Source organism: Paractinoplanes rhizophilus (assembly GCF_042664765.1).
Lineage (GTDB): Bacteria > Actinomycetota > Actinomycetes > Mycobacteriales > Micromonosporaceae > Actinoplanes > Actinoplanes rhizophilus.
Window position 1 is genome coordinate 56,267 of record NZ_JBHTBJ010000021.1, and the last position, 57,671, is coordinate 113,937.

Annotated in this window: 39 protein-coding genes and 1 pseudogene (2 of these 40 running past the window's edge); 26 read left to right on the forward strand and 14 right to left on the reverse strand. The window is 72.8% G+C overall.

Annotation, left to right across the window (positions count from 1 at the left end):
- Nucleotides 1-802, forward strand: partial view of a transketolase family protein gene (locus ACFQS1_RS25260; protein ID WP_378972726.1) — the 3' portion only. Its footprint begins 167 nt before the window's first position; the window shows 802 of its 969 coding nt (coding positions 168-969); its start codon lies beyond the left edge, outside the window; it ends in the stop codon at nt 800-802.
- A gap of 89 nt (nt 803-891) precedes the next feature.
- On the opposite strand, the gene ACFQS1_RS25265 is transcribed toward ACFQS1_RS25260, so the two are convergent.
- Nucleotides 892-1,782: a GNAT family N-acetyltransferase gene (locus tag ACFQS1_RS25265; RefSeq protein ID WP_378972728.1), complete on the reverse strand. Its 891-nt coding sequence runs from the start codon at nt 1,780-1,782 to the stop codon at nt 892-894.
- Nucleotides 1,783-1,836: 54 nt separating this feature from the next.
- On the opposite strand from ACFQS1_RS25265, the gene ACFQS1_RS25270 reads away from it, so the two are divergent.
- Genes ACFQS1_RS25270 through ACFQS1_RS25290 form a run of 5 tightly spaced genes read left to right on the forward strand, consistent with a single transcriptional unit; the run spans nt 1,837 to nt 10,712 of the window.
- Nucleotides 1,837-2,397 carry a hypothetical protein gene (locus ACFQS1_RS25270; RefSeq protein WP_378972730.1) on the forward strand — a complete coding sequence of 187 codons (561 nt, stop codon included), beginning with the start codon at nt 1,837-1,839 and terminating at the stop codon, nt 2,395-2,397.
- Nucleotides 2,394-3,410, forward strand: a complete 1,017-nt coding sequence (locus ACFQS1_RS25275) for a BtrH N-terminal domain-containing protein (protein ID WP_378972732.1) — start codon at nt 2,394-2,396, stop codon at nt 3,408-3,410. The genes ACFQS1_RS25270 and ACFQS1_RS25275 overlap by 4 nt, the downstream gene beginning before the upstream one ends.
- 20 nt (nt 3,411-3,430) lie before the next feature.
- Entirely contained in the window at nt 3,431-4,756 is a 1,326-nt protein-coding gene (locus tag ACFQS1_RS25280) for a M20/M25/M40 family metallo-hydrolase (protein WP_378972734.1), read from the forward strand.
- Nucleotides 4,753-10,005: an amino acid adenylation domain-containing protein gene (locus ACFQS1_RS25285; protein ID WP_378972737.1), complete on the forward strand. Its 5,253-nt coding sequence runs from the start codon at nt 4,753-4,755 to the stop codon at nt 10,003-10,005. Before ACFQS1_RS25280 ends, ACFQS1_RS25285 begins: the two co-directional genes overlap by 4 nt.
- On the forward strand, nt 10,002-10,712 hold the full coding sequence (locus tag ACFQS1_RS25290) for a sulfotransferase-like domain-containing protein (RefSeq protein ID WP_378972739.1): 711 nt from the start codon (nt 10,002-10,004) through the stop codon (nt 10,710-10,712). The genes ACFQS1_RS25285 and ACFQS1_RS25290 overlap by 4 nt, the downstream gene beginning before the upstream one ends.
- A 48-nt stretch (nt 10,713-10,760) precedes the next feature.
- Here ACFQS1_RS25290 and ACFQS1_RS25295 read toward each other — a convergent pair whose 3' ends face one another.
- Nucleotides 10,761-12,047 carry an MFS transporter gene (locus ACFQS1_RS25295; protein ID WP_378972742.1) on the reverse strand — a complete coding sequence of 429 codons (1,287 nt, stop codon included), beginning with the start codon at nt 12,045-12,047 and terminating at the stop codon, nt 10,761-10,763.
- 121 nt (nt 12,048-12,168) lie between these two features.
- On the opposite strand from ACFQS1_RS25295, the gene ACFQS1_RS25300 reads away from it, so the two are divergent.
- From ACFQS1_RS25300 to ACFQS1_RS25345, 10 genes are all read left to right on the forward strand, one after another.
- Nucleotides 12,169-12,339, forward strand: coding sequence for a lysine biosynthesis protein LysW (locus ACFQS1_RS25300; RefSeq protein WP_378972744.1), 171 nt, complete (start codon nt 12,169-12,171; stop codon nt 12,337-12,339).
- A complete protein-coding gene (gene argC, locus ACFQS1_RS25305; RefSeq protein ID WP_378972746.1) occupies nt 12,336-13,355 on the forward strand; it encodes an N-acetyl-gamma-glutamyl-phosphate reductase in 1,020 nt (339 codons plus the stop codon). Before ACFQS1_RS25300 ends, argC begins: the two co-directional genes overlap by 4 nt.
- Nucleotides 13,356-13,381: 26 nt before the next feature.
- A complete protein-coding gene (locus tag ACFQS1_RS25310; protein WP_378972748.1) occupies nt 13,382-14,218 on the forward strand; it encodes a [LysW]-aminoadipate kinase in 837 nt (278 codons plus the stop codon).
- Between the two features lie 25 nt (nt 14,219-14,243).
- Nucleotides 14,244-17,588 (forward strand): non-ribosomal peptide synthetase, encoded by a 3,345-nt coding sequence (locus tag ACFQS1_RS25315; protein WP_378972751.1) that lies wholly within the window; start codon nt 14,244-14,246, stop codon nt 17,586-17,588.
- Between the two features lies 1 nt (nt 17,589).
- A complete protein-coding gene (locus ACFQS1_RS25320) occupies nt 17,590-20,871 on the forward strand; it encodes an amino acid adenylation domain-containing protein (protein WP_378972753.1) in 3,282 nt (1,093 codons plus the stop codon).
- Complete coding sequence (locus ACFQS1_RS25325) at nt 20,868-24,692, forward strand: non-ribosomal peptide synthetase (protein WP_378972756.1); 3,825 nt, start codon at nt 20,868-20,870, stop codon at nt 24,690-24,692. Before ACFQS1_RS25320 ends, ACFQS1_RS25325 begins: the two co-directional genes overlap by 4 nt.
- Nucleotides 24,685-25,845: an acyl-CoA dehydrogenase family protein gene (locus tag ACFQS1_RS25330; protein ID WP_378972758.1), complete on the forward strand. Its 1,161-nt coding sequence runs from the start codon at nt 24,685-24,687 to the stop codon at nt 25,843-25,845. The genes ACFQS1_RS25325 and ACFQS1_RS25330 overlap by 8 nt, the downstream gene beginning before the upstream one ends.
- A complete protein-coding gene (locus ACFQS1_RS25335; RefSeq protein WP_378972760.1) occupies nt 25,842-26,744 on the forward strand; it encodes an acyl-CoA dehydrogenase family protein in 903 nt (300 codons plus the stop codon). The genes ACFQS1_RS25330 and ACFQS1_RS25335 overlap by 4 nt, the downstream gene beginning before the upstream one ends.
- 271 nt (nt 26,745-27,015) lie before the next feature.
- Complete coding sequence (locus ACFQS1_RS25340) at nt 27,016-27,366, forward strand: winged helix-turn-helix transcriptional regulator (protein ID WP_378972763.1); 351 nt, start codon at nt 27,016-27,018, stop codon at nt 27,364-27,366.
- A gap of 69 nt (nt 27,367-27,435) precedes the next feature.
- A complete protein-coding gene (locus ACFQS1_RS25345) occupies nt 27,436-28,392 on the forward strand; it encodes an aldo/keto reductase (protein ID WP_378972765.1) in 957 nt (318 codons plus the stop codon).
- 34 nt (nt 28,393-28,426) lie between these two features.
- Here the strand turns inward: ACFQS1_RS25345 and ACFQS1_RS25350 are convergent, their stop codons facing one another.
- From ACFQS1_RS25350 to ACFQS1_RS25360, 3 genes are all read right to left on the reverse strand, one after another.
- Nucleotides 28,427-29,035 carry a dihydrofolate reductase family protein gene (locus ACFQS1_RS25350; RefSeq protein WP_378972767.1) on the reverse strand — a complete coding sequence of 203 codons (609 nt, stop codon included), beginning with the start codon at nt 29,033-29,035 and terminating at the stop codon, nt 28,427-28,429.
- An 84-nt stretch (nt 29,036-29,119) separates the two neighbouring features.
- Nucleotides 29,120-32,152 (reverse strand): AfsR/SARP family transcriptional regulator, encoded by a 3,033-nt coding sequence (locus ACFQS1_RS25355; RefSeq protein WP_378972770.1) that lies wholly within the window; start codon nt 32,150-32,152, stop codon nt 29,120-29,122.
- Nucleotides 32,071-33,348 carry an MFS transporter gene (locus tag ACFQS1_RS25360; protein ID WP_378972774.1) on the reverse strand — a complete coding sequence of 426 codons (1,278 nt, stop codon included), beginning with the start codon at nt 33,346-33,348 and terminating at the stop codon, nt 32,071-32,073. Before ACFQS1_RS25360 ends, ACFQS1_RS25355 begins: the two co-directional genes overlap by 82 nt.
- 57 nt (nt 33,349-33,405) lie before the next feature.
- On the opposite strand from ACFQS1_RS25360, the gene ACFQS1_RS25365 reads away from it, so the two are divergent.
- On the forward strand, nt 33,406-34,089 hold the full coding sequence (locus tag ACFQS1_RS25365) for a CGNR zinc finger domain-containing protein (protein ID WP_378972777.1): 684 nt from the start codon (nt 33,406-33,408) through the stop codon (nt 34,087-34,089).
- A 95-nt stretch (nt 34,090-34,184) separates the two neighbouring features.
- Here the strand turns inward: ACFQS1_RS25365 and ACFQS1_RS25370 are convergent, their stop codons facing one another.
- The gene (locus ACFQS1_RS25370; RefSeq protein ID WP_378972779.1) at nt 34,185-35,645 is read right to left on the reverse strand and encodes a diguanylate cyclase domain-containing protein; all 1,461 of its coding nucleotides are present in this window, start codon (nt 35,643-35,645) and stop codon (nt 34,185-34,187) included.
- 218 nt (nt 35,646-35,863) lie between these two features.
- The gene (locus ACFQS1_RS25375) at nt 35,864-38,059 is read right to left on the reverse strand and encodes a PEP/pyruvate-binding domain-containing protein (RefSeq protein WP_378972781.1); all 2,196 of its coding nucleotides are present in this window, start codon (nt 38,057-38,059) and stop codon (nt 35,864-35,866) included.
- A gap of 92 nt (nt 38,060-38,151) precedes the next feature.
- Between ACFQS1_RS25375 and ACFQS1_RS25380 the strand changes: the two genes are divergently transcribed.
- The gene (locus tag ACFQS1_RS25380; RefSeq protein WP_378972784.1) at nt 38,152-38,490 is read left to right on the forward strand and encodes a PadR family transcriptional regulator; all 339 of its coding nucleotides are present in this window, start codon (nt 38,152-38,154) and stop codon (nt 38,488-38,490) included.
- Nucleotides 38,487-38,633: pseudogene (locus ACFQS1_RS25385) on the forward strand (hypothetical protein); the annotation flags it as partial. The gene ACFQS1_RS25380 and the pseudogene ACFQS1_RS25385, both read left to right, overlap by 4 nt.
- Nucleotides 38,634-38,635: 2 nt before the next feature.
- On the opposite strand, the gene ACFQS1_RS25390 reads toward ACFQS1_RS25385, so the two are convergent.
- The 3 genes from ACFQS1_RS25390 to ACFQS1_RS25400 form a co-directional block, all read right to left on the reverse strand.
- Nucleotides 38,636-38,995 carry a hypothetical protein gene (locus tag ACFQS1_RS25390; protein ID WP_378972851.1) on the reverse strand — a complete coding sequence of 120 codons (360 nt, stop codon included), beginning with the start codon at nt 38,993-38,995 and terminating at the stop codon, nt 38,636-38,638.
- 95 nt (nt 38,996-39,090) lie between these two features.
- Nucleotides 39,091-39,528 (reverse strand): arsenate reductase ArsC, encoded by a 438-nt coding sequence (locus ACFQS1_RS25395; protein WP_378972786.1) that lies wholly within the window; start codon nt 39,526-39,528, stop codon nt 39,091-39,093.
- Nucleotides 39,529-39,572: 44 nt separating this feature from the next.
- A complete protein-coding gene (locus ACFQS1_RS25400; RefSeq protein ID WP_378972788.1) occupies nt 39,573-39,956 on the reverse strand; it encodes an ArsR/SmtB family transcription factor in 384 nt (127 codons plus the stop codon).
- Between the two features lie 96 nt (nt 39,957-40,052).
- Here ACFQS1_RS25400 and ACFQS1_RS25405 point away from each other — a divergent pair, with 96 nt between their 5' ends.
- On the forward strand, nt 40,053-40,199 hold the full coding sequence (locus ACFQS1_RS25405) for a hypothetical protein (RefSeq protein ID WP_378972791.1): 147 nt from the start codon (nt 40,053-40,055) through the stop codon (nt 40,197-40,199).
- A 154-nt stretch (nt 40,200-40,353) separates the two neighbouring features.
- Nucleotides 40,354-41,697 (forward strand): PQQ-dependent sugar dehydrogenase, encoded by a 1,344-nt coding sequence (locus ACFQS1_RS25410; protein ID WP_378972793.1) that lies wholly within the window; start codon nt 40,354-40,356, stop codon nt 41,695-41,697.
- Nucleotides 41,698-41,701: 4 nt separating this feature from the next.
- Here the strand turns inward: ACFQS1_RS25410 and ACFQS1_RS25415 are convergent, their stop codons facing one another.
- Nucleotides 41,702-42,781, reverse strand: coding sequence for a class I SAM-dependent methyltransferase (locus ACFQS1_RS25415; RefSeq protein ID WP_378972796.1), 1,080 nt, complete (start codon nt 42,779-42,781; stop codon nt 41,702-41,704).
- 84 nt (nt 42,782-42,865) lie between these two features.
- Between ACFQS1_RS25415 and ACFQS1_RS25420 the strand changes: the two genes are divergently transcribed.
- Nucleotides 42,866-43,813: a LysR family transcriptional regulator gene (locus ACFQS1_RS25420; RefSeq protein WP_378972798.1), complete on the forward strand. Its 948-nt coding sequence runs from the start codon at nt 42,866-42,868 to the stop codon at nt 43,811-43,813.
- Here ACFQS1_RS25420 and ACFQS1_RS25425 read toward each other — a convergent pair.
- Entirely contained in the window at nt 43,785-44,696 is a 912-nt protein-coding gene (locus tag ACFQS1_RS25425; RefSeq protein WP_378972800.1) for an LLM class flavin-dependent oxidoreductase, read from the reverse strand. The genes ACFQS1_RS25420 and ACFQS1_RS25425 overlap by 29 nt on opposite strands.
- Before the next feature lie 206 nt (nt 44,697-44,902).
- Between ACFQS1_RS25425 and ACFQS1_RS25430 the strand changes: the two genes are divergently transcribed.
- The 4 genes from ACFQS1_RS25430 (at nt 44,903) to ACFQS1_RS25445 (ending at nt 52,038) form a co-directional block, all read left to right on the forward strand.
- Nucleotides 44,903-45,490 carry an NADPH-dependent FMN reductase gene (locus tag ACFQS1_RS25430; RefSeq protein ID WP_378972802.1) on the forward strand — a complete coding sequence of 196 codons (588 nt, stop codon included), beginning with the start codon at nt 44,903-44,905 and terminating at the stop codon, nt 45,488-45,490.
- Nucleotides 45,491-45,550: 60 nt separating this feature from the next.
- Nucleotides 45,551-50,785 carry a diguanylate cyclase gene (locus ACFQS1_RS25435; protein ID WP_378972804.1) on the forward strand — a complete coding sequence of 1,745 codons (5,235 nt, stop codon included), beginning with the start codon at nt 45,551-45,553 and terminating at the stop codon, nt 50,783-50,785.
- Between the two features lie 147 nt (nt 50,786-50,932).
- Entirely contained in the window at nt 50,933-51,370 is a 438-nt protein-coding gene (locus tag ACFQS1_RS25440; RefSeq protein ID WP_378972807.1) for an Rrf2 family transcriptional regulator, read from the forward strand.
- Nucleotides 51,367-52,038 (forward strand): NIPSNAP family protein, encoded by a 672-nt coding sequence (locus ACFQS1_RS25445; RefSeq protein WP_378972809.1) that lies wholly within the window; start codon nt 51,367-51,369, stop codon nt 52,036-52,038. The genes ACFQS1_RS25440 and ACFQS1_RS25445 overlap by 4 nt, the downstream gene beginning before the upstream one ends.
- Before the next feature lie 460 nt (nt 52,039-52,498).
- On the opposite strand, the gene ACFQS1_RS25450 is transcribed toward ACFQS1_RS25445, so the two are convergent.
- Nucleotides 52,499-55,315, reverse strand: coding sequence for a hypothetical protein (locus ACFQS1_RS25450; RefSeq protein WP_378972812.1), 2,817 nt, complete (start codon nt 55,313-55,315; stop codon nt 52,499-52,501).
- Nucleotides 55,312-57,671 carry the 3' portion of a tubulin-like doman-containing protein gene (locus ACFQS1_RS25455; RefSeq protein ID WP_378972814.1) on the reverse strand. The gene runs 829 nt beyond the window's last position, so only the last 2,360 of its 3,189 coding nucleotides appear in the window; the start codon falls outside the window, past its right edge — the gene reads right to left on this strand; its stop codon occupies nt 55,312-55,314. Before ACFQS1_RS25455 ends, ACFQS1_RS25450 begins: the two co-directional genes overlap by 4 nt.

A 57,671-nucleotide genomic window follows, 5' to 3' on the forward strand; every position in this document is an offset into this window, starting at 1 on the left:
GCTGCCCGACCAGTACGTCAACGTCGGCATCGCCGAGGCCAACCTGATGGGCGTCGCGGCCGGGCTGGCCGCCACCGGCCGGATCCCGTTCGTCAACACCATCAGCAGCTTCGCGGCCACCCGCGCCTGCGAGCAGCTCAAGATCGACGTCGCGGGCAACAACCTGCCGGTCAAGGTGGTCGTCACCCACGGCGGCCTCTCCGGCGGCCACTACGGGCCGACCCACCACGCCCTGGAGGACATGGCTATCGTCCGGACGTTGCCGCACCTCACGGTGGTCGTCCCCGCCGACGCCGCGGAAACCGAGCGTGCCGTACGCGCGATCGTCTCCACCCCCGGGCCGGTGTTCCTGCGCCTGGGGCGATCGGCCACCCCCATGGTCCACGAGCGGCCCTACGAATTCCGGCTCGGCGAAGCCGTCACCGTGCGATCGGGCGACGACGTGACCATCGTGGCGACCGGGCCGTACCCGGTGCACTTCGCCGTCCAGGCCCACGAGCGCCTGGCCGAGCGGGGCATCAGCGCACGGGTGCTCGACCTGCACACGATCAAGCCGCTCGACGAGGCCGCGATCGTGGCCGCCGCGTCTCAGACGCGCGGCATCGTCACGGTCGAGGACCACCTGCGCATCGGCGGTCTGGGCGGTGCGGTGGCCGAAGTGGTCACCGAGCACCGGCCCTGCCCGGTGCGCCGGATCGGCGTGGCGGACGGCTTCCACGACGAGGTCGGCTCCGAGCTGGAGCTGCTGACGGTCGCGGGTGTGTCGGTGGAGCGCGTCGTCGCGGCCGCCGCGGCGCTGTGACCTCGGGCCGCGCCGTCGCCTGGCCGGCCGGCGTCGCGGCCCGGAGCCGCGGCCACGCGCGGTTCGCGGGCCGCGACCTGGTCACGACGTCAGCGGGCGGCCCGCCGCCGGGGCAGGCGCCAGAGGGCGAGCAACTCGGGCGTCACGGTACGCGGCATCCGGTACGCGGCGACCTCGCCGTGCGGCCGGTCGTACCCGATCACCCCGCCGTCCAGCACGGACCCGCCGCACCCGGCGAGGCGGCCACGGATCGGACCGGCCTCACGCGCCGGGCCGGCGGCCCACCCGTCGGCGCCGAGCAGCCCGAGCCCCGGCTCGGCGCGGCGCAGCACGCTCAGCGCGTCGGTCACGTCGGTGTAGGTGCGGGCGACCGTCCGGTTCCCGTTGCCGTGCCACACCACCAGCACTCCGTAGGCCACGGCGGCGTCCTCGCCGTCCCAGGGATGGTCCAGTGGCGTAGCGGACCCGGCGAGCTCGCGCCGCATCGCGGTCTCGGACAGTGGCTTGTCGGGGTTGGGGAAGTGGCGCACGGTCCGGTAGCCGAGCCGGGCGTAGAACGGCGGGTTGCCGCGCTCCACGACCGCGTCGAGCGCGACGGCCGGTGCGCCGGCCGCGGCGGCCCGTTGCTCGAGGCGCCGCATCAGCGCCTTGGCGAGCCCTTTGCCGTGCATCCGCGGGTCCACAGCGAGCCGCCGCACGGTCCACGCGCCGTCGGGCGCGACGAACGACCGGACGCTGCCGACGAGCCGCCGGTCGCCGTCCCCGGGCACGTGGGCAAGGCACAGCCAGGCGCCGGCGGCCAGGTCGGCGGCGACAGCCGCGGCTGTCTCGTGCGCGCCGTCGGCGATCGGCAGGCCCGCGACGGGCTCCGGCGCGAGGAACGCGGCTTGCGAGACGGCCGCGACGGCACCGTGGTCCACCTCGGGACACCCGGTGACAGCCCCGGGGTCTTCCGACATCGACAAACTCCACTCGGTCATCGCCACAATATGGCCTATAAGACAAATATCGGTCAAGCAGCGGGAGGAACAGACATGCGCACAGCCACCGCCGACCTGCGGGGGCAGGTGAACAACACCGGCATCGCGGCCGCCGAGCATCCGACGGCGGGGGGATTCAACATCTGGGCCAACACCTATCCCGCCGACCAGCTACCGCCGGCGGGCTCGACGGTGGCCGTGGGTGGCGTGCCGTTCCTGTTCCCGGCCGCCGCCACCGGGAGTCCGGACAACATCCGGTGCCGCGGTCAGCGGATCCCGCTGACGCCGGGTGAATACGACTGGCTCTACCTGATCGCGGCCGCCGAGCGCCGCACCGAAGACCTCGTCGCCCTGCACTACGCCGGCGGTCGCGTCCGGCGGCAGTGGCTGCGCGTCTCCGACTTCTGGCCCGAGACGCCCGCGCGCTTCGGCGAACGGGAGGCGTATCGCACCGACCGGATGCTCTACCCCCGCCATGCGCAGCACCGGATGGCGCCGCCGATCTGGCGCTGCCGCGTCCCGATCACCGTCCCCGGCGTGGTCGAAGCGCTCACACTGCCCGACAACCCCGCGATCCACGTCTTCGCGATCACCGCCGCGGGAGGGCCGTCATGAGAGTCGTTCTGCCCGGCATCCGGCACTGGCGCCACGACCTGACCCACTGTCTGCACACCACCATGGGCGTCCTGCTCGGCTTCCACGGCGTCGACCCGCTGCACGCGCTCGGCGCCGGCTGGGGTTTCTTCTATCCGGCCGACGACGTGCGCCGGGAGGAGTACTACTACCCCTGCGACGGGAGATCTCTGCTCGCCGCACTCGCGCCGTACCACCCCGTGGCGTCGCGATGGCACGAACCGCCCGGCCCCGGGGAGGGCTGGTCGCAGCTGCGCGCCGCCATCGCCGCCGGCGCCCCGGTGGCGGCGGCCGTCGACAACTATTACCTGCCATTCCGGCCGGCCTACACCGATGTGCACACCAACCACCTGTTCACCGTCTACGGCTTCGACGACGAGGCCGGCACGGCGTTCGTGGCCGATCCGGTGCCGCCGCGGTTCCAGGGGACGATCCGGCTCGGGGAGCTCGCCGCCGCGCGGGGCTCGGAGAATCCGATCGAGCACGACCGGGACCTGTTCTTCACCGCCAACCCGCTGGGCAACCGCTGGCTCAGCGTCGAGGTCGGCCGCGACCGGCCCACATGGGACGTGGACTTCCTGCGCGACGTGCTGCAGGGCAACCTCGCCGGCTTCGCCCAGCACGGTGGACCGGGGGTCTACCGGGGCATCGCCGGGCAGCGCGCGTTCCTCACCGACCTGCTGCCGCGCATCACCGAAGGTCCGCACCGTATCGACGAGGTCTTCATCATCGCCGGGGCGGTCCTGGCCGGCACCGGGCTGCACGCCGACTTCCTCGCCGAGTCCGGCCGGCGGTTCAACCGGCCCGTCCTCATCGAGCTCGGCCGCCGCGTCGACCGGATCGCCCACCACTGGTCCGCGCTGCGCATCGCCGTCGCCACGGCCCGCGCCGAACCCGGGGCGGCCGTGCCCGCCCTGCTGGACCGCTCCCGCGCCCTGCTCGATGACCAGGAACGCGTCCTGCACCGCATGGCCCGCGTGGCGGCGGCGCTGTGACCGCGCAGAAAGGCTCCGCCATGGCCGATGACATCGATCCAGTCGCCCTGCTGCAGCGCCTGATCCGGATCGACACCACCAACCCGCCCGGCAACGAGACCGCCTGCGTCACCTTCGTCGCCGACCTGCTCGCCGGCATCGGCATCGACTGCACCGTCGTCGGTCTCGCACCCGGCCGCGCCAACCTGGTCGCCCGCGTGCCCGGCGCCGGCCTCGCGCCCCCGCTGGTGCTGCAGGCACACGCCGATGTCGTACCCACCACCGGCCAGCGCTGGGCCCACCCGCCCCTCGGCGGCGAGATCCACGACGGGCAGGTGTGGGGCCGCGGCGCGATCGACATGAAGGGCGGCCTCGCGATGATGCTGGCCGGCCTGCAGCGCCTGCACCGCGACGGCGAACGTCCCGCGGGCGACGTCATCCTCACCGTCGTCGCCGACGAGGAGGCCGGCAGCCACTACGGCGCGCACTATCTGGTCACCGAGCACGCCCATCTGTTCGACGGCGCCCGCTACTGTGTCGGCGAGGACGGCGGCGCCGGGCTCAACCTCGGCGACGACCTGCGCCTGCACCCGATCGTCGTCGCCGAGAAGCGCGGCGGCTGGCTGCGGGCCACCCTGCGCGGCGCCGGCGGCCACGGCTCCCGGCGCCGCACCGACACCGCGATGACCAAGCTCGCGGCCCTGCTGTCGGCCCTGCAGAGCCACCGCCTTCCGACCCACGTCACGCCCGCCGCCGACCGGATGCTGCAGGCCCTCGCGAAGGTGCTACCCGCGCCGCTCGCCGCCACGATGGAGCAGTTGCGCGACGAACGGGCCGACCCGGGCGCGTTGCTCGCCGCCCTGCCCGACCCCGACGCCGCCGTCTACCTCGACTCGGTCACCCGCAACACCGCCAACCCGACGATCGTCCGCACCAGCGAGAAGATCAACATGATTCCGAGCGAGGTCACCGTCGACATCGACGGCCGGATCCTGCCCGGTGGTCACACCCTCGATGCCTTCGTCGCCGAGGTTCGCGCGCTGATCGGCGACGACGCCGAGATCGAGGTGCTGCTCGAGGGCGAACCCATGCCGGATCCCGCGTTCGGGCCCTTCTACGACCTGCTCGGCACGCTGGTCGAGGAACTCGACCCGGACGCCGTGCCGTTGCCGATGATCACGCCGGCGTCGACCGACGCGCGGCATTTCGCCCAGCTCGGCATGGCGTGCTACGGCTGGCTGCCGATGCGCCTGCCCCCGGGCAGCCGGTACCACGAGCTGCTGCATGCCGCCGACGAGCGGATACCCGTCGAGTCCGTCCGGTTCGGCGCGCAGAGCCTGCACCAACTGCTGCGGCGGTACCGATGACGAATCCGTCCACCCTGGTCGAGCTGCTCGCCGGGCGGGCCGACCGGCAGCCCGCCGCCACCGTCTACGTCTTCGTCGCCGAGGACGGCACCGAGACCGCCGCCGACCATGCCTGGCTCGACCGGCGCGCCCGGGCGGTCGCCGCCGCCCTGACCGCCGCCGGCGTCGTGCCCGGCGACCGGGCCCTGCTGATGTTCGCGCCCGGCCCCGAGTACGTCGTCGGCTTCTTCGCCTGCCTCTACGCCGGCGTTGTCGCCGTCCCCGTCTACCCGCCGTCCGGCGCCCGCGGCCTCGAACGCATCGCCGCCGTCATCGCCGACTGCTCCCCGGCCGTGGCCCTGGCGACCGCCGACGTCGTCGAGCTCGCCGCGACATGGCCCGCGAGCGCCGCGCTGCGCTGGCTCGCCGCCGACACCGTGCCCGACGACGACGCCGACGGCTACCGGCCGCGCCCCCAGGAGCTCGCGTTCCTGCAGTACACCTCCGGTTCCACGGCGACGCCCAAGGGAGTGCGCGTCACGCACGCCAACCTGCTGCACAACACCGCCACCATCGTCCGTGCGTGTGGGCTGGGTCCGCACGACAAGGCCGTCAGCTGGTTGCCGCCCTACCACGACATGGGCTTGATCGGCGGCATCCTGACGCCGCTGCGAGCCGGATTCCCGGGCATCCTGCTGCCCCCGATGGTCTTCGTCCGTCACCCGCTGCGCTGGCTCGACGCCATCTCGCGGCACCGGGCCACGGTCAGTGCCGCCCCGGATTTCGCCTATGCCGATTGCGTACGCCGGACAGACCCGGACACCCGCGCCACGCTGGACCTGTCCACGTGGCGTCACGCGCTGGTCGGCGCGGAAACGGTCCGCCCGGCCACGCTACGCGCCTTCGGGTCCGCCTTCGCCGCCGCCGGCTTCACCCCGGACAGCTTCTACCCCTGCTACGGCCTCGCCGAAGCCACCCTGTTCGTGACCGGAGGCCGGCCCAGCTTCGCCCTCCTCGACCGCGCCGCCCTCGCCGCGGGCCGTGCCGTACCCGCCGCCGGCGCCGGTCGCGATGCGGACCACCCGGTCGCGTCCGGCGCCATGGTCACCGGTGCCGTCGAGCTCGCCGGGTCGGGCCGGCCGCTTGCGCCCGATGTCGTGACGATCACCGATCCGGCGACCGGCGAGATCCTTGCCGAAGGGGCGGTCGGTGAGATCCGGGTCGAGGGCCCCACGGTCGCCGGCGGGTACTGGTCCGGAGCGCATCCCGCGTTCGCGGAACCCGCTCTGCGCACCGGCGACCTCGGCTTCCTGCGCGACGGCGCGCTCTTCGTCACCGGACGGATCAAGGACATGCTGATCGTCCGCGGGCGTAACCACGACCCGCAGGACGTGGAACAGACCGCCGAACATGCGCACCCGTCGTTGCGCCCGCACCGCGCGGCGGCGTTCACCGTGCCCGCCGACGGCGAACAACTGGTGCTGGTGCACGAGGTGGCCAAAGGCTTCGTGCGGACCGACGCCGCCGCGATCGTGTCCGCGGTCCGCGCCGCCGTCCTCAGCGAGCACGGCCTGCACGTCCACGACGTGGTCCTGGTCCGCGGCGGCACCATTCCGCGTACCAGCAGCGGCAAGATCCGCCGCGCGGCGACGGCTGCCCGGTACCGCGAGGGCGACCTCGAACGCCTCGGTGCCGGTGCGGACCCTGATGCGCCGGCCGTGCGGGCAGAGCCCGTCGATCCGCGCTTGGCGGCCGTCGTCGCACGCGTCCTGCGCCTGCGACCGGACCAGCTCACCGGCTCCGACAGCCTGGTCAACCTGGGCATGGACTCACTGCGCGGCGTGGAACTGCAGGCCGCCCTCGCTGACGAGCTCGGCCTGCACGTCGGCCTGGACCGCCTCCTCGGCCCGATCTCACTGGCTGCTTTGCCGTCCACCGGCCCGGACGCGACCGGCTACCGTCCGGTCGCTCCCGGCGGGTCACCGGACGGCGGCGAAAGCGGATCACCGGACGGCGGTGAAAGCGGATCACCGGACGGCGGTGAAAGCGGATCGGCGGATGCCGGCGACGGCGGATCGGTGCGCGGGGGCGACGGGGAATCGTCCGCGAACGGGAAAGGCCGGCCGGCGGGCGCCCGGCGAAGTGGTGCGTCGACGGGGCAACATCGACTGTGGTTGTCGCAGCGGGCCGAGCCGGACTCCCGCGCCTACCACGTCGGCGCGGGCGCCGAGATAGCCGGGCCGTTCGACGCCGAGCTCTTCGCCGACTGCCTGCGCAAGGTCGCCGACCGGCACGAGTCGCTGCGCACCACCCTGCACCTGGACGACGACGGCGTCCTGCGGCAACGCGTCCACGGTGACGACGCGCCCCTCGCGATCACCGTCGCGGAGACCGGCGATCCGGACGGCTGGGCGCGCGCCTTCGTCGCCGAGCCCTTCGACCTGGCCGAGAAGCCCCCGGTGCGCGTCGCCGTCCTGCGCCTGACCGGCGACCGTTGCCCGGCCGGCACCGGCCGGCCCGGCGCGAGTCAGGCCGTTGTCCACCACGTTGTCGTCGCTGCGCACCACACCGTTCTCGACGCGGGCTCGCTGGAGATCGTCTTCGGGGAGCTGGCGGCCCTCTACCGCGGCAACGGCGCGGCCGACCTGCCCTCCGCACGGCAATACCGGCAGCTCGCACCGCCCGCGCACGACCCGGACGGCCTGAACTACTGGCGGCGGCAGCTGGCCGGCGCCGAACCGTTGCGCCTTCCCGCACCCACCGGACCCGCCGCCGAGACGGTGAGCGCGCCTGTCACTGTGCCGGGCGACCGGCTGCGCGAAGTCGCCCGCGCGGCCGGTGCCACCGCGTTCATGGTGCTGCTGGCCGCGTTCGGTGCGACGCTCTGCCGTTGGACCGGCCAGTCCGGCGTCTCGGTGGCGGTCCCGTTGAGTGGCCGCGACCGGCCCGGTGCCGCCGGCGTCGTCGGGCTGGTCACCAACACGGTCGCGCTGCGCGTCGAGACGGATCGGCGGGAGACCTTCGCCGCGCTGTTGGACCGGGTGCGCCGGGTCTGTCTCACCGGGTACGCCTACGGCGGCGTGCCGTTCGATCAGGTGGTGCAGGCGGTGAACCCGGACCGGACGGCCGGCCGCACACCCGTGGCCCAGGCGATGCTCGCCCTGCGCCGACTGCCGTCCCCGGTCCGGCTCGGCCCGGACACGACGGCACGCGCCTACGAGGTGCCTCTGCAAGACGCGCAGTTCGACGTGGCTCTGCAACTCACCGAGGAGGCCGACGGGGTGATCGCCGGGTCGATCGTCGGGCGCGCGGGGGTGTTCAGCGCGGCGGATGTCCGGCGGCTGTCCGGCGCGTACGGGGAACTGCTGATGACCGCTCTGCGGTCGCCGGACCTCGCGGTCGGCGGGCTCCCGGTGGGACCGACGCCGGTGCCGGTCGGCGCGGACGTGCCGCCGGCGGCGGATACGCTGCACGACCTGTTCGAGCGGCGCTGCGATACCGCCGGCGACCTGGTGGCGGTGGATGGCACGCTCACCTACGCCGAGCTCGACGCCCGCGCCAACCGACTCGCGCACCGGCTGATCGCCGCCGGGGTGCGCACGGAGGACCTCGTCGGCGTGTGCCTGCCGCGCTCGCCCGAGATGGTGGTCGCCGTGCTCGCGGTGCTCAAGGCGGGCGGTGCCTACGTTCCGCTGGACCCGGACTACCCGCCCGAGCGGCTGCGGTTCATGCTCGCCGACGCGCAGGCGAGAGTGGTGCTCACGACCGCCGGCGTCGACGTTCCGCCGGGGACCGGGGCCGAGCTGATCGATGTCCGGGAGGACCTGGGGGCGTTCTCCGTGAACCGGACCGGTGTCCGGGTGGGCCCGGACAACCTGGCCTACGTGATCTACACATCCGGGTCGACCGGGCGGCCCAAGGGCGCCATGAACACGCATCGCGCCCTGGTCAACCGGATCGAGTGGATGCAGCGGGAGTACGGGCTGACACCCGGCGAGGGCGTGCTGCACAAGACGCCGCTCAGCTTCGACGTGTCGGGGTGGGAGCTGCATTGGCCCCTCGCCGCCGGTGCCCGCGTCGTGCTCGCCCGGCCCGGCGGCCACCGCGATCCCGGCTACCTGGCGGCGCTGATCCGCGACGTGGGCGTGACCACGGCTCACTTCGTGCCGTCGATGCTGCGCGCGTTCCTCGCCGATCCGGCCGCGGCTTCGTGTGCCGGGACCCTGCGGCGGCTGGTGTGCAGCGGCGAGGCGCTCCCGCCCGGCCTGGCCGCGACGTGCCACGACACCCTTCCCGGCGTCGAGTTGCACAACCTGTACGGCCCGACCGAGGCGGCTATCGACGTCACGTTCTGGCACTGCGTGCCGGGTGCCGCCACCGTCCCCATCGGACGCCCGGTCGACAACGCGCGGTTGCCGGTTGTCGACGTGGGCGGCTCGGGCGTCCCGGTCGGCGTGGCGGGGGAACTGCACATCGGCGGGATCCCGGTCGCTCGCGGCTACTGGCGCCGTCCGGGCCTTACCGCGCAACGGTTCGTGCCGGACCCGGACGGGCACGGCCGGCGCCTCTACCGCACCGGCGACCTGGCCCGGATCCGCCCGGACGGCGCCTTGGAGTATCTCGGGCGGCTCGACCAGCAGGTGAAGATCCGCGGGGTGCGGATCGAGCTCGGTGAGATCGAGGCCGCGCTCGCCACGCATCCGGCGATCGCGGCTTGCGCGGTCGACGTGCGCCCCGGCCCGGGCGGCCTGCCCCGCCTGGTCGGATATCTTGTCACCGCGGATCTGCCGCCCGTCGCCGACCTGCGCCGGCATCTCGCGCAGCGGCTGCCCGAAGCGATGATCCCGGCCGCCTACGTAGCCGTGCCGTCGCTTCCGGTCGGCCCGAGCGGCAAGCTCGACCGCCGCGCCCTGCCCGAGCCCGGCGCGCACGCCGCGGCCGGCCACGTGCCGCCGCGCACCGCCGTCGAGGAGATTCTCGCGGGGATCTGGGCCGACGTGCTCGGTGCCGACCGGATCGGCGTGCACGACGACTTCTTCGACCTTGGCGGCCACTCGCTGCTCGCCACCCAGGTCCTGGCCCGGGTGCGTGCCGCGTTCGGCGTCGAGCTGCCGGTCGCCGAGTTGCTGTCCGGGCGGCCCACCGTCGAGCACCTCGCCGAGGTAGTGGTGCTGCGCCAGCTCGGCGACACCGACCCCGACGAACTGCTCACCCTGATCGCGGCGCTGACCGACGACCGTACCGACGACCTTCCTGGGGGAAACCGATGACACCGGCCGTTCTCGCGCTCTGGAGCGCGCCGCGATCCCGCTCGACCGTGTTCTTCCGGGCCATGCTCGAGCGCGGTGACCTGCTTGCCCTGCACGAGCCGTTCTGCAACGTCGCCGACTACGGCGAGACCGACATCGACGGCCGGGCGGCGCGCTCGGAACGCGAGGTCATGGACGGCATGCGGAACGCCGGGCGGCCGGTGTTCTTCAAGGACACCACCGACCACCGGTACGACGAGGTGATCGCCGACACGGACTTCCTGACGGGTGTGCGGCACACGTTCCTGATCCGCCGTCCCGAGGAGATCGTGGCGTCCTTCGCCGCGCTCAAGCCGGACATGACGGTCGGTGAGGTAGGGCTCGAGTTCTTGTACGAGATCTTCACCGCCGTCCGGCAAGCGACCGGCGAGACGCCCCTGGTCGTGGACTCCGACGACCTGATCGCCGACCCGGCCGCCCTGATGGCGGCCTACTGCGCCGAAGTGGGCCTCGACCACCGGCCCGAGGCCCTGTCGTGGAACGCCGGCGAGCGGTCCGAATGGAGCAGGTCGTCCCGGTGGCACGCGGGCGTGCGTGGCAGCACGACCATCGAGCGCCGGGCGTCGGTCTACGAGCGGACCACCGCGACCGATCCGGCCCTCGCCGCCTTCGCCGCCCACCACGAGCCGTTCTATCGCCGCCTGTACGAGCACCGCCTGCGCCCGTGACCCGCGGCGTGCGGGCCATCCGCGGCGTGCGGGCCATCCGCGGCGCAGCTATCCGGTGGGCAGGGTCCGCAGGCGGCGGAACGACGAGGTCAGCACCAGCGGCAGGACCGAGGCGAGGAGCCCGAAGGGGGCGATCCACATCGTTGTGCGGGCGCCCAGCGCCGTGACGAGGACGCCCCCGAGGGCCGCCCCGATCGGCACGGCGCCAGCGTTCATCATCCGGTAGCCCGCGCCGACCCGGGCCATCAGCTCGTCGGGGGTGTGGCTCTGCCGGATGGTGGCGACCAGGACGTTCGCCGCACCCGTTCCCGCCCCGCCGATGAGGAACGTCAGCCCGAACACGACCAGCAACGCCGTACGGCCGCCGTGCCCGGCCGGCAGCAGCGGGTAGGCGAGGCTCTCCACCAGGGCCGCGGTCACCATCGCCGGCCCGTAGCCGAGCCGGCGCCCGATCCGCGCACCGCTCAGCGCGCCCACCAGGCCGCCGACACCGCCGACGGTGACGACCAGGCCGAACGCGCCCGGACCGAGGCCGACCGTGTTCAGCGCGTACACCAGGAATGCCACCTCGATCAGCTGGAACGAGGCGTTGTAGATCGCGGCGTGCAGCGCGACCGCCCGGATCGGCCCGATCCGGAACAGCGCGGCCAGGCCCTCCCACGCCTCGGCGAACGGCCGGCGCGGCCGGCGCTCGGCAACCGGCTCGCGGAACCGTATCCGCGCGATCGTCACGAACGACACCAGGTACGACAGGGCGTCGGCGAGCAGCGCCGAGGCCGCACCGAACGCGTTGACCAGCAGGCCCGCGATGCCCGGCCCGGCCAGGAACGCGGTCGAGTAGCCGGTCTGGATGAGACTGTTCGCCGCGCCCAGCCGGTCGCGGCCGACCAGCGACGGCAGATAGGCCGCGTAGGCGAGGTCGAACACCACCGCGAAGAAGCCGCCGAGCAACGCCACCACGAGCAGCTGGTTCATCGTCAGCAGGTGCAGCCAGGCGACCGCGGGGATGGAGAACACCAGCAGCGTCCGGGCGGCGTTCGCCACCATCATCGCGCCGCGCCGCGGCCGGCGGTCCAGGTAGACCCCGACGGCCAGCGGCAGCACGAAGTACGGCAGCGTGAACAGCGTCTTCAGCAGGCCGATCTGGCCGCCGTCGGCGCCGAGCACCAGGACCGCGGCGACCGGCAGCGCGAACAGCGTGATCTGCGATCCGAGTTGCGACACGGTCTCGGCGCAGAGCAGGGCGACGAAGTCCCGGTTGCGCCAGAGCGACGGCGGTGTCGGTGAGGTTCCCGACGCCTCGGCGGCGTTGTCGTGCGCGAGTGTCTGTGCCATGCGTCGATCCCACTCCGCGAGCGCGTCCGGGCACAGTCGGTGGTTTCCCGGACTGGTTGGTGCCGTGCGCCGGGCCGCAAGGTGAACCCGGCCGAATCACCGACCGAGAAGGAGTGCTGTCATGGCGATGGAGTTGTGTCCGAGCTGCCGCGGTCAAGTGGTGGTGGACGGGTCCGCCCGGGCCAGCGAGATCGTCGAGTGCCCCGAGTGCGGTAGCGTCCTGGAACTGGTCTCGACCAACCCGTTTGCCCTCGCGCTGGCTCCCGACGTCGCGGAGGACTGGGGCGAGTGACGACCGTCGCGGTGGTCGGCGGATCCGGCTACATCGGGGGCGAGCTGCTGCGCCTGCTGCTCGGGCATCCCGAGGTCGAGCTGGCCGCGGTGACCTCGACCCGGCTCGCCGGCCGCCGGATCGACACCACTCATCCCAACCTGCGTGGCCACACCGACCTCAAGTTCGTCGAGCCGGACGCCCTGGACAAGTACGACGCCGTCTTCCTGGCCGTCGCGCATCGGACCGCGATGCGGATGGTGCCCGGCATGGTGGCGCGGGCCGGCTGCCTGGTCGACCTCAGCGCCGACTTCCGGCTGCGTGACTCCGGCGTCTACCAGCGGTACTACGACACCGAGCACGAGGCGCCGCAACTGCTCGACGGGTTCACGCCCGGCTGGCCCGAGCGGTACCGCGAGCAGTTGCGCGAGGCGGACCGGATCAGCGTGCCCGGCTGCACGGCCATGGCCGGCATGCTGGCGCTCTACCCGCTCGCCGCCGAGGGCCTGGTCGAGCCGGACGTGACAGTGGACGCGCGAACCGGATCCAGCGGATCCGGCGCGGCGGCCGGCAACGTCAACCTGCACGCCGAGCGGAGCGGCGCCATGCGCGTCTTCGCGCCGCTGCGGCACCGGCACGAGGCCGAGATCGCCCAGGCCACCGGGCTGCGGGTGCGGATGAGCGCCACCGGCGTCGAGGCGGTCCGGGGCGTGCAGGTGTATTGCCGGGCCACCGCCAAGGACAACGCCGACGAGAGCACGGTGCGTCAGGCGTACCGGCGGCACTACGGCGACGAGCCGTTCGTCCGGGTGGTGGCGTACCGCAGCGGCGGCTACCGCTACCCCGAGCCCAAAATCCTTTCCGGCTCGAACTACTGCGACGTCGGGTTCGCCGCCGAACCCGGCCAGGTCGTCGCCATCGCCGCCCTCGACAACCTGGTGAAGGGGGGCGCCGGCAACGCCGTGCAGTGTCTCAACATCCGCCGGGGCTGGCCCGAGACGACCGGTCTCGGCTTCCCCGGCTTGCATCCCGTCTGACCACCGCTGCGATCGCGAGGAGAACCGTGCTCACCGTCATCAAGTGCGGCGGCGGCGCCGGGCAGGACCCGGTCCACGTCAGTCCCGACGTCGCGGCGCTGACCGCTCGCGGCGACCGGGTCCTGGTCCTGCACGGCGGTTCGGCCTCCGTCGACCACCTCGCCGGCCGGCTCGGCGTGCCGCAGCGGCGCTTGTGCACGCCGTCGGGCACGTCCAGCCGCTACACCGACCCGGCCACCCTCGAGGTGCTGCTGCTGGCTCTCGCCGGGCAGGTCAAGCCGATGCTCCTGGCCGACCTGCACCGGCACGGCGTCGCCGCGATCGGTCTGACCGGCATCGACGTGGGCGTGCTGCAGGCCCGGCGCCGCTCGGTGCACACAGCCGAGCTTGACGGCCGCCGGGTGGTCGTGCGCGACGACCAGACGGGCACGCTCACCGCCGTGCGCACCGGCCCGCTGCACGCGCTGATGGACGCCGGGCTCGTGCCGGTGCTGTCGCCGCCCGCGATCGCCGAGGACGGCCTGCCGGTCAACGTCGACGCCGACCGGGCCGCCGCGGCCGTGGCGGTCGCGCTCGGCGCCGAGAACCTGATCTTCCTGACCGGCGCACCCGGGCTCCTCGCCGATCCGGACGACGAGACCACCGTCCTGGCCGAGCACCGGCTCACCGACGGTGGCAGCAGGATCGCCGGCGGCATGGCCGTGAAACTCAAGGCGGCCGAGGTGGCCCTGCGCGGCGGCGTCGGGCAGGTGCTGATCGCCGACGGCCGGGTGCAAGGGCCGGTGCTCCGCGCCCTCGGCGGCCTGAGCACCCGGCTGCGGCTCGACCCACCGGCGGTCCCCATCGCCACCACCGCCATCTGATGACACAAGCCGGAAGGAAGCCGCGATGACCGAGCTACGCCGCCAGGATCGGGTGGCCAATCTCTCCGACGCCCGCCGGGCCCTGCTGCAGCTGCAGCTGCGCGAGTCCCGCGAGGCGAAGGCCGCCCGGGAGCGGATTCGACGCGTGCCGCGTACCGGAAGACTCCCGTTGTCCTTTGCGCAGCAGCGGCTGTGGTTCCTCGACCAGTTCGCGCCCGGCCTGCCCGTTTACAACTCGCCGCTGCCGCTGCGGCTGCGCGGCCCGCTGCGGCCCGACGTCCTCGGGCGGGCGCTGACCCGGCTCGTGCAGCGGCACGAGATCATGCGGACCCGGTATCTGGCCGAGAACGGCGTGCCGTACCAGGTGATCGACGAGGCGCCGGACGAGGTGCCGATGCGGCTGATCGACCTGTCCGGCCAGGACGACCGCGAGCAGCGGATGCTCGAGCTCGTCCGGGCGGAGGCACGCCGGCCGTTCGACCTCGGCACCGACCCGTCGCTGCGGGCCAGCCTGGTCCGGCTCGGCGCCGACGACCATGTCGTGATGCTCGGCCTGCACCACATCACCACCGACGGCTGGTCGACCGGCATCCTCGCCGCCGAGCTCGTGCGGCTGTACCTGGCGTTCGCCGCCGGCGCTCCAGATCCGCTGCCCGAGCTGGCGGTCCAGTACGCCGACTACGCCTGCTGGCAGCGCGAGATGCTCACCGGCGACGAGAAGGACAAGCACCTGGCCTACTGGACGCAGCGCCTGCACGACGCCCCCGAGCTGGACTTCCCGTCGGACCGGGCCCGCCCGGCCGCACCGAGCTGGAGCGGGTCGATCGTCGGGGCCACGCTCCCCGAGCAGTTGCGCGCCGACCTGACCGCCCTCGCGCGCGGCGAGCAGGCGACCCTGCTGGCTGTGCTCCTCGCCGGGTTCACCGCCGTGCTCAACCGGTACACCGCCCAGGACGACCTGGTCATCGGGTCGGTGTTCAGCGGCCGGACCCGTTCCGAGATCGAGCCGCTGATCGGTTTCTTCTCCAACTCGCTGGTTCTGCGCACGGACCTGTCCGGCGATCCCACGTTCCGGCAGCTGCTCGGCCGGGTCAACGAGAACGTGCTCGGCGCCCACTTCCACCAGGAGCTGCCGTTCGGCACCCTGGTCGAGGCGCTGCGCCCGGACCGCGACCCGAGCCGCAACCCGCTGTTCCAGATCTCGTTCACGCTGCAGAACACCCAGGCCGAGTCGCTGTCGCTGGGTGACGTGCAGGTCGACTTCGTGCCGCTCACCGTCGGCACCGCCCGGTTCGACCTGGCGTTCCAGCTGACCGAGGTGGCCGGCAAGGGCTTCACCGTGTGGATCGAATACTCCACCGAGCTGTTCGACGAGGCCCGGATGCGGCGGCTGATCCGCCACTACGAGACACTGCTCGCCGCCGCCGTGCGCGAGCCGGACACTCCGCTGTCGCGGCTCGCGCTGCTGGACGACGCCGAGCTCGCCCAGGTCGTCGGCGCCTGGAACGACACGACGACCGCGTACGACACCGCGGACCTGTGCCTGCACCAGATGTTCGAGCGCCAGGTGGACGCCCGGCCCGACCATCCCGCGTCGCGGTTCGAGGGCGCCGAGCTCAGCTACCGCGACCTCGACGTACGCGCCAACCGGCTCGCCCACCACCTGCGCGCTCTCGGCAGCGGCCCCGACCGCGTGATCGGCCTGCTGGTCGAGCGTGGCTTCGGGGTGCCCACCGGCCAGCTCGGCATCCTCAAATCCGGCGGCGCGTACCTGCCGCTCGACCCGACCTACCCCGACAACCGGATCGCGTATCAGCTGCGGGACGCGGCGTGCACGGTCGTGGTCACCACCCGGGACCTGCGCGACCGGCTGCCCGAGGGAGTCACGGCGGTGTGCCTGGACGATCCGGCGACCGCCGCCGCGCTGCGGGCGCTGCCCGCCGGGCGGCCCGAGACGCCGGCCACGCCGGGCAACCTCGCCTATCTGATCTACACGTCCGGGTCGACCGGCCGGCCCAAAGGCGTCCTCGTCGAGCATCGCAGCGCCGTGAATTTCACCACCCTGATCACCGAGCTGTTCGGGGTGGCGCCGGACTACCGGGTGCTGCAGTTCGCCAACCCGGCGTTCGACGTGAGCGTCTTCGAGATCTACAGCGCGCTCTGCGGCGGCGGCACCCTCGTCGGCGCACCGCGCGAGGTCCTGCACGACCCGGGCCGTCTCGCCGGGCTGCTGCGCGACGAGCGGATCACGATGGCCGACATCCCGCCCAGCGTCCTCGCCCTGATGGACGGCGCGAGCTTCCCCGACCTCCGAGTGCTCTTCGTCGGGCTCGAACCGTACCCGGGCGACCTGGTCAACTCGTGGAACGTGGAGTACCGGCAATTCCACAACGGGTACGGCCCGACCGAGGCGACCGTCGCGTGCATCAACTACCACTGTCCGCACGAACCACTGACGGACAGCCCGCCGATCGGCGTGAACCTGCCCAACTACACCGCGTACGTCCTGGACCGCTCCGGCAACCCGGTGCCCGTCGGTGTCCCCGGCGAGCTGTACGTCGGCGGCGCCGGCGTGGCGCGCGGCTACCTGAACGCGCCCGGGCTGACCGCGCGTAAGTTCGTGCCCGACCCGTTCGGCACGAGCCCCGGCGCCCGCCTTTACCGCACCGGCGACCTGGCGACGTGGCGGGACGACGGCAACCTGGTCTTCCTCGGCCGCGTCGACGCCCAGGTGAAGATCCGCGGCCTGCGGGTCGAACCGAGCGAGATCGAGCACGTGCTGACCGCCCACCCGGCCGTGCAGCAGGCGGTCGTCGTCGCGCACACCGGCGAGGACGGCGCGGTCGCCCTCGTCGCCTACGTCGTCGCGGCGCCCGGCGGCACGCCGGACGTGGAGAGCGTCCGCGCGCATCTCGCGGCCGAACTGCCGGCGTACATGATCCCCAGTGTCTACGTGCCGCTGACCGCCCTGCCGCTGAGCGCCAGCGGCAAGCTCGACAGGTCCCGGCTGCCCGCACCGGCCGCCGCCGCACCGGTCGCCGAGTTCGTCGCGCCCTCCACCCCGACCGAGGTCACCCTCGCCGAGATCTGGCACGCGCTGATCGGCGCGGACCGCATCGGCGTGCACGACAACTTCTTCAGCCTCGGCGGCAACTCGCTGCAGGCCACCCAGCTGGTCTCGCGGGTCCGGGACGCTTTCTCGGTCACCCTCGACCTGCGGACGCTGTTCACCAACGCCACCATCGCCGGCCTGGCCGGCCTGATCGAGGAACAGGAGCTCGCCGACGTCAGCGAGGAGGAGCTCCTCGCTCTGCTGTCCAACGTGGAGCAGCTGCCCGAGGACGAGGCCCAGAAGCGGTTGGAGCACTGACATGACCGACGCGCGCGAGCGAATCGCCCAGCTCTCGCCGGAACGGCAGGCGCTGCTGCGCCGGCGGCTTCAGCTGGCCCGCGAGGCACGGATCGAGGCCGCCCGCATCCCGCGGGCCGACCGGGGCGGACCGCTGCCGCTCTCCTTCGGCCAGCAGCGCCTGTGGTTCCTCGACCAGCTCGCGCCCGGCCTGCCCACCTACAAGTCGCCGTGGGTGCTGCGGCTGCACACGCTGCTGGACGTGCCTCGCCTGCAGGCGGCCCTCACCGCGCTCGTCGCCCGGCACGAGATCCTGCGCACCCGGTACCTCGCCGAAGACGGTCTGCCCTACCAGGTGATCGACCCGCCGCCGGACCTCCTGCCGCTCGCCTGCACCGATCTGTCCGCGGCACCCGCCGAGGAGCGCGAGGCGCTGATGCGGGCGTACGTGCTCGCCGAGCTGCGCCGGCCCGCCGACCTCGCCGCCGGACCGGCCGCCCGGGCCCTGCTGTACCGCCTGGCCGACGACGACCACGTGGTCATGCTCGACATGCACCACATCAGCACCGACGGCTGGTCGGTCGCCGTCCTGGCCCGCGAGCTGCTCACCCTCTACCAAGGCGCCGCCCTGCCGCCGCTCGGCATCCAGTACGCCGACTTCGCGTCCTGGCAGCGCGCCCGGCTCGGCACCGACGACATGCGGGAGCTGATCGGCTACTGGACGGACCGCCTCGACGGCCTGCCCGCTCTCGACTTCCCGTCCGACCGGCCGAGGCCCGCCCAGCGCACCTGGGGCGGCGCCACCCTGTTCCGCACCCTGCCGGCCGCGCTGCGCGAGCAGGCCGACACACTCGCCAGGGCCAACGGCTGGACTCCGCTCACGGTGTGGCTGGCCGGGCTGAACGCGCTGCTGGCCCGCTACACCGGGCAGGACGACATCGTCGTCGGGTCCATCTTCAGCGGCCGCGTCCGCCCTGAGCTGGAACCGCTGCTCGGCTGCTTCGCCAACACTCTCGTGCTGCGCACCGCCCTCGACGGCCACCCGTCCTTCGCCGATGTGCTGGCCCGCACCCATGAGACGCTGCTCGGCGCGCACGAGCACCAGGACGCGCCGTTCGACCAGGTCGTCGACGCGCTCAAGCCGGACCGGGACTCCGGCCGCAACCCGCTGTTCGACATCTGCGTCGTCTATCAGGGCGCCGCCGCGGCGGCGCCCGGCGGCCCGATCCGCGTCGAGAGTGTGCCGCTGACCTCCAGCACCTCCCGCTTCGATCTCGCCATGTACCTTGCCGTCACCGCGCAGGGCGAGCTGTCGGTCAGTTTCGAGTACTCCACCGAGCTGTTCGACGAGGCCCGGATCGCGGCGTTCACCGACCACTTCGAGCGGCTGATGACCGCCCTGCTCGCCGACCCCGGGCGATGCGCCGGGGACGTGGACCTGCTGACCGATCGGGAGCGCCACGACCACCTCGTCACCTGGAACGACACCGGCGCCGACCATGGCACGGCGGATCGCTGCCTGCACGACCTGGTCACCGGCGCCGCGGACACGGTCGCGGCCCGCTTCGAGGGCACCGACCTCACGTACGGCGACCTGCGCGCCTGTGCGGCCGGGCTCGCCCACGTGCTGCACGACGCCGGTATCGGGCCCGACGACCGGGTCGGGGTGCTGGTCGATCGGTCGCTGCACCTGCCGGTCGCGTTGCTCGGGGTGCTCACCGCCGGTGCCGCCTACGTGCCGCTCGACCCGACGCACCCGCCGGCCCGCACCGCCCTGGTCCTGGACGATTCCGCATGCCGGGCCGTCGTGGCCACGCGCGACCTCGCCGGGCTGCTGCCGCCCGCGGTGACACCGATCTGGGTCGAGCAGGTGGCGCCCGCCGAGGCGCCGCCCGCCGTCGCCACGCACCCAGGGAACCTCGCGTACGTCGTCTACACCTCCGGCTCGACCGGCCGGCCCAAAGGCGTCGCCGTCTCGCACGCCGCCGCCGTCAACTACGCGGGCAGCGTCGGCCGGATGTTCGCCATCCGGCCGGGGGAGCGGGTGCTGCAGTTCTCCAATCCGTGCTTCGACGTGAGCGTGCTGGACATCTTCGGCGCGCTCTGCCACGGCGCCACCTTGGTGCTCGCCCCCCGGTCCACGTTGGTCGACCCGGATGCCCTCGCCGCCTTCCTGCGCACCGAGCACATCACGGTGGCCGCCGTCGCCCCCGCGATGCTGGCCGTCACCGAACCCGGCGACCTGCCCCACCTGCGCGTCGTCTCCGCGGCCGGCGAGGCGTACCCGGCCGCGGTGGTCGACCGCTGGAGCGCCCCGCACCGTGTGTTCCACAACGGCTACGGCCCCACCGAGGTCACCGTGATCTGCGTCGACCACGAGTGCGCGCCCTCCGCCGAGGCGCCCCCGATCGGCCGGCCGATGCCCAACCACCGCGCCTACGTCCTCGACCGCGGGGGCCGCCTCGCCCCGGTGGGCGTGCCGGGTGAGCTGCTCGTCGGCGGCGCCGGCGTGGCCCGCGGCTATCTCGGGCGGCCGGGACCGACCGCCCAGAAGTTCACACCCGACCCGTTCGGGCCGCCCGGCGGGCGGCTCTACCACACCGGTGACCTGGTCGTCCGTGCCGCCGACGGGGTGCTGCGCTACCTCGGCCGGCTCGACGACCAGGTGAAGATCCGCGGCTTCCGGGTCGAGCCGGGAGAGGTCACCACCGCGCTCGCCGCGCACCCGGGCGTGGCGGCGGCGCTGGTCGTCGCCCGCGACGACGGCGACGGCCTGCGCCTGGTCGCCTACCTGGTCCCGGCCGGCGACCCCCCGGCCGTCGAGGAGCTGCGCGCGCACCTCGGGGCGACGCTGCCGCCGTATCTGATCCCGGCCGCGTTCGTGGTCCTGAGCGAGCTGCCGCTCACCCCGAACGGCAAGATCGACCGCAAGGCGCTGCCCGCCCCGGACCAGAGCCGCCCCGACCTGGACGTCGCCTACGTCGCACCGCGCACCGACATCGAACGCCGCCTCCACGACATCTGGGCCGGCGTCCTGCGCCTGGACCGGCTCGGCGTCGACGACAACTTCTTCGCTCTCGGCGGCAATTCGCTGCAGGCCACCCAGCTCGTGTCGCGGATACGCGCGGCGTTCGACTCCGAGCTGGACCTGCGCACGTTCTTCGGCAACCCGTCGATCGCCGCGCTCGCCGCCCTCGCCGAGGCGCAGCGGGAAAAGGCCGACGAGGACGCCCTGGCCATGCTGGCCGAGATCGGCGACCTCACCGACGACGAGGTCGCCGCCCTGCTCGCGGAGGAGTCATGACCGCGGAACAGCAGATCGCCGCGCTGTCGCCGGCGCGGCAGGAGCTGATCCGCCGCCGCCTCGCCGCCGCGCGCGCCAGCAAGGCGATCCCGGCCGCGGACCGCACCGGCCGCCTCCCACTGTCCCACGCCCAGCAGCGCCTCTGGTTCCTCGACCAGCTCGACCCCGGCCTACCCACCTACAAGCTGCCGTGGGCGCTGCGCATCCGCACCGCGATCGACCCCGGCCGCCTGCGCGCGGCCTTGACCCGGCTGGTCACCCGGCACGAGATCCTGCGCACCCGCTACCTGGCCGACGATGGCGCGCCTTACCAGGTCGTCGACCCGCCGCCGGACGACGTGCCGCTCGCCGTCGCCGAGATCGACGAGGCCGAGCTCGCGAAGCACGTCACGGACCGGACCCGCCACCCGGTCGACCTGGCCGCCGGACCGGCCCTCACCGCCACCCTGTTCCGGCTCGCCCCCGACGACCACGTCGTGCTGCTCGACCTGCACCACATCAGCACCGATGGCTGGTCGACGTCGATCCTGATGCGAGAGCTGCTCACCCTCTACCGGGGCGGCACCCTGGCACCGCTGCCCATCCAGTACGCCGACTTCGCCGTGTGGCAGCGAGAACAGGTCAACGGCGAAGATCTCGAGAACCAACTGCGTTATTGGCGTACGCGCCTGAAAGACCTACCCACGCTCCAGTTCCCCGCCGACCGCTCCCGTCCCGCACAGCGCTCGTGGGCCGGGGCGACCGACGCGTTCACCTTCGCGTCCGCCCTGCGCGAGAACGTCGAACGTCTCGCCCGGGCGGCCCGGTGCACCCCGATGACGGTCTGGCTCGCCGGCTTCCAGGCGCTGCTGGCGCGGTACTGCGCCCAGGACGACATCGTCATCGGGTCGGTGTTCAGCGGCCGGACGTATGCCGAGCTGGAACCCCTCATCGGCCTGTTCGCCAACACGCTCGTGCTGCGCACCGATCTCGGGGGCGACCCCACCTTCCGCGAGCTCCTGGCCCGTACGGCGGACACCCTGCTCGGCGCCCACCAGCACCAGAACGTCCCTTTCGACCGCGTCGTCGACGCCCTCGCCCCGCCGCGCGAGTCCGGCCGCAACCCGCTGTTCCAGGTGTGCCTGGTCTACCAGGACTTCGCCGCGGCCGCGGCGGCAGCCGACGGCGGGCCGGTGACCGAGTCCGTGCCGGCCGGCTCGGGCACGTCCCGCTTCGACCTGGTGCTGTATCTCGGGCCGCGCGCCGATGGTGGGCAGGGCGGGTTCGCCGAGTACTCCACCGAGCTCTACGACCAAGCCCGGATCGGCCGGTTCGTGCGTCATCTGGAGACGCTGCTCTCGGAGCTGGTCGCCGATCCGGACGCGCCGATCAGCCGGGCGCAGCTGCCGGACGAGACCCGGGCGGCCGGGTGGAACGACACGGCGGTGACCTATCCGACGGCCGGGTCCACGCTGCCCGAGCTGGTCGCGCGGACCGGCGTGGCGGCCCGCTTCGAGGGCGCGGAGCTGACATACGAGCAGCTGCACGCGGCCGCCGACCGGGTCGCCGGTGCGTTGCGGGCGCGCGGGATCGGGCCCGAGGACGTGGTCGGGGTGCTGCTCGAGCGGTCGCTGGACCTGCCGGTCGCGCTGCTCGGCGTGCTCAAGTCGGGTGCGGCGTATCTGCCGCTCGACCCGGCTCATCCCGACGCGCGCATCGCGTTCCAGGTGCGCGACGCCGGTTGCCGTCTGGTGCTGACGAACGGCCGGGACGCGGCGCGGGTGCCCGTGACAGCGCTGACGCTGGCGGACTGCTCCGGCGGCGGGGCGGGGGTTACCGCCGTACCGGAGAATGCCGCCTACGTCATTTACACCTCCGGGTCGACGGGCCGCCCCAAAGGGGTGGTGGTCGCGCACGTCAACGCCGTCAACTACGTCACCACCGCCGGCCGGATGTTCGCGATCACGCCGGGCGACCGGGTCCTGCAGTTCTCCAACCCGTGCTTCGACGTGAGCGTGCTCGACATCTTCGGCGCGCTCTGCCACGGCGCCACCCTGATCCTCGGCTCGCGCGAGACGTTGCGCGACCCGGTCGCCCTGCACGGCCTGCTGCGCCGCGAGCGGGTCACCGTCGCCGCGATCGCCCCGGCCATGCTCGCCGTTCTCGATCCCGGCGACCTGCCCGATCTGCGGGTCGTGTCGGCCGCCGGCGAGGCGTTCCCGGCCGAGGTGGTCAACCGCTGGAGCGCACCGGACCGCGTGTTCCACAACGGCTACGGGCCGACCGAGACCACGGTGATCTGCGTCGACCACGAGTGCGCGCCCTCCGCCGAGCCGCCGCCGATCGGACGACCGCTGCCCAACCAGCGCGCCTACGTCGTCGACCGGCAGGGACGCCCGGCGCCAGTGGGCGTGCCGGGCGAGCTGCTCGTCGGCGGCACCGGGGTGGCCCGCGGCTACCTGGGCCGGCCCGCGCTCACCGCGCAGCGCTTCGTGCCCGACCCGTTCGGCCCGCCCGGCGCACGCCTTTACCGAACCGGCGACTTGGCCCGGTGGACCGACGGCGGCGTGCTGCGCTACCTGGGCCGCCTCGACGACCAGGTGAAGATCCGCGGCTACCGGGTCGAGCCCGGCGAGGTGACCAGCGTGCTCGCCGCCCTGCCCGGAGTCGCCGCGGGGGTCGTGGTGGCCCGTGACGACGGCGCCGGCCCCCGCCTGGTGGCCTACTACGTCCCGTCCGGAGTCGCGCTGGACCCGGCCCGGCTGCGCGAGCAGTTGGGGGCCGCCCTGCCCGACTATCTGATTCCGGCCGCGTTCGTCGCTCTGGACGGGCTGCCGGTCGGCACGTCGGGCAAGGTGGACCGCAAAGCGCTGCCCGCGCCGCATGTCTCGCGCTCGAGCGCGGCGCCCGGGTACGTCGCGCCGCGGACGCCCGCCGAGCGCGCCCTGGCCGAGGTGTGGCGCGGCGTCCTCGGCATCGACCGCATCGGGGTGCACGACGATTTCTTCGTCCTCGGCGGCGACTCGCTGCTGAGCATCCGGATGGTCGCCCGCGCGCGGACCACCCTCGGCCTGACGCTGCAGGTCCGGGACGTCTTCGCCCGCCCGACCGTCGCCGGGCTGGCGGCCGGGACCACGCGTGCCGGCGGGACGCCCTTGGTGCCGCTCAAGACCGGCGGCAGCGGGCCGCCGCTGTTCTGCGTGCACGCCGCCGGCGGGTCGGTCGCGCCCTACCTGCCGCTCGCCGCGGTGCTGGACAGCCCGGTCTACGGCCTGGAGTCACCCGGCCTCGACGGCACCACACCGCCGCTGACCGAGATGCGGGAAATGGCGCGGGTCTACCTCGACGCGATCCGGGACGTCGCGCCGGACGGGCCGTACCGGCTGGCCGGGTGGTCCCTCGGCGGTGCCGTCGCGTACGAGATGGCCTGCCGCCTGCAGGCCGAGGGCACTCCGCCCGAGCTGGTGGTCATGCTCGACACCGGCGACCCGCCGCAGCTGGCCCGGCCGCCCGCGGACCCGGACATCCACGCCCTGTTCCGGCGTGACCTCGCCGGCCTGACCGGCGTGGCAGCGGACGCGGACGTGCCCGACGAACTGCGACCCCAGCTGGACGAACGGCTGCGCGTCTTCGCCGCCAACATGCGCGCCGCCGCGGTGTGGCAGCCGTCCGTCTACACCGGACCGGTCACCCTCGCGGTCACCGGCGACCGCCCGGCCGCCTGGCCACAGGCCCGTGCGCTGACCCGCGTCGCCGTGCCGGGCGACCACTTCACCATGCTCCGGCCGCCGCACCTCGACGCGGTCGCGCCCCTACTGCGATCGAGGATCTCCGATGGATGACGCACTCACCCCGGACCAGGAGCGCTTCCGCGCCGGCGTCCGGGCGCTGCTGGCCGAACCGCGCGTGCGCAAGGCGGTCGACGAGCTCGCCCATTACGCCCCGCGCGAGGAACCCGCCGCCCTCGACGTGTACCGGTGGCTCGGCGAGCGCGGCTGGCTCGCCCCGAACTGGCCGGTCGAGTACGGCGGGATCGGCGCCGGGGTGGTCGAGTCCGCGATCGTCACCGAGGAGATGGCGCTGGCCGGGCTGCCGGACGACGCGCACGTGCTCTCCATCGACATCGTCGGTCTCTTCCTGCTGATGGTCGGCACTGCCGAGCAGAAGGTGAAGTACCTGCCGCCGCTGGCCCGCGGCGAGTCCATCGCGACCGTGCTCTACACCGAACCGCACTGCGGCTCCGACCTCGCCGCGCTGCGGACCCGCGCCGAACCGGACGGGCCCGGTGCCTGGCGGCTCTACGGCACCAAGATCTACAACCAGAAGTCGCAGTTCGGGGACTACGCGCTCTGCGCCGCCCGGACCACCGAGTCCGAGGTCCGCTTCCACGGCATCACCCTGTTCCTGGTTCCGCTGCGCTCGCCCGGCGTGACCGTCGCCCCGGTGTGGAGCATGGAGAACAACCGCTTCAACGAGGTCGTCCTCGACGGCATCCGGCTCACGGGCGAGCACGTCGTCGGCGAGCTCGACGACGGCTGGGACCTGATGAACCGGATGCTGCTGCTCGAACGCACCGGCATCGACTTCCAGGCCAAGATCCGATTCTGGTACGACCGGATAGCCGCCCACGGCACCCGGACCGGCCGCCTCGCCGACCCCGTGTTGCGCGCGCAGGCCGCTGACCTGGACGCCCGGCTGAGCGCCGCACGCGCCCTCGCCTGGCAGCAGGTCGCCAACCTCGCGGCCGGCAAACCCGATCCTGTCGCCTCCGCCGCGAGCAAGTGGTACGCCACCGAGCAGGCCCGGGCCGTGGCCCGCTTCGGCTTCGAGGTCACCGGACTGCCGGGCGTGCTGAGCGCCTGGGACGGCGACGCGCCGATGGACGGCTGGCTGGAGGCGACCTACCGCGTCGCGCCCACACTCACCCTCGCCTCGGGCACCTCCGAGATCATGCTCCACCTCATCGCGTCGACCGGCCTGGAGCTGTTCTCATGATCGACGAGCTGTTCACCCCCGACCTGCTGCCCACGCTGCGCCGCCTCGGCGAGCGGCCGCTCGGCGCCGACGACGTGGACCCGGCCGAGACCGCCGCCCGCGAGAACGTACGCCAGGTGATGAACGACCTCGGCGTCCCGGCTCTCACCGGGACCGGCCTGCTCGCTGTCGCCGAAACGCTCGGTCGCGCGCTGTACCGCTGCCCGGTCCTGGAAACCGCGACGGCCGCCGAGCTCGTCGCCGCCGGCGGGGACCCGCTCGGCCTGCTGCCCGGCCTGCGCGACGGGTCGGTCACGGCGGTCCTCGTCACCGACCCGCAGTTGGTCCCGTACGCGGCCGACGCCGACTGGTTCATGATCGGCGACGACCTGATCGCCCGGGACCGCGCCCGGCTGCGCCGGCGCGACGACATCAGCCGAGGCGACCTGTACGCCGTCACGCCGGCCAGCCCGCCCGCGGCGACCCTGACCCTCACCGGCGCCGACCGGACCGCCGCGCTGACCGGCAGCCGGGGCCGCCAGGCCGCCTATCTGTGCGGCATGTCCCGCGGAGCCCTGGAGCTCACCGTCGGCTACACCCGCAGCCGTACTCAGTTCGGGCAGCCGGTGTCCCGCTTCCAGGCGCCCGCGTTCCGCCTCGCCGCCCTCTACGCCCGGATCGAGGCGACCGCCGCCCTGATCGCCCGCGCTCGCGACCTCGCCGACGCCACCCGCGCCCTGCTGCTCGCCGCCGAGCTGGCCCGCGACACCAGCGCCGAGGCGATACAGTTGCACGGCGCCCACGGCATGACCGAACGCGCCGACGCCCAGCTGTTCTACCGCCATGCCGCCATGGAGGCGATCCGCCTGGGCACCCAGACCGGCCTGCGCGCCGAACTGGCGGCGATGATCCTCGGATAGGCGCTTGCCTCGCGCCGCTCGTCCGCCCTCGTCCTGCCCGAGACGGCTCTAATACTGGCCTCAGGTTGCTCGGGGAGCACGGGCGGCAAAAGCATCGCCGACTTCGTGCTGCCAACCGTGATAACCAGGGCGGCACCGGCAATCAAGGCCCTGCGTATGGCGATGCGGACCGGTGTCGGCTTAACGTCAGGTTTGTTCCGGCCGTCGATGGAGGTGTGTTCGGTGAGGTGCGTTGTCGTGGCTGTGCCGCCGGCCGTACGGGTGTTCGCGCGTGGCTAGGCACGACGTGTTCCTCGCCGACTGTCCCGCGCGTACGACGCTGGCTCTGGTTGCCGACACGTGGTCGGTCGTCGTGGTGTTCGGATTGGGACGCGGGCCGCAGCGCTACAGCGTCCTGCGTGACCGGATCGGCGGGATCAGCAACAAGATGCTGACCCAGACGTTGCGCAAGCTGGAGAGCAACAATCTGGTGGAACGCCGGGCCCTGCCGACCGCGCCGGCCGGCACGGAATATCGGCTGACCACCCTCGGGCAGAGCCTGCTCGGCCCGGTGTCCGTGCTCGCTCGGTGGGCCGAGGAGCATGCCGACGACCTCGGTGATGGTGGGGGCGACGGCGGGTAGGGAACCGGTTGGTGCCCTGCGTCCCCCTAGCGTTGCGGTCATGGGAAACGTGACGGGGTGGGGCCACCCATGGTGATGATCGGCAGTAGCGACCTGGACGTGTCACCGCTGTGCTTGGGCGGCAATCCGTTCGGCTGGACGGCGGACGAGGCGACGTCGTTCGCCGTGCTGGACGCGTACGCCGAAGCCGGTGGAAATTTCATCGACACCGCGGACATGTACACCTTCCGCGCGGCCGGCAACAGCGGTGGCGAGTCGGAGACCATCATCGGCCGGTGGATGAAGGCACGCGGTTGCCGGGACCGGATGGTGATCGCGACCAAGGTCGGCGCGCTGCCCGGTCTCGACAACCTGAAGGCCGAGACGATCCGCCGGGCCGTCGAGGGTTCGCTGCGCCGGCTGCAGGTGGACCATATCGATCTGTACTACGCCCACGTCGACGACCCCGGCACCCCGCTGGCCGAGACCCTTGGCGCGTTCGACGCACTGGTGCGCGCCGGGACGGTTCGGCACATCGCGGCGTCCAACTTCGCCGCGGACCGGCTAGGGGCATCGCTGGAAACATCGGCCCGGGACGGTTTGGCCGCTTACGTCGCGCTGCAGGCGGAATACAACCTGGTACAGCGCGAGGGCTACGAACACAGCCTGGCGCCCACCGTGGCCCGTACCGGACTGGTCTGCCTGCCATACGTCGCCCTGGCACGCGGTTTCCTGACCGGGAAATACCGTCCGGGCGGGCCTCGGGTGGACAGTCCCCGCGCCGGTCAAGCCCAGGCGCATCTGACCAGCGCGGGCTTGCACGTGTTGGCGGCGTTGGACGAGGTAGCCGCCGCCCATCGCACCACGCCGGCCGCGGTCGCGCTGGCCTGGCTGGCCGCGCAACCCACCGTCGCGACTCCGATCGCGGGAGCCCGCAACCCCGCCCAACTCGCCGACCTGCTCCCGTTCCTGACGCTGCGTCTCACCGCGGACGACTTCGCCTTGCTGAACAAGGCAAGCGCCGGCCGAGCGAACAGTCCTACCTGACGGACGGCCGCTCGGCCGGGCTGGAACGGCGAGATCAGGCGACCGCGCCGTAAGCCGGCTTGCCCTGTGGTTCGTAGCGGACGTGAATGACCCCGGCGCCGGTGGTGCTGGAGCCGGTGAGCTTCAGCCCGGCCGGCGTGGTGCCCTCGGCGAACAGCCGCTTACCCTGCCCGAGCACGACCGGGAAGATGAGCAGGCGGTACTCGTCGATCAGGTCGGCGCCCTGAAGCGTACGGATCAGGTCACTGCTGCCCTGCACCAGCAGGACGCCGTCGGTGGTGCGCTTGACCTCGGCCACGGTCTGGGCGGCTTCGCCCACCAGCACGTGGGTGTTGCGCCACGTGGCCTCCATCGGCGACCTCGTCGTGACGTACTTCGGCATGCCGTTGATCTGGGCGGCGCCCTCCTCGTCCGGGACGTTCGGCCAGTACGAGTTGAGGATGTCGTAGGACTTGCGGCCCAGCAGCATGCCGTCGGCGCTCTCGAGCACCTCGCCCATGATGCGGCCGAAGTCCTCGTCGACGTGCGGCGGCAGCCATCCGCCGTGGGGGAAGCCGTTCGAGTCGTCCTCGCCGGCGCCGCCCGGACCCTGCATGACGCCGTCCAGCGACACGAAGGTGGAAACCACCAGTTTGCTTGCCATGTACACACTCCCTGAGTTAGTGGTGCGGTGCTCCCGCTCCGGCGACAGCCTTTCCCACGGGCCTTTCCGGCGGTTATCGGTTTGCTATCCGGCGGCCATCGCCTCCACCTTTGCCAGCAACGCGAGCACGTGCTCCTTGTCCGGTGGCACGTTGACGGCCCGGAGGTGCTCGAGGGCCTGGTACAGGTGGGCCCGGGCGGGCCGCCAGTCGCCGCCGGCGAGGGCGAGGTCGGCGAGCGCGACCAGGCAGCGGGCCTGGAGCAGCGGGTTGCGGATCCGGGCGGCCGTTTGCAGGGCCTCGCCCAGAGCTTCGGCGGCCTCGGCTCGCCGGCCGGATTGCGCGTACGCGATTCCGCGGCCCCGCAGCGCGTGGACCCGGCCGACCGAGTCGTCGACGTCGTGCAGTGCCGCGAGTGCTTCGGTGAACGCCCCCGCCGCCCGGTCCCACGTGCCGAGGCTGAGCCAGAGCTCGCCCAGCCGGCAGTGCACCTGGGCCTCCACCCGCCGGGTGCCGCCCTGCCGGCTCAGCGTCAGCGCCTCCTCGAGCATCCGCAGGGCCGCTTCGCCGTTGCCGCGCTCGAGAGAGATCCGCGCCAGGCCGTGCAGGACATAGGCGACGCCGACGGGATACGGCCCTCGTCGCAGCAGCGCCAGCGCCTCCGTGTAACGGGCGGCCGCGGCGTCCAGATCACCGCGCAGGCGATCGAGATACGCCAGGTTGCGCAGCGGCAGCGCCCGGGACTGCTCGTCGCCGGAGTGGCGGAAGAGGGCGGCGGCCCGCTCCAGCGGCCGCCGGGCCGCGTCGTAGCGTTGCTGGAAGAGGTGGGCACTGCCCAGGCAGTACAGCATGGTCGCCTGCCCCTGCGGATCGCCCGCCGCTTCGGCCCGGCCGAGGGCGACCTCCACGGCCATCCGCCATTCCTCCACGTCCGCCTGTTCCTCGAACACCCAGCTGGCGGCGTAGGCGAGTTCCCACGACAGGGCGGTGTGGTTCGCCTCCGCCGCCAGGCGGATGCCCGTGGTCAGCGTATGGCGTTCCTCATCCAGCCAGGTCCGGGGCGAGGCGAGCAACCGGGCGGTCACCTCGTCGGGAAGCGCCCACCGCGCTGCGACGCCGGCGGAGATGGTGATGTCGCCTTCCGCGTGCGGGCGATTGGCGCGTTCGGCAAGGAACAGCAACCCGCCGAGGACGCGGGCGAGCGCGGCGGCCTGTTCGGGCCCGGGCTCCTCGGCCCGCAGGCGCTCGCCGGCGTACACGCGGACCAGGTCGTGCAGGCGGTACCGCCGCCCGCCGGCGTCCGGGTCCAGCAGGCGCGCATCGGCCAGCTCGTCGAGCAGGTCGCTCGCCCCGGCGTGGTCACTTTCCAGCAGCGCCGCCGCCATCCAGGAGCGGATGTGCCCGAAATCGGCGACCGCCAGGCGGCGCAGCAGCCGGCGCGCGTCCCCGGACAGGCCTTCGTACGACAACGCGAGGCCGGCCCGTACACCCCATGGGCCGTACTGCAGCTCGGCCAGACGCCGTCCCTGATCCAACAGCCGGGTCACCAGATGCTCGACCGTCCAATGCGGACGGCCGACCAGGCGGGCGCCCGCGATGCGAAGCGCGAGCGGCAAATGACCGCACAGATCGGCGAGCGTCGCCGCTGCTTCGGGCTCGGCCGCCACGCGCTCAGCGCCCACCATGCGGCTCAACAGGTCCATCGCGGTCCGTGGCTCGAACAGGCCGACCTCGACGTACGCCGTCGCCGGCAGGCCACCGAACCGCTGCCGGCCGGTGACCAGGACGGCGGACGGCGGCGTGCCGGGCAGCAGCGACAGGATCTGCCGCTCGTCGCCGGCGTTGTCGAGCACCACCAACATGCGGCGTCCGGCCAGCCGGTGCCGGTAGAGCTCGGCACGCGCGTCCGTGCCCTCCGGCAATGCCATACCCGGCACGCCGAGCACCCGCAGGAAGCGGCCGAGGATCTCGGCCGGGTCCGCCGGGCGGCCGGACGGGCCGCGCAGGTCGGCGAACAGCTGCCCGTCGGGATACCGGTCGGCGACGCGGTGCCCGAGGTGGACGGCCAGAGCGGTCTTCCCGACGCCGGGCCGGCCGCTCACCACCACGATCGGCACCACCCCGGGATCGGGGGCGCCGGTCAGCGCGGACCCGGCCGCGTCGATCTCGGCGTCCCGGCCGGTGAAGTCGGCGATGTCGGTCGGCAGCAGCCGGGGTGTCGGCACGGCGGCTTCCGGCGGCGTTCCGTGTGTCACGTCGCCGCCGGGCTTCGGCGGCGGGATGTCGAGGCTGGTGCGGCCGGCCAGCACGGCTCGCTGGAGTCGCCGGAGCCGGGGGCCGGGCTCGATGCCCAGCTCGTCGACGAGCACCCGCCGGGTGCGGTGATAGACCTCGAGCGCGTCGGCCGGCCGGCCGGCGTGGTGGAGGGCGAGCATGAGCTGACCCTGGAGCTGCTCGCGCACCGGGTGCTCGGCCGCCAGCGTGGTCAGCTCGATCAGCACGTCCCGGTGCCGGCCCAGGCCCAGTTCGAGGTCGATGCACTCCTCGATGACGGCGAGGCGCTGCTCGTCCAGGCGATGCGCGACCGCCCGCATCGCCTCGCTGTCCAGCCCGCCGAGCGCGGGACCGCGCCACAGGGCGAGCGCGGACCGGTAGGCGGTGACCGCCGCCTCGGGAGCGTCGCCGCGGCGCGCCCGGCCCTCGGCCACCAACGCCTCGAAACGCCGCAGGTCGACATCGTCGTCCGCGGCCCGCAGAGCGTACCCGCCCGGCCGGGTGGTGATCATGGACTCCTGTCCATGCCCGGCGAACAGGCGACGCAGCGCCGACACGCAGATCTGGACCTGCGCCTTCGCGGTGGGCGGCGGATCGGCGCCGTAGACCGTGGTGATCAGGCGCTCGATGACAACGGTCCGGTAGGGGACGATAGCCAGCGCGGCGAGCACGGCCTGCTGCCGCGGCCGGCCGACATCGACCACGTCACCGTCGATCTCGACCTCGAACGGTCCGAGCAGACGGAACCGGATGCGGGTGCCGCTCACGGCCGGCGGCCGCCGGCCGGCGGGCAGGATGCGGCGCTCATCACTTCGACCATCGGTGCGGATCCTTCCGGAGGCCATGTCCTCGCAGGCTGCCCGTCGGCTGTCGCGCGCCGCGGGCCCGGCAGCCGGACCGGCCCCGGCTCGCGGACCGCTACGAGGAGAGCCGCCGTGACCGCGGCGAGCGCGGCGACCGGGATGACCCGCACGCCCGGGCCGGCGAGCAGCACGCCACCGAGGAACGAGCCGGCCGCGATGCCCGCGTTGAAGATCGCGCTGGTGCCGGCCGAGGCGAGGTCGACACTGCCGGGCGCGACATCGAGCGTACGGGCCTGGATCGCGGGTGCGAGCGCGTTGAACCCCAGGCCGAGCGCGGCGAGACCGGCGATGGCCACGCCCTGGACCGGTCCGAGCGTGGCCAGAGCGGCGAGCGCGACCGTCGCGGTGGCCAGGGGCAGGAGGAGGGCGTGCCGCGGATGCCGATCGAGGATCGCGCCGATCGACCAGGTGCCCGCGATCCCGGAGACGCCCGAGACGAGCAGCAAGGCGCCCAGCGCGCCCGGGGCGAATCCACTGACCTCGACCAGGAAGGGGGTGATGTAGGTGAAGGTGCCCATCACGCCGGTCACCGCCAGCACCGTGACTGTCAGCACCAGCAGGTATCGGCGCGCGTCCGGCGTGGCGCCGCCGCCCACCGGGTCGTCGGCGCGGACGCCCGGCGGGAGCACGGCGAGCAGGGCGAGACCGGTGATGGCGCCCGCGGCCGCCATCACCAGGAAGGGGACGCGCCAGCCGGCCAGCTGTCCCAGCCATACCCCGGCGGGGACCCCGAGGACCGGGGCCAGCGCGCTGCCGATCGCCAGCCGGGCGACCACCCGTCCCCGCGCGGCCGGAGGGAACATCGCGGTCGCCGTCGAGGCGACCACCGACCAGAACAGCGCCTGGGCCAGCGCGGTGAGAAGTCGCGCCCCGAGCAGCACGCCATAACCGGCGGCCAGCGACGAAAGCGCCGTCGCCGCGGTGAAGACGGCGAGCGTGCCGACCAGGAGCCGGCGCCGGGCGACCCGCTGGGTCAGCCAGACCAGCGGCACCGAGGCCAGCAGCACCACCGCGGCGTAGCCGGTGACCAGGAGCCCGGCCGCCGACTCCGACCGGTGCAGGTCCGCCGCCATCACGGTGAGCAGCCCGATCGGCAGCACCTCGGTCGTGACGAAGCAGAATGCCGCCACCGCGAGTGCGACCAGAGCGAAGCGGGCACGCGAGTCCGAGCTGAACATCATGCACTCCCGTCGGGGGCTACCTCCAAAAGGTAGAACGCTGGTAGCATACGGCTCATGCTCATGGAGTTCAATCCCGCCCTGCGCCTCGTCGGCGGGCATCCCGCCCTCGACCTGGTGAACACGGTCGCCCCGCGACTTCCGGCCGGGGGCGATCACGTCGAGTTCCTGCCCTCGCCGGCCGATCTGCTGGCTTGGGCGCACGAGATCGGCGTGGTCGACCGGGCTGAGGCGGCCGCGGTGGAGGCCGCGTGGGCGGCGACCCCCGGGGGCGGGATGCCGGCCTGGCGGGCCGCGCTCGACATCCGTGAAGCGCTTTACCGTGCGCTCATCGCGGCGCTTGACGATGGGCCTGACGAGCCGGAGCGCGCGGCGGCGCTGGAACGCCTGACCCTGCACTGGTCGGCGGCGACGTCCCGCTCCGCGCTGCTGCCGACGACAGCGCCCGGGTCCGCGGCGCGTCTGGTGGTGGGAACAGCGCCGGCGCTCTTGGTGCCGGACCGGCTGGCGATGCTTGCGGTCGGGCTGCTGCAGACGACGGAACTCGGGCAGATGCGCGTGTGCCCGACGGCCGAGGGTGGCTGCGGCTGGCTGTTCCTCGACCGCAGCCGCAACGGCTCACGCCGATGGTGCTCGATGGCGGACTGCGGCGGGCAGGCGAAGGCACGCCGGCTGAACGACCGCCGCCGTACGCGGAAAGCTACCGGTAAAAGTAACAATAATGGTAGTCACGGCGACTGATTCGCGTCACCTCGCATGCTCCCTGCTGATGTGCCGCGCCGCGCTCGCGATCCGGGGCGCTACCGACCCTGATGGCGCGATCCGGGCCGGGCGGGTCAGGCGGCCGTCAGGAAATTCCGGTCCCGCGAGTCGTAGCGGCGTACCTGGTTCTTGCCGGCCATCTTCGCGGCGTACATCGCCTGATCGGCCTGGCGCAGGAGCAGGTCGGGGTCGTCCGGGGCGGTGGTCGTGTCGGCGATGCCCACGCTGGCGCCGACGAACGCGTCGGCGCCGGCGACCCGGACGGGCTTGCTGATCTCGGCGACCAGGACCTCGGCCAGCGAGTCCACCTCGTCGGCGGAGCGGCCGGTGACGATCAGGGCGAACTCGTCGCCGCCGAGCCGGGCCGCTACCGCGCCGGGACCGGCCGCCGCGGTCAGGCGGGCCGCGACCTCGCGCAGCAGCTTGTCGCCGGCCGCATGGCCCCGGCCGTCGTTGACCTTCTTGAAGTCGTCGAGGTCGAGGAAGAGCACCGCGGCGGGTCCGGCGACCCGGTCGAGCGCCGCGGTGAAGGCGGTCCGGTTGGCCAGCCCGGTGAGAGCGTCGGTGCGCGCCTGCCGGGTGATGCTCTGGTGGTCCTGCCACTTGAGGACCGCGAAGGCGACCTGGTTGAGCACGGACGTCATGGCCAGCACTGCCTCGTTCGGAACCCGCTTGGGCGTTCCCAGGAGCAGGTAACCGTCCGCCTTCCGGTCGGGGCTGGGAATGACCAGCCAGGCGCAGACCGTGCCGGCCAGCTCATCGAGGAAACGCGGATCCCGTACGGAAATGGCCCGGCCATCGGCGTCCCGGCCCACCACGTGATCCGGCACGGATGTCGGCCGCTGCGCGAACGGTCCGGCCGGGTGGGTCACCATGACGCCGTCCTCGTCCGGGAAGACGGCGATCGAGCGCAGGCCGGGGGTCGCCGCGCAGATCTCGGCGGTCGCCGCACCGGCGAGGCTGATGATCTCCTCGCGGCTGTGCGCATTCAGCAGAGCGGTGCCGGCGTTGGCCAGCGCGGCGTCGCGGCGGGCGGACTCCTCGCGCACGAAGAGGCTGGCGCCGAGCATCCGGCCGACGATGGCGACCAGGAACATCGCCGGCATCGGGCCGATGATGGACGCCGGCGGCGGCGCCGGGAAACCGTTGGGCACCAACGGCCACACCAGCAACATGGCGCACAGGCCGCCCGCGTAGATCGCGCAGGTCACGGCGATCCGCGACACCGAGCCGTAGAGGGAGCGGTACCACAGCCCGGAGAAGGCGATGCTGAACACCACTGGCGGCGCCGGGCAGGCCAGCGCGAACGCGGCGATCGCGAGGGCGTCGGCCGCGTCGAGCCAGACCGAGTTGCGCCCCAGCCGGTAACCCGCGATCCACGACACGATGAGCCCGGCCGTCGCCGTCACGGTCAACGTGGCGGTCACCGGGTTGGCCACCGCCAGCGGCGCGGGCAGAGTGAGCAGCAACGCGAGGATCGCCGCGACGAGGTACAGCCAGCGCATGCTCGCCACGACGCCGGACGGGCGTCGCACCGCTGCCGGAATCCATCGGCTCAGCACTGTCATCATCTCCGGCCTTCCGCACCGCTCCCGACGTTCGGCGTGAACAATCGGCAGCGATTTCGCCGGGCTGAGCCCTCGGGGCCGGTCGTCGCCATCAGTGAATCCGCGGCTCCGCACCGGATGATGAGCCCGAGCTCGTCGCCGCTGACGTCGCCTTCGGGAAAGCACTGAGGGCGGGGCGTTGGGCCTCATTGCCGGTGGATGGTGACGGTGCCGGTGGTGCCGTTGACGGTGACGACGTCCCCGGGGTGCAGGCGGGTGGTGGCGTCGCCGGTGCCGACGACGGCGGGTATGCCGTATTCGCGGGCGACCAGAGATGCGTGGGCGGCGAGCGTTCCGCCGTCGGTGACGATCGCCGCGGCGTGGGCGAACAGCGGCGTCCACGCGGGTGCGGTGGCTTTGGCGACGAGGATGGCGCCGTCAGCGAAGGTGGCGAAGTCGGCCGGGGCGGTGATGATGCGGACCGGGCCGGTGGCTTGGCCGGCGGAGGCTGGGTGCCCGACGATGGTGCTGTCGTTCGCGATTGCAGTGCCGCCGCGTGCTGTCTGAACGGCGTGGTCGATGACATCGCCGAACGGTCGGGGCGGGCGTCCGAGCGTCAAGGGTGCGGCGAATCGTCGTTGCTGTTCCCACCGCGCGCGGCGGCCGGTGGTGTCGATGGCGGTGCCTGCGGAGTCGAGATCGGATCGAGTGCAGAAGAACACGTCATCGATATCGTCGAGAGCGCCTGCCTGTTTGAGGTGGCGGCCGAGGGATCGCGCGCAGGCGCGCAGGGCGGGCCAGGCGAGGGTGAATGTGCGTGCCTGCTGCTCGCGGGTGACCGCATAGTGTTGGTTGACCCGGAGCAGCTGCTGGAACTCGGCGAGCAGCCGGGGCCGGTCGGCGAGGGCGGCGGTGCAGCGCTGCTCGGCGGCGAGACGCTCGGCGACGAGCTCGGCGTGCCGATCGCCGAGGCGTTGCGAGTGGGCTGGGGCGGGCAGGTCGGCGGCGAGCGGGTGGTACCAGTCGGCGCTGAACACCGCGTGCGGGTCGACGGTGGGCTCGGCGCCGGGTAGCCCGCGCAGCAGCGGCTGTGCGCCGCCTTCGGCGCTGGGCAGCACCTTGGCCAGGTGGGCGCGGGTGAAGCGGGTCAGGCAGGCTTCCATCTTCCAGGCTGATCCGCCGACGATCGCCAGGTACCACAGCGCGACTCCGGCCTGCCGGCCGAGTTGGTCGACGAGCTGGATCAGCCGGTCGGGCGGTGCCGTGGGGATCTCGGCTTCGGCGGCGTCGACGAGGTGGCGGTAGGCGGGTAGTTGCTGTTCGCGCCATTGGCGTTCGAGGTCGGCGAGGACGGCGCGGTCGGCTGCAGCCGGGTTGCGTCCCACTCGGACAAGGGCGTTGAACAGGACTTTCACCGCATGGGCGCGGCCCTGGCGCAGCACGGTGGCCAGCAGGGTGAGTGAAGGGATCGGGGTGGCGTTGTAGTACCAGCCATTGACCAGTGTCCAGCGGAACGGGACGCGGACCCGGACGCTGTGCTGCATGCCGTCGAGGTAACCGTTCTCGATCAGGGGCAGCAGCCAGGTGGCGAACAGCGGCGTGACCGGTTCGGGCAGCCATTCCCCGAGCCGGAAGTTGCGCATCCACAACCCCGGACCTGGTGGGTCCCAGGAGACCGGGGCGGGCAGCGCGGTCATCGGACGAGCCTGCAGCAGCCACAGCCGGCCGTCGTGGTCGATGGCCCATTCGACGTCCTGCGGCCGGCCGTACCGGTCGGCGACGCGGCGGGCCAGCGCCGCGACCGCGAGGGCTTGGGTGGTGGTCAGGACAGGTTCCGCGTCCGGCCGGGACCGCCCCGGCGGCGCGGCACCCGCTTCGATAAGCCATTCCTCGGCGTCGCCGCGGCCCGACACGAGCGCCTCGCCCGGGCCGGGCACCGCGGTGACGACCGTCAGGTTCCGGTTGCCGGTGACCGGATGCGCGGTGAACGCCACCCCGGCGGCGAGTGGGTCGATCATGCGCTGCACAAGCACCGCCATCGTCGGTTCCGGGCCGCCGCGCCGCTGATGGTAGGCGTGCACCCGGTCGCTGTCGGCCGCGGCGAAACATGCCCGGACCGCGTTGCCGAGCTCGTCGGCCGGCACGTCGAGGAACGTCTCGTAGAGGCCTGCGTAGGAGGCATCGGGCAGGTCCTCGGCGGCGCCCGACGAGCGTACGGCGAACCGGCCGTCACCGAGCCGCGCCGCCGCGGCGGCCAGGTCGGTGCCTTCGACGGCGTCGGTGGTGACGACGAATCCGGCCGGCACCGCGAATCCTGCCCCGGCCAGTTCGGACAGGACCGCTGCCTTGGTGCCCACCACTGCCGGTCCCCGGCGGGCCGCCTGTTCCAGGTCGATGATCATGACGCTCTCCATATGTAGCGTCGCAAGGTATTGTGACGCTACAGTAGGCGGGTCAGGCTGGAACAGGCAACCCGCGACCACGGAGCAGGCCGATGCGACCGGAGCTACTCAAGGGACACCTCGACGCGTTGCTGCTCGCGGTGCTCGAGGAGGGCCCGCGGCACGGGTACGCGGTCATCGAGTCGCTGCGGACGGGCAGCGGCGCCACCATCGACCTGCCCACCGGAACGGTGTATCCGGCGCTGCATCGCCTCGAACGGGCCGGGCTGATCGCCAGCGACTGGCAGACCGTCGGCGGCCGCCGACGCCGGGCCTACCACCTCACCGCCGCCGGAATCCGCGCGCTCGGCGAGCATCGGGCCGTGTGGGACGAGTTCTCCGCCGCCGTCACCGCCCTGCTCGGCGGTGGGACGAGACCGTCGACAGCATGAACACCCCAGCCGTCGACGCCTATCTCGACCAGGTCGCCGCCGGCCTGCACGGCCCGCGACGGCAGCGCAAACGGATCCTCGCGGAACTGCGCGACGGCCTCGGCGAGGCGATCGCCGGCCGCCGTGCCGGGGGGATGGCATCCGATCAGGCGGCCACTGCCGCGGTTGCCTCCTTCGGCGATCCGGGCCAGGTCGCCCACGCCTTCGCCGGCGAGCTCGCCACCGGCTCCGCCCGGCGCACCGTGATCGGATATGTCGCGACCGGACCGCTGGTCGGCATCTGGTGGCTGCTGCTGTTGCACGCTGATCCCTGGCGTACGGGCCTGGCCGCGTTCCTCGCCGCGGTGCCGGTCCTGCCGGTGGTGGCCGTTGGCGTCGCCACCGCCGCCGGTGTGGTGGCCACGACCGGCCGGATGATCCGCTGGCTGCCTGAGGCCTCGCCCCGCCGAGCGCTCGAGGCCGCGGTGGGTGTCGCCGCCTTCGCCGCCGCCGGGGATGTATTCATGATCGCTTTCTTGGTGAGGTCCGGTGCCCACGCCGATTCGCTGACCGTCGTCGCGGTGGCCGCGAGCCTGCTGCGTATCGGATGCAGTGCGGCCGTCATCCGCCGCTGTCACATGTTCTCGGTGCCCGGCTGGCCGGGATCAGGTCGGCCACCAGGGCCTCGATCCGGGTACGGATCTCGTCGCGGATGGGGCGTACGGCTTCGATGCCCTTGCCGGCCGGGTCGTCGAGCTTCCAGTCCTCGTATCGCTTGCCGGGGAAGACGGGGCAGGCGTCGCCGCAGCCCATGGTGATGATGACGTCGGAGTCCTGGGCCGTCTCGTACTCGAGCTTCCTGGGCGTTTGGCCGGTGATGTCGATGCCGACCTCGCGCATCGCCTCGACGGCGGCGGGGTTGATCTGGTCGGCGGGCTCCGACCCGGCGGAACGCACCTCGATGGCGTCCCCGGCGAGGTGCCGCAGCCAGCCGGCGGCCATCTGCGAGCGGCCGGCGTTGTGTACGCAGACGAACAGGACGCTGGGCTTGTCACTCATCGAGAACTCCTCGACGGACGGGGAGGCGGGCGGGCTCGGTGGCGTCAGTTCGAGGTCAGGTCGTCCCCGCTGGGCGTGAGCAGGGTGGCCAGCTGGCGCATCAGTCCGGGCCGGGCGCGGTAGTACACCCAGCTGGCGCGGCGTTCGGCGTCGACCAGGCCGGCGTCGCGCAGGGTCTTGAGGTGGTGGGAGATCGTCGAGCCGGACACCTCGAACGACGGAGTGAGGTCGCACACGCAGATTTCGCCGCCTGGTGCCGAGGCGATCATGGACATCAGCTGCAGCCGGACCGGGTCGCCGAGGGCCTTGAATGCGGGCGCGAGCTGCAGGGCCGTGGCCGGCTCAACCCGCTGGGCGGCCATCGGCGGGCAGCACGGGGTCTGCGTGGCCGGGGGCAGCAGGTCTGCCGTGGCGGATGGTTTCGACATGCGTCGAGCTTGACATGCATCGAATCCGCGTGCAAACGTCGGTTTCGACGGACGTCAAATCCGACGGTTGTCGAAACCACGATCCGGGAGGCCGTCATGATCCGCTTGCTCCGCCGCACCGAGCCGACCGCCGGGGTGCGCTTCTGCGACGGCTGCGCCGAGGTCACGACCCCGGCCGACCGGGCCCGCCGCTACCGCGACCGCGCGATCCTGCGCGCCCAGACCGCCCTCGGGCCCCGCTGACCATTACCCATCACCCATCCCGCATCCTCGCCGAGGAGAAAGCTCATGAGCGACACCGGCACCACCGCTCCCGAACCAATGAGTGAAGTGCAGATCGCCGCGATCTTCGAGGAGCGGCTTGGCGCGCGGCGGTGCCGTAGGTAGAAATGCAGTGGTGAAAAGAGGCCCGTTGCACGCCCTGGTGGCCGGTGGTCTGGCGCTCACGATGGCGGCGTGTTCGTCACCGTCCCCGGGCGCGTCCGAGCCGCCGCGCGAGACGGTGTCGCCACCCTCGGGCACGGTTGACGTGCCGGCCCTGGCGCCGACGGATGTGCGCCGGCCGGCCGGCGCCGCCGCGGCCCCGTTCGACGAGGCTAGGACCCTGATGGCGCCGCCCGGCTGGACGATCGGCGTGTGGGCGCGGGTGCCCGGCGCCCGACTGCTGGCCTGGACCCCCGACCGCCGCCTGCTGGTCTCCCGGCCGAAGTTCGGCGACGTCGTCGAGCTGATCCCCGGCGATTCCGGCCCGTCGCAGCGCACGCTGGTCGACGGCCTTGATCAGCCGCACGGCCTGGCGTTCAGTGGCACCACGCTGTACGTGGCCGAGAGCGATCAGCTGGACTCCTTCACCTACCGCAACGGCGCGCTGTCGGGCAGCCGGGTCGTGGTCGGCGGCCTCCCCGACCAGAAGAGCCCCGAGCTGGGCGGCGCCTACGCCCACGCCCTCAAGAGCGTGGCGGTCGGCAAGGACGGCGCCCTCTACATCTCGGTCGGGTCGACCGGCAACATCTCGGCCGACGACCGGGACGCCGATCCGGAGCGGGCCTCGATCCTCCGCGTCCCGCCCGGCGGCGGGAGGGCGTCGACCTTCGCCCGGGGCGTACGCAACGGCACCGGCCTGGCGATCGATCCCGGCGGCGGCGTCTGGACCGCCGTCAACAACCGCGACAACATCGGCTATCCACACGCCGGCAAAGAGCAGGGCAAGGTCATGCAGTGGTACGTGAACGACCAGCCCCTGGAGCCCTTGGCCCGCCTCACCCAGGGTCGCGACCTCGGCTGGCCGTACTGCAATCCCGACCCCGACGTCCAGCCCGGCAAGAGGGACTCCCCGCTGAGCTACACCAACCGCCCCTTCGTCCGGGACATTCAGACAAATTCCGATGGTACGAAGCTGGACTGCGCCACCTTGCCTCCGGTCGAGCAGGGGATGGGCGCCCATTCGGCCCCGCTCGGCATGAGCTTCGTGACCTCACCCGGCCTGCCCGGCGGGTACGGCCCCGGCGCCCTGGTGGGCGTCCACGGCTCGTGGAACCGTAAGCCGCCCCGGCCGCCGGAGGTGTCCTTCTTCGCCTGGAAGGACGGCACCCTAGGCCCCCAGCGGACGCTGCTGACCGGTTTCCAGAACGCGGACGGCTCCCGCTGGGGCCGCCCGGTCATGGCAGTCCAAGGTCCCGACCACGCCCTCTACGTGAGCGACGACCTGGCCGGCGCCATCTACCGGGTCACCCCCTCCTGATCAGTCACGGGCGGACCTCGTACACGTGATTGAAGGGTGTTTGAGCCACCTGCCGGAACCGGGTGAAGCCGGCGTCAGCGGTCACCGCGCGGATGCGAGCCGGGCCTGCTTGGGTGCCGAGCGCGGCACCGGGCGGCTGGGACAGCGACGCCGGGGTGCACAGCAGCGTGGAGAAGCCGTAGTAGGCGCGGCCCACGGCGTTCAGGTTCTGCTCGACGGCGTCGCCGGCGGCCGGTTCGACGATCATCCAGGTGCCGTCCGGGGCGATGACCTGCCGGACGTGCCGGGCCGCGCCCAGTGGGTCGCCCATGTCGTGTAGGCAGTCGAACATGGTCACCAAGTCATAGCCGGCGCCGGAGAAGCCGGTGGCGGCGGCGACCTCGAACTGCGTGCGGTCCGCCACCGCTGCGCTCGACGCCCGGTCCCGCGCCGTGGCGACCGATTCCGCGTGGAAGTCCGAGCCGGCGAAGGTCGAGCGGGGAAACGCCTGCGCCATGAGAACGGTGGAGGCGCCGTGACCGCATCCCACATCGGCGACCTTGGCGCCATTGCGGAGCTTGTCGACCACGCCGTCCAGTGCCGGTAGCCACGCCGGGACGAGGTTGGCCGCGTACCCGGGGCGGAAGAACCGTTCGCAGCCGGCGTGGACATCGCTGTTGTGCTGGTCCCAGCCCAGGCCCTGGCCGGCGCGGGCGGCGTCGATGACCATCGCCGCGTCCCGTGCCGTTCCGTGCGCGATCTGGAAGAAGCCGGGCAGGAACGCCGGGCTGCTCTCGTCGGCCAGCGCGACCGCCTGCTCGGGCGGCAGCGTGTATCGGCGGGTGTCCGCGTCGTAGTCGACGAAGCCACCGGCGGCCTGCGCGTTCAGCCATTCCCGGGCGTAGTGCACGCCGGTGCCCGTACGCTCGGCCAGCTCACTCGGGGTGGTCGGGCCGTGCGCTGCCAAGTCGCGGTAATAGCCGAGCTGGTCGCCCATCACCACCAGCGCGCAGTTCAGTGCCGCGCCGACCTCGTCGACGGCGCGGAACACGAACGCCATCAACTTGTCGTTGTCCACCTGTGCTGGGGCTTCGATCTGTGCCACGACTGACCCTCCTCATCGCGTCGGATGCACGGACGCTAGACGCCGGCCGCATTAGCATCAATGCACGATGCTGAAGGAGCAGTAGTGAAACTAATAGGCCACGTACGCGGCATCCAGGCCCTCTGCGAGGTGAACGCGGGCGGTTCGTTCTCCGCTGCCGGCGACGCGCTCGGCCTCACCCAGTCGGCGGTGAGCCAGCACGTCGCGGCCCTGGAACGCGAAGCCGGCCTGCCCCTCGTGCAGCGCGGAACCCGCCCGATCGAGCTCACCGAGGCCGGTCGCGTCCTCGTCCGCCACGGCACGGCGATCGTCGCGCACCTCGACGATGCCGAGCAAGAGCTGAGTGAGCTGGCCGGACAGCAGAGCCGGCGGCTCCGCTTCGGCAGCTTCCCGACGGCACTCACCACGTTCGTTCCGACGGCCCTCTCGCGCCTGCGCCGTGAGCACCCAGCGGTGGTCCTGACCGTGGTCGACGACCACCTGCAGGGGTTGCTGCCGCGTCTGGCCGACGGCTCGCTGGACCTGGCCGTGATCTTCGAGCATGAGATCCTCCCCGCGGGCGCGACCGGGATGGTCCGTGTCCCGCTGTTCGACGACACCTATCAAGCCGTGGTGCCCGCCGGCCACCGTCTCAGCCGGCGGCGCGGCGCGGTGCGGCTGTCGGACCTGGCCGATGAGATGTGGGTGGGCGGCCACACCACCAGCGCGTGGTTCAGCATCGTCCGGCACTCATGCCGGGCCGCCGGCTTCGAACCGCGTACGTCTCTGGCATCCGACGACTACCGCGCGGTGCAGGCGTTCGTCGCCGCGGGCCTGGGAGTCGCGGTGATCCCGGGGCTGGCCGTCGCCGCGACGGTGCCGGGCGTCGAAGTGCGCCAGCTGCGCGGCACCGCCCCGGTCCGGCGGATCAGCGTGGCCCACCGGGCGGACCGATTCCCGTCGTCGGCCGTCCGGGCGATGACGGAGATCCTGCGAGAGGCCGCCCGGGGGTTCGAAGCCCGGATCACACCAGCGGGACGACGTCCCGCATGAACCGCGCCAGCTGATCCTCCGCGTCGGCGACCGGCCAGATGAAGACGCGGTCGATGCCGGCGTCCGCGTACGCGCGAAGCAGCGCCGCGCATTGCTCGGCTCCGCCGATCAACACCCGATTTGCCAGCTGATCCACCGGTCGCGCCAGCATCTCCGCCAAGCCGTTCAGATGCGTCGCGGCGGCGTGGCGGTCCTCCGTGACGTACGTCCAAAGTGTCGCGACCGCGCACGGAAAGTCGTCCAGTCGTCTGCCGTCGCGTGCCAGCGCGGCGGCAAGCTTCGCGCGGGCGCCGGCCACCCGGGCCGGTGTGGCGTTGTATCCGGACGCCAGCCAGCCATCGCCGAGCCGCGCGACACGCGCCAGACCGGCGTCCGAACCCCAGCTGGCGATCCAGATCTGTGGCCCGGGCGCGCGGCCGGGAAGCGGCCGCAACACCTCCGCCGAAGGCGCGGCCGCACCGTTCAGATATGCCCGCAGGACCGGGACCGCCTCGTCGAAACGCGCCCACCGCTCGTCGAACCGCAGGCCCGCGAGAGCGTAATCGCGCGGTGACGACCCCGGACCCACCCCCAGCACCAGCCGCCCGCCGGAGAGGACGTCCAGCGCCGCCGCGGTCTTCGCCAGGACCGCCGGGCCGCGGACGACGGGAAGCGCCACCGTCGTGACGAGTTGCATGTCGCCGCTGTGCTCGACGACGCTGGCCAGCGCGACGATGCCGTCCAACCATGGCCGCTGAAACACGATGTGGTCGTTGACCGCGAGCGAGCCGTACCCGAGCCGGCGGGCGGCGCGGGCATACGACGTGACGCTGTCCGGGCGCCAGCCGTGGCCGTCGAAGTCGATCAGCGGCAGGTGCGCACCATAACCCAGCCCGCTCCGCACGGATCCGATCGTGCTCGTCCCGAGCAGGGCGGAGCAAGTGGCCTGTGCTGCGGGACCTGGTTCCGCCGGACCGTCACGCCAGGCCCAGGCCGGCGGCGACCACGCGTCACTTGGACCTTCTGGCCTCGCCATCCCGCGAATGCCGCACACGTCGCCGCCCGGGATGGGACGCTGAGTGCAGCCGATTACGCGGGGGATGGGTGACCATGGTCAAGATCGCCGTCGTGCTGGGCAGCACGCGACCCGGCCGCAACGGAGAAGCCGTGGCCAGATGGGTGTACGACCTTGCCGGCAAGCGGAGCGACGCGGAATTCGAGCTGCTCGACATCGCCGACTTCGACCTTCCGATGCTCGACGAGCCGGTACCGCCCTCAATGGGTCAGTACAGCCACGAGCACACCAGGCGATGGGCCGCCAAGGTGGCCGAGTTCGACGGGTACGTCTTCGTGACTCCCGAGTACAACCATTCGACTTCCGCGGCGTTGAAGAACGCCTTGGACCACGTGTACGCCGAGTGGAACAACAAGGCTGCCGGTTTCGTGAGCTACGGCAGCGCCGGCGGAATCCGGGCGGTCGAACAGCTGCGCCTGATGATGGCCGAGCTGCAGGTGGCGACGGTGCGGGCCCAGGTCGCACTGTCGCTGTTCACGGATTTCGAGAACTACAGCAGCTTCCACCCGGCCGCTGATCACGAGCCCGCCGTCACCGCCCTGCTCGACCAGCTCGTTTGCTGGAGTCAGGCGATGAAGTCCGTTCGCGAGCGGGACCCGCTGGGTACGATCTACCGCTCCTAGTCCACCGCATTCCCGGCGACTTCCCTCAAGATGGTGCCCGGCCCGCCGAAACAGGTCAGAGTGAGTAGGACCTACCTGCGGCCGGAGCCGCCCCGAGGCGCGGGCGACCGTGCGCTCGGGCTGAGCGCGTCAGATCTCGGGCTGGGCGATGACGTCGAGGTGATCGCCGAGCTCGGCCGCGGTGCGCAGACGGCGGTGTACCGGATCCGCCGCGCCGGCGTTGACTACGCGCTGAAGCTGCTGCCGGCACGGGGCTCGGACGAGGCGTCGGCCCTCTTCGCCCGCGAGGCGGCGCTGCTGGCCCGGGTGGATCATCCCGGGGTGCCCCAAGTGTTCGACGTGGGATCGGCATCCGGGCACCCGTACCTGGTGATGGAGTACATCGAGGGCCAGCCGTTGTCGGCGCGCCTGGAGCCCGGCGGGCTCGAGGAGGCGACGCTGGCGCGACTGGCCGCCGACGTGGCCGCGGCCCTCGGCGCGGCCCACCGCGCCGGTCTGGTGCATCGCGACATCAAGCCGGCGAACATCATCGTCACGCCCTCGGGACGGGCCCGGCTCATCGACTTCGGGCTCGCGGCGGCGGGACGAGCGGCGTCCGCGGAGACCGCGGCCGTCGGCACGTTCGACTACTCGGCGCCCGAGCAGACCGGCATGCTGGCCCGGCCCGTGGACGCCCGCGCCGATCTCTATGCGCTCGGCGTCGTGCTGTTCCAAGCCGCCACGGGAGCGTTGCCGTTCCGGGCCGACGATGTCGGCGAGCTGCTGGCCATGCACGCCGCCATGCCGGCCCCGGAACCACGCGAGCTGCGGCCCGGGCTTTCCCCGCAATTGGCCGAGCTGATCGGCCGGTTGCTGGCCAAGGATCCGGACGACCGGGTCCAGACGGCCGGCGAGGTGTACACGTCGCTGTCCGGTCTGGTCCCGCTCGATGCGTCCGTGGGTTGGCCGGCGCCATCCGCGGTCACCTCCTTGGTGGGCCGCGACGACGAGCAGGGACGCTTGGCCGGGCGATGGCGCCGGGCGCGCTCGGGCAGCGGCGGCGCGGCGCTCATCATCGGCGCGGCAGGCGGCGGCAAGAGCACCCTGGCCCGGGCGGTGGCCGACATCGCGCGGGCCGACGGAGCGCTCGTGTTGACCGGCAAGTGCGACCTCGACTCGGCGTTGCCGCTGGCCCCGCTACGGGCTGCCATCGCCGGGCATCTGCGTGCCGTCACCGCTCTACCCGCGCAGCCTCGCGCGGAGGCGGTACGCCGGCTGCGTACGGCGGCGGGCGCCGGCGCGTCGTTGCTGCGCCCGCTGTCGGCTGCCCTCGCGGCGGTCCTGGACGCGCCGCAACTGGTCGCCGGGGACCGCCACGACGAGTTCGCCGGAGCGGTGGCGTCCTTCCTGGCCGGCCTGGCCCGGGAGTCCGGCGGTCTGCTGCTGGTGCTCGATGACGTGCAGTGGATGGACGCGATGAGCCGGTCCGTGCTCCGCCGGGTCGTCGACGAGCTGCGGGAGGTGCCGCTGCTGCTGCTGGCGACCGCCCGCGACGACGAGGCGTGTGCCGAAGCGGTGGCCGGATTCCGGGCCGATGCCGGCGCCCGGCTGGACCTCGAGGTGGCTCTCGGGCCGCTCGACCAGCCGGCGACCGCCCGGCTGGTCGGCTCGTACCTCGCCGGTCCCACGGTGGACCCGGGGGTGAGCGCCGAGATCGCGGCGCGCGGCCACGGTAACCCTTTCACCACGCTCGAATACATGAACGCGCTGATCGAGGCCGGTGCGCTGTACCCGCGGTGGGGGACCTGGCGGGTGGACAACCGCCGGCTGCGGGCTCTGCGCCTGCCCAGCGACGTGCTCGACCTGGTGCTGACCCGCATCGGCGGGCTCGGCGCCCGAAGCCGCGAGGCGTTGACCGTCGCCGCGGTGCTCGGCACGGTGTTCGACGCCGGACCGGTCGCCGGCGTTGTCGGATCGGATCCCACCGCGGCATTGACCGAAGCCATCGACCGGGGCCTGTTGTACTCCAGCGGATCGCGGCTGGCGTTCGTCCACGACCGGCTCCGGGAAGCGCTGCTGTCCGCACTCTCGCCGGCCGACCTGCGTGAACATCACCAGCGCATCGCCCTGGTACTGGAGCAGGGCGATCGCACCGAGGCCGCCGATCTCTACGCCATCGCGCACCACTACGCCAACGGCGTGCTGACCCGGACTCCGGAGCGTGCGTACACGGCCTGCCGGGCGGCAGGGCAGCTCGCACTGGAGGAGAACGCCCCAGCCGATGCGGCCTCCTTCCTCGAGTCGGCGGCTGCGGCTGCCGACCTGGCCGGTATCGTGCCGGACAGCGCCTTCCGGGAGGCTCTGGGCGTCGCGTATTGGAGCACCGGACGCCTTGCCGACGCCCGGGAACAGCTCGATGCGGGACTGGCGGACGAGCCGCAGCCGCTGCGCCGCGCCGCCCTGCTGCTTCAGCTCGCCCATGTGCTGCGCAGCGGCTGGGACCTGACCGGATCCCTCGACCGGGTGCGGCAGGGCCTCGCGGAGCTGGGCACACCCATTCCGGGAAACCCGGTACTGTTCGGCCTGGCCACTGCCCGCACCACGCTGCGCTGGCTGGTCACGGGCAGTCCCGCACCGTCGGATCGGCCCGTCGAGGGCGAGCCGGCCGAACGGCTGCGGCTGCACACCCAGCTCTGCCGCGCCGGCTATTCCGCCGCCGTTCTCAACCTCCAGACCCCACTGGCGATCGCATTCCACATGCGACCGGTGCCGACCACGTACCGCCTCGGTCCGACCCAGGAGTACGCGACCCAGCTCGCCGGCGTCGGCGGCATCGCCGGCGCCATGCGCCTGCGGAAGCGGCGCGACCGCATCTTCGCGCGCGCATTCGACATCGCGACGGCGCTCGGCGACCCCAAGGTGTACGCCTACACCGCCTGGATGGAGCAGTTCTCCCGGGTCATGGGCGGCGAGGCCGACATCGAGCAGTGGACCGAGGTGTCCGAGTCCCACCGCCGGTGGCTGGAGCTCGACTTCTACACCAACATCCTGCTGTCCCGGTGCCGGGAACTGCTCGCGGCCGGCCACGCGGCGCAAGCGCACGACTGGCACCAGCGCGTGGCCGGCCGGGTCTCCGCCGCGGCCACGGACACCTTCCCGGCCGTCGGCGTGCTCGGCGACATGATCGCGGCGATGCTTGGCCGGTCCTCCGGCGCCCCGGTCACGCTGGCCGCCCGCGCCGCCGAGCCGGTCGATGTCGGCCGCGCGATGCCGTTCGCGCTCGGCGCCGTGCAGACCGCGGTGGAACAGGACGATCTCGGCACGGCGTTCGAGGCCGCGGTCAGCGCGTTCCACGGGATCCGGGTCTCGCCCCGGGCGCTGTTCGCCGAGTACCGCATGACCTTCGCCTACGAGGCGTACGGACGGCTGACCCAGGCCCGCCGGGCCACCGGCCCGGACCGTCGGGACCGGCTCGCGGCGGCCGCCGCCACGATCGGCATGCTCGGAAAGATCGCCAACGACCCGCTGCTCCGCGCCCACCACCGGGTGCTGCACGCCGGCCTCCGGCAGCTGCACGGCGAGCACCAGCGCGCCCTGACCCTGCTGAACCGGGCCGGCGACCTGCTCGTGACGCTCGACGCGCCGCTGGTCCACTACGAAGCCGCCCGGGTACGCGCCCGCGCCTTGCACGGTCTGGACCGGGCCGGTCCCGCCGACCAGCAGGCCGAGGTGGCGCTGCTGCTCGCCCGCAAGCACGGTTGGACGCGGCGGGCCCGCTGGGTGCGCGACGAGTTCAAGGTCGGCGACGAGGCCACCGCACGCAGCCGCACCTACGCCCGGTCGGGCGGCAGCGCCGCCGACCCGTACCGTCGCCGGCTCGAGGCGCTGCAGCAAGTGAGCGCCGCCGCCGCCACGGTGCTGGAACCACAGCAACTCGCCCGCGTCGCGCTGGACGAGACGCTGCGACTGGTGGGCGCCGAGCGGGCGATCCTGTTCCTCAATGACGAGGACGGCACGCTGCGTCCCGCCGTCGGCCGCGGCGCCGGCAACGACCTGAGCCAGCTGAGCGGCTACTCCGGCACCCTGGTCGAGCGCGTCGCGACCGACCGCCGGCCGCTCATCGTCACCGGCACCGATGAGGGCGCCGCCCTCGGCTCCGAGAGCACCCTCGCGTACGGGCTGCGCAGCATCATGATCGCGCCGCTGGAACTGGACGGGCGCCTGCTCGGCGTGGTCTACCTCGACAGCCGGGTCGCCAAGGGTGTCTTCACCGACGACGACGTGGCCATCCTGACCGCGGTCGCCAGCCACATCGCCGGGTCGCTGGCGACCGCCCGCGCCGCACAGCTCGAGGTGGCCGTGCACACCGCCCGCCAGCAGCGGGACACGGCGGAAGTCCTCCGCGAGGCGATGAACCAGCTGACCGCCGTGCTCGACCCCGACGAGGTGCTCCGCCGCCTGCGCGACATCGTCGGCCGCGCCATCGGCGCCGACCGCGTGTGCCTGGCCTACGACGACGGCACCGGGGCGGCGCTGATCGACGGCGGCGAGACGGACCCCGCCCGCCTGGACCTGGCGGAGCTCGCCGGCCCGAGCCTGCGCACCGGCACCGCTGACGAGGCGCCACCCGCCGTGGCCGAGCTGCTCGGCGACGGCCGGAGCTGGTTGACCGTGCCGCTGACCATCCGCGGACACGGCAGCGGCGTGTTGCTGGCCGGATCCCGGACCGCGGCGGAATTCAGCCAGGCACAGCTGGACATCGCCTCGGCGCTCGCCGGTCAGGGCGCCACCGCGTACGACAACGCCCGGCTGTTCGCCCAGGTGCAGGAGCTGGCCACGGTGGACGGGCTGACCCAGATGTACAACCGGCGGCACTTCACCGAGCTGGCCACCCGCGAGCTGGACAGCGCCAGGCGCAGTCACCGGGCCGTCGCCGCGCTGATGATCGACATCGATAACTTCAAGAGCATCAACGACCGGTACGGGCACGCCACCGGCGACGACGTAATCCGCGCCGTGTCCGGCGTGCTGCGCGCCGGCACCCGCGGGCCGGATGTGCTGGGCCGGTACGGGGGCGAGGAGTTCGCCCTGGTCATGCCGGACATGCCCGGCGATCCGGTGGAGGCCGCCGAACGGCTGCGCGCGGGCGTCGAGGCCCTCGTCGTGCCGGCCCCGCGCGGCCCGATCACCGTCACGGTCAGCATCGGTGTGGCCGAGATCAAGCCCGACGACGACCTCGAGAGCCTGCTCGTGCGGGCGGACCAGGCGCTGTACCGGGCCAAGGAATCGGGTCGGAACCAGGTCAAGTGCGGCTAGTCCGGCGCCACGCGCCCGCCGGCCCCGGCTCGACCTTCGCACAGTCGATCACGGAACGAGCACGCCGTTCCGCCAGTTCCTTTGACGTCCCGGGGGTTGACGTGATTCTTCGTTGTAACAGAAGCTGTTACAGCGAAGGAGGTGCCGATGGCCGCGAACAGCCGGTTGACGATCGGGGTGCACGTGCTGGCGTGGCTGGCGCTGGCCGAGCGGCGCGGGCGTGCGGTGCTGACCTCCGACGAGGTCGCGGCGAGTGTCAAGACGAACCCGGTGGTGGTGCGGCGCAGCCTCGGCGACCTGCGCCGGGCCGGGCTGGTTGTGGTGCGTCATGGCGCCGGGGCCGGCTGGAGCCTGGCCCGGGCGCCGGAGGAGATCACCGTGCTGGACGTGTACGAGGCCGTCGAGTCGGAGCCATTGTTCGGGCTGCACCACACCGAGCCCAACCTCGAGTGCCCGGTCGGCCGCGGGATCCGCCCGGCTCTGGGCGGGGTCTACGACGGGGCCGAGCGGGCGGTGCGCGGCGAGTTGGAGCGCACGTCGATCGCCGACGTGTTGCGTGAGACGCTGGAGGTGTCCGGTCGATGATCGTCGAACTCCGGCAGTACACGCTGCGCCCCGGCCGGCGCGACGACCTGATCGACCTGTTCGACCGGGAACTGGTCGAGACGCAGGAGGCCACCGGCATGACGGTCATCGGCCAGTTCCGCGACCTCGACCGCCCGGACCGGTTCGTGTGGCTGCGTGGCTTCGCCGACATGCCCCGCCGGGCCGAGGCGCTGACCGCCTTCTACTCCGGGCCGGTGTGGCGGGCGCACGGCCCCGCCGCCAACGCCACGATGATCGACAGCGACGACGTCCTCCTGCTGCGACCCACGACGGCCTTTGCCGTGCCGGCCACTCCGCGGCCGCCCGTCGGCGCCCCGCCTCCGCGGTCGCTCGTGGTCGCCTCCATCTGCTACGGCGAGCGCCCGTTCGACTCGTCGTACGCGGAGCTCTTCGACCGCATCGCGCGGCCGGCGCTCACCGGCGCCGGCGCCGAGGTCATAGCAACATTCCAGACCGAGTACGCCGAAAACACGTTCCCCAGGCTTCCCGTCCGCACCGGCGAGCATATCTTTGTGTGGCTCGCGCGTTTCCGCGACCCGGCACAGCTGCGCGTGCTCGACGACGTTCCGCCGGCCCTCACCAAGCCGCTGATCGCAGCGCCGGAACAGCTGCGGCTGGCTCCCACGGGCCGTTCGCTCCTGCGCTGAGTCCTCTGTGGCGCTTTGCCGACCACACCGATCACACGGCTAGAAGAGGGGCGCCTCGTCGAGGCCGGGAGGCCGGCCCGGTGGTCCGTCGCGAGGCTGAGCGCCGCCGGTGGCTGAGCCACCCTACGGCCTCACTCGCGCGACGGAAGGATGCCGATGCTCGCGGCGATGGCCACGGCCTCCCGGCGGCTCCACGGCCTCGGGGCTGGATTCTCCGGCTGCCTGCCGGACCGGTGGCGTTCGGTACCTACCAGGCTTCGTCACCTCGACGCCGGTGGCTGACGGACCGAACGTCCGCTGAGCGCCCGGGGTGGCGCGGTCCGGTCTGACAGTGCGTTGCAGGGAGCTGGCCGCGTTGTGCCCGTCATCGTTGACTGTCGGATGCGCCGACGCGGTGTCCAGGGCGGCCCCAGGCGGCTGCGGTGTCGCCGGTCGCCCAGACCCCCAACCCGGAAGGTGTCTAGACATTCGGTGTGTCGTCCGGAGGTGCAAAGAGCACGATGTCCTCGGGCTCGCAGTCCGGCGACAGGTCGAGCCGGGTCACCTGAAGCAGATGCCCGCCCGGTCCGGTGTCGGCCGCCGTGCTGGTGTCCGGGATGACGACCACGCGGGGATCGGGACTCGCGCCCCCGGCGACCGTTACCGGCTGGGGCTTCCAGAGCTGGACCTGTTCCACGGTGCCCCGTTCGCGCATCTTGCCCTGCAGGGTGAACGTGGACGCGGCCAGCTGGGGGCAAAGCAGGTCGCCGTTCGGCCGCGGCAGCACGCTCTCCAGGAAGTCGGTCATCGCCACCACCTCCGTCTCCTGGCCGCCCCGGCGGACCGTCACCTTTTCGGCCAGGTCCTCGACCGGCACCCGCCGGATCCCCTCGCGGATGAGGGAACTCGTCAGCCGGCGTGCCTCCGCGCCGCAGCGGCTGTCCCGGAAGTGCCCGATCAGCCGGGTCCGGGCGTTGAAGACCCCGGAGTCCTCGTAGACGTCGGCGTACTCCCCGAACGGCTCCGCGGTCGGCGTCGCGGGATGTTTGACCGGTCCGGTCGCGTTCGGGTCGTCCTCCGAACTGACGAGCGCCGGCGCGTAGTCGGGGTTGTCCTCGGTGCTCTCCGCGCCGGGCGTGCCGCCCATGACGCGATCCTTGACCGCCGCGTAGAGCTTCATCACCCAGCCCTTGCCGAAGGTGTCCTTCAGAGTGCGCTGGATCAGCCGGTCGACCGTTGTGTCCTCGTCCGCGATGCTGAACTGGAAGGCCTGCGGCAGGTGCTCGGTGTCGAGCCGGAGCCCGGCCGTCGGCTCCTCACCCCGGCCGAACGGCTTGTGCACCATCCAACCGATGATCTCGCCCCAGTCGGTCAGGACGTCGTAGACCGAGGCGAGCCGGTCGGCCTCGGTGGGCCAGCGCTCCACCGCCGCGACGATGGCCCGGCGCTGGTCCTCGACGCCGGCGAGCTCGTTCTCCAGGCGGATCTCCCGGGCGAGGTAACCGGCCATCCGCCCGCCCCACCAGCCGACGGCGATCAGCGCCAGCAGCGCCACCACGCCGGCGATGGGCAGCGGAAGCAGGACGACCGATGCGACGGCGGCGGCGGACAACACTCCGGCCGACGGGCCCACCCACCGGTTCTTCCGCACGTCGGCGAAAGACTTGTTCAGCTCGCTATGGAGGCGCCGCCGCTCGTCGTTGGTCCGTTTGTATTCCGCGGCGCGCCGGTCGAGGTCCTTACGGGTGATCGCCAGCTGCTCGCTGACGTGTTCGCTCAGGTGGCCGATGAGCGACTTGGCCCGTTCCCGGTCGTCCCACTTGACGAACTTGGCCTGACAGCCCCGCAGCACGGCGATCCGGCTCTGGACGGTCTCCGGCAGCTCCCCGTCCTTCCCCGCCTCGGCTTCCTTGACCGCCCGGGCCAGCCGCTGGCGAACATGCCGGGCGGCGTTCAGGTCGGTGGCGCGCACGGTGCCACAGGGCCAGCCGACCGCGATGAGGGCTTCGGACTCCTCCGGCGTGAACTGGAAGGATTCGACCGGGGAGGGCACGATCCAGCGCGCGTTCGACACCACCGGCCGCCGGCCCCCGACGACCGCCTGGACCTCGTCGGGTTGCTCGCCGGCGTCGATCAGGCCGAAGCACATCTGCCGCAGCGGCCGCCAGGCGGAAGCCGGCGCCGGCGCTCGCTTGGGCAGCAGGTCCGGCGCCGAGAGGGCGATCTCGTGGACCCGCCACGGCGTGGGCGGGATCCTGGTGAGGTTCCATGAGTCGCGCTCGTCGGTGATGTCGGGCCGCGATTTCGTCAGCCACTCGACGACCGGCTCGGTCAGGTCGCGGGCCGGCGCGACGATCGCCTCGGCCCGGCGCCGCACCAGCTGCCGGATGGCGCGGGAGACGGCCGATCCAGTCCGCCGGCGCCGCTGCAGCTCCCGGCCGGCCGGCTCGGGCACCGGGTGGTAGTCGAACGGACGCTCGTCGACGTTCTGCCGGAACGCCGTCGCCACCGACTCGACCATCCGCGCGGAACTGCGAACCAGACGGTCGCCTCGGTCGACGAGGTCGGGAGGGAGCAGCGCCGTGGTGTCGGCGCGGACGATCTTGTTGATCACCCGGTCGCTGAGGTCGCGGTTGTCGACCAGCCGCACCGCGTTGCGGGCCACCACGATCCGGCGATGGTTGCCCGCGACCCGGGTCGCGTCGGCGGTGTCGAACGGCGCGGCGGGCTGATGCACCCAGAGCCCGCCCGCGGTCGCGCAGGCGAGCGCCGCGTGCGGTGGGAACGTGGCCGCCCGGCTCACGCCGTGATCCATGGCGTCGTCGCTGGGCCGGTCCTCCGCCGAGACGACGACGTTGACGTCCCACCGGGGTTCCAGCAACGCGGGTACGGGCAGCGCGACGCCGCCACGCGGGACGACGATGTTGAGCCGGATCAGCCGGGTCCAGTCGGACAGGCTCCGTTCGATCACCTCGACGAGCTCGTTGAGCTTGTCGCCGCCGGCCTCCGGCAGAGGCTCGGCCGACACGGGCCGGACCGCCACGAACCGCACCAGCCGCAGCTTGCGGGTGCCGATGCTGGCCAGCAGCGAATCCGACACGGTCTCGGACGGCGAGATCCGGCGTACCTGGAGCGCGTCGGCGGCCGGCACCGGGCCGCTCAGCACCTCGTCGGTGATCAGCAGCGAGGTCCGCAGCAGGCCGGCGGCCGTCCAGCTCTCGACCACACGGACGATGTCCCCGTGGCCGGGGGTAACAGCGAGGATGACGGCGACATCGGCGTCGGGCGGCGTGCTCATCGGTCCTCGCTCGCGCCGCGGATGAGGCCCTCGAGCGCGCGGTGGATGTCGCGGCGGATCTCCCAGGCGCGCTTGCGGCGCATCGGACCCTCCAGCGGGTAGTTCTCCTCGGCCTCGGTGAGCAGGGCCCGGAAATCCTGGTACGCCGTGCTCGACGCGGCGCTGGCGTTGTCGCCCAGCAGGGCCAGGACCCGGTAGGCCATGAGCGGCTCGTCGTTGTTGGTGGCGGCGACGAGCGCCAGCGACATCGACTCCAGCAGCGCGGCGAGACAGTCGAACGGGTTGAGCGGCGTCACCGGCGGACCGAGGAGCGGCTCGGGGAACGCGAGTTTGTCGCCGTACTTGATGGTGACCCGCCGCCCCTGGGCATCCACGTCGATCATTTCGTCGACATAGGCGATGAAGAAGCCGCGGACGATGCGCAGCCGGGTGCCGGGGTCGACCGGGACCGCCTCGGGCAGCGGCCGGGCGCGGCGCCAGTGCGAGAAGACCGCCTCCCGGCCGATCCGCCGGTGCGCCTCCCAGTCCTCCAGGATCGGCCGGGTCAGCGACTCGAACGCGGCGTGGTGGTACGGGCGGTCGAGGAAGGTGGTCATCTCGATCTCCGCGGGCCCCGCCTCGTCGAACCGGCGCGCGGCCAGCTCCGCCGGGAAGTTGCCGACGTTGGTCAGCACGCCGAGCGCGGTGCGGTACGCCTCGGTACCCTCGACCAGCGGGATGGCGGTGATCAGCGGCTGCTGCGCCGGGGCGTTCTCGCCGCCGGCCAGCGCCTGGAAGCCGGGATCCAGCCGGACCAGCGGGGCCGACGCGCGGATCGCCGCCGTGAACGCGGAATCGAAGCGGGACAGCCGCTGGCGCTCGTCGAGCGACGGGGTGTTCCGGCCCAGCGCGTCCTGGAGCGACTGGTGGATGTAGGCGCCGATGGCGATCTGGTCGTCGCCGCACCAGCGCCGGGCGCGCTGCAGCAGGTCCTCGCCGGTGATGCGCACCTCGAAGACCGCGGTCTGCTCCATCTGGCGGTTATCGCTCCAGACCCGGGCCAGCTCGGGCTGCCAGTTCCGGGACGCGACGATCAGCGCCCGGGAGGTCTCGGCGCCCGCCCGGCCCGACACCAGCGGGCCGCTGCCCAGGATCACCTGCTTCACCGCGAAGTAGAAGGGATCCTCCTCGCCGGCCGCCGTGTCCTGCAGCAGCCGGGCGAGCTCGGCCGGGTAGCTCGTGACGGGGTCGATGAGGAACTGGTTCGGGCGCGGGTGCAGGACGGCCGGCACGGCGTACGACGGCTCCGACGGCCATTGGCCGACCATCGACACCTTGCCGCCCGGGACGCTCTGAGCGTCCCGGCGCAGCATCGCCAGGCCGTCCGCGAGGGCCCGCTCGAACGGTTTGAGCAGGTAGCGGCGCAGGTCGCCGAGCAACTCAGCGGCCGTCCGGCGGGCCTGCGCGTCGCTGGCCCGGCCGAACGCCGCCTCCGCGCCGGCGGTGAGCGCGGTCTCCACCCGCAGGCTGGAGACCGGGAATGTGTTCGAGCGGCGCCGGAACATGCCGCGCGCCTCCTCGCCCAGGGCTTCGTTGATCTCGTCGCCGTACCGCTCGGCCCGCGCGGCATCCTGGAGGGCCTCGCCCTCGAGGCGGAGGATCAGGTCGTCGTCGATCAGCCGCCCGACCCGCTCGACGAGCCCCAGCGCCACCGGCAGGCCGTCGGTCAGCAGGATCTCCTCGACCTCGCGCAGCAGCCGCTTCTGGATGTCGGCCGTCCACTGGTGTGCGTTCTCGACGGTCTGCTCCTCCTGGTCCTTGACGAAGCGCTCCCGCCGCTCGTCGATCCGGGCCCGCAGAATGCTCCGCCACTCGGGCAGCGAGTACATCTTGTCCCGGTACTGCTGCTGGATCGAGTCGCACTCCTGGCGCACGGCGCCGCGCCGCGGCGGGGCGAGCCGCTCCAGGAAGGCGCCCGCGGTCCGCTCGCCCGGGCTGTCCAGCTGCAGGGCCATCAGGAAGCTCGGCCACCGGCGCTGGATGCGTGTGTCCCGGTCGATGTGCGCCGGGTCGTCGGCGGCGGCGCCGCCCGCGCCGTGCAGCAGCCGCTCGGCCGCCAGCCGGCCGATGCACTGCGCCGCGTACACGTGGAACTGCTCGCGGCCGAGGCCGACGCTGGAGTAGCCGAGGGAGGAGAACGGCGCCTCCACATTGCCGGGAACCAGGCCCATCGGGTCGGCGCCGGTGGCGGCCTGCTGCCAGTTGCCCCAGACGTAGGCGAGGTACTGCTGCTGGATCGAGGGGCTCATCGCCCACGCGGTCAGGGTCCGGGCGACGGCCGCGAACACCTCCTTCTGCTCCTCGAAGGGCAGCACCT

What these genes read in the sequence shown, in the direction of transcription:
- ACFQS1_RS25330 (WP_378972758.1), top strand. Translation starts at nt 24,685, where the DNA reads ATGGATGACGCACTCACCCCGGACCAGGAGCGCTTCCGCGCCGGCGTC.
- ACFQS1_RS25270 (WP_378972730.1), top strand. Translation starts at nt 1,837, where the DNA reads ATGCGCACAGCCACCGCCGACCTGCGGGGGCAGGTGAACAACACCGGC.
- ACFQS1_RS25440 (WP_378972807.1), top strand. Translation starts at nt 50,933, where the DNA reads ATGGCCGCGAACAGCCGGTTGACGATCGGGGTGCACGTGCTGGCGTGG.
- ACFQS1_RS25450 (WP_378972812.1), bottom strand. Translation starts at nt 55,315, where the DNA reads ATGAGCACGCCGCCCGACGCCGATGTCGCCGTCATCCTCGCTGTTACC.
- ACFQS1_RS25400 (WP_378972788.1), bottom strand. Translation starts at nt 39,956, where the DNA reads ATGTCGAAACCATCCGCCACGGCAGACCTGCTGCCCCCGGCCACGCAG.
- ACFQS1_RS25380 (WP_378972784.1), top strand. Translation starts at nt 38,152, where the DNA reads ATGCGACCGGAGCTACTCAAGGGACACCTCGACGCGTTGCTGCTCGCG.
- ACFQS1_RS25430 (WP_378972802.1), top strand. Translation starts at nt 44,903, where the DNA reads ATGGTCAAGATCGCCGTCGTGCTGGGCAGCACGCGACCCGGCCGCAAC.
- ACFQS1_RS25405 (WP_378972791.1), top strand. Translation starts at nt 40,053, where the DNA reads ATGATCCGCTTGCTCCGCCGCACCGAGCCGACCGCCGGGGTGCGCTTC.
- ACFQS1_RS25350 (WP_378972767.1), bottom strand. Translation starts at nt 29,035, where the DNA reads ATGGCAAGCAAACTGGTGGTTTCCACCTTCGTGTCGCTGGACGGCGTC.
- ACFQS1_RS25335 (WP_378972760.1), top strand. Translation starts at nt 25,842, where the DNA reads ATGATCGACGAGCTGTTCACCCCCGACCTGCTGCCCACGCTGCGCCGC.
- ACFQS1_RS25275 (WP_378972732.1), top strand. Translation starts at nt 2,394, where the DNA reads ATGAGAGTCGTTCTGCCCGGCATCCGGCACTGGCGCCACGACCTGACC.
- ACFQS1_RS25280 (WP_378972734.1), top strand. Translation starts at nt 3,431, where the DNA reads ATGGCCGATGACATCGATCCAGTCGCCCTGCTGCAGCGCCTGATCCGG.
- ACFQS1_RS25300 (WP_378972744.1), top strand. Translation starts at nt 12,169, where the DNA reads ATGGCGATGGAGTTGTGTCCGAGCTGCCGCGGTCAAGTGGTGGTGGAC.
- ACFQS1_RS25375 (WP_378972781.1), bottom strand. Translation starts at nt 38,059, where the DNA reads ATGATCATCGACCTGGAACAGGCGGCCCGCCGGGGACCGGCAGTGGTG.
- ACFQS1_RS25360 (WP_378972774.1), bottom strand. Translation starts at nt 33,348, where the DNA reads ATGTTCAGCTCGGACTCGCGTGCCCGCTTCGCTCTGGTCGCACTCGCG.
- ACFQS1_RS25395 (WP_378972786.1), bottom strand. Translation starts at nt 39,528, where the DNA reads ATGAGTGACAAGCCCAGCGTCCTGTTCGTCTGCGTACACAACGCCGGC.
- ACFQS1_RS25355 (WP_378972770.1), bottom strand. Translation starts at nt 32,152, where the DNA reads ATGGCCTCCGGAAGGATCCGCACCGATGGTCGAAGTGATGAGCGCCGC.
- ACFQS1_RS25315 (WP_378972751.1), top strand. Translation starts at nt 14,244, where the DNA reads ATGACCGAGCTACGCCGCCAGGATCGGGTGGCCAATCTCTCCGACGCC.
- ACFQS1_RS25285 (WP_378972737.1), top strand. Translation starts at nt 4,753, where the DNA reads ATGACGAATCCGTCCACCCTGGTCGAGCTGCTCGCCGGGCGGGCCGAC.
- ACFQS1_RS25265 (WP_378972728.1), bottom strand. Translation starts at nt 1,782, where the DNA reads ATGACCGAGTGGAGTTTGTCGATGTCGGAAGACCCCGGGGCTGTCACC.
- ACFQS1_RS25325 (WP_378972756.1), top strand. Translation starts at nt 20,868, where the DNA reads ATGACCGCGGAACAGCAGATCGCCGCGCTGTCGCCGGCGCGGCAGGAG.
- ACFQS1_RS25320 (WP_378972753.1), top strand. Translation starts at nt 17,590, where the DNA reads ATGACCGACGCGCGCGAGCGAATCGCCCAGCTCTCGCCGGAACGGCAG.
- ACFQS1_RS25345 (WP_378972765.1), top strand. Translation starts at nt 27,436, where the DNA reads ATGGTGATGATCGGCAGTAGCGACCTGGACGTGTCACCGCTGTGCTTG.
- ACFQS1_RS25445 (WP_378972809.1), top strand. Translation starts at nt 51,367, where the DNA reads ATGATCGTCGAACTCCGGCAGTACACGCTGCGCCCCGGCCGGCGCGAC.
- ACFQS1_RS25295 (WP_378972742.1), bottom strand. Translation starts at nt 12,047, where the DNA reads ATGGCACAGACACTCGCGCACGACAACGCCGCCGAGGCGTCGGGAACC.
- ACFQS1_RS25390 (WP_378972851.1), bottom strand. Translation starts at nt 38,995, where the DNA reads ATGAATACATCCCCGGCGGCGGCGAAGGCGGCGACACCCACCGCGGCC.
- ACFQS1_RS25365 (WP_378972777.1), top strand. Translation starts at nt 33,406, where the DNA reads ATGCTCATGGAGTTCAATCCCGCCCTGCGCCTCGTCGGCGGGCATCCC.
- ACFQS1_RS25290 (WP_378972739.1), top strand. Translation starts at nt 10,002, where the DNA reads ATGACACCGGCCGTTCTCGCGCTCTGGAGCGCGCCGCGATCCCGCTCG.